This is a genomic window from Planococcus chinensis, from assembly GCF_020071995.1.
GTDB lineage: Bacteria > Bacillota > Bacilli > Bacillales_A > Planococcaceae > Planococcus > Planococcus chinensis_A.
On sequence record NZ_JABWTK010000017.1, the window covers coordinates 1 to 50,858 of the forward strand.

The following is a 50,858-nucleotide window of genomic DNA, read 5'->3' on the forward strand; positions in this document are numbered from 1 at the left end:
TTAAGCTCTTTTGCGCCGATGGTAGTTGGGGGTTTCCCCCTGTGAGAGTAGGACATTGCTGGGCCAAGTAAAAAAAGCCGTTGCCGGTATTTCCGGCGGCGGCTTTTTTGTGTTTTCTTTTTTTATTTCTACCGGATGCTCTATGCCCAACAAACTGTTAAAGACGGGACATTCCGGTATAATGGACGTAATTCAAATAGAAGATGTAAGGATGGAGATTTATGACGCACCGCAGACCTTTAATTGATGCTTTAACTGCATTTCAACAACAGCAGCCGATTTCATTTCATGTACCGGGGCATAAAAACGGAGAGTTGTCGGCGTTGCCGTCCGAGATGCGATCAGCGCTGCCATACGATTTGACTGAAGTGACAGGCCTTGACGATCTTCATTATCCGGAAGAGGCTATTCAGGAGGCGCAGCAGTTGCTGGCGGAAGCTTACGGCGCAGACCAAAGTTTCTTTTTGGTAAACGGTTCGACAGTCGGCAATTTGGCGATGGTCTATGCGTCTTGCCAAGAAGGGGACATGGTCATCGTCCAGCGCAATGCACATAAGTCTATTTTCCACGCATTGGAGCTGGCAAAAGCACGTCCGGTGTATGTGGCGCCGGAGTGGGATGAGGAATCGCTGACAGCATCCGGTGTGGCATTTGCAGATATCACAGCAGCCGTAACAGCTCATCCCGAAGCGGCTGCCGTCATTTTGACCTACCCGAATTACTACGGCATGGCGACGGCCGGCTTAAAGGAAACCATTGCGTTTTGCCAGTCACAGGGAATGCCTGTATTGGTCGATGAAGCACACGGTGCCCATTTTCAAATCGGCACACCATTTCCTGCTTCTGCACTGGCATACGGCGCTGATGTTGTCGTCCATTCCGCGCATAAGACTTTGCCGGCCATGACGATGGGGTCTTTCTTACATATCCAAGGCGACTTGGTGAACAGAGAAAAAATCATAAAATACTTGCGGATGCTGCAGTCGAGCAGTCCGTCTTATCTTATTATGGCTTCGCTTGATGACGCACGCGCCTTTGTCGAAACCTATTCGCAGCCGGATATCCGGTATTTCGAAGACAAGCGGAAACAATTCATCAGAGGCCTGAAAAGCATTCCGAAGCTGGAAGTCTTTGAATCGGACGATCCGTTGAAGCTGATGCTCCGGGTGGAAGGCTATAATGGCTTCCAACTGAAGGCACAGCTGGAGAAAGCCGGAATCCATGCGGAATTGGCGGATCCTTATCAAGTGCTGCTGATTTTGCCTTTGCTAAAACAAATTCATGCCTATCCTTTTGCGGAAGTGCGAAAACGCGTGAAGGAAGCGGTAAGGGCACTGGATCAATACCCGAGAGATGCGCTTGCGGTAAAGATGCCGATTCAGCAGACTATCAGTGTTCCTGAAATTTCCTTCTCACAAATGGACACGGAGACCCGTGAATGGATTTCTTATAAAGCGGCGGTTGGGCGAATTTCTGCCGGCATGGTCGTCCCTTACCCGCCAGGCATTCCGTTGATTGTTCCAGGGGAAAAATGGACCCTCGAAAAGCTTGAAGGACTGGCCGATTATTTGGCAACTGGAGCGCAGATTCAAGGAGAACACCGGCTGGAAGAAAAATTAATCTGTGTGCTGCCTGAGATAAAAAGGCAATAAATGCTGAGAATTGGGTATGGTAAAGTATACGAAATTTTACAAGGCGGGATGTGGAGACTATGATGGACCAGGAAAAGTACGCCATTGTGGATATTGGATCGAATACGATGAGGCTCGTGATTTACTCGCGTGATAAAAGCGGCAGGCTGACAGAAAGCGAAAACGTCAAAGCGGTAGCGCGCCTGCGCAATTATTTGTCGGAAAGCGGAAAGCTGGAGCCGGAAGGAATGGATGTTTTAATACATACTCTTCAAGGCTTTCAGGAAGTGACGAGGCACCATAATCTCAATGAAGTCAGATGTGTTGCGACAGCTGCTATTCGGCAAGCCAATAACCAAGAAGAGATCTTGGATCGGGTGGAAAAGGAGACCGACTTTTCGATGCGGATTTTATCCGAATTCGAAGAAGCAAACTACGGTTTTTTGGCGGTCGTCAACTCCACGCCATTTGAAAGCGGGATTACGGTGGATATCGGGGGAGGCAGTACGGAAATCACGTATTTCCAGGAACGGAAGTTGATTTATTTCTATAGTTTTCCGTTTGGCGCCTTGTCGCTAAAACAGCAATTCGTCAAAAACGATGTACCGACTGCACAGGAATTAAAGGCGCTTCGGAAGTTTCTGAAAGAGCAGTTCAGCATTTTGCCTTGGCTGAAGAATAAGAAATTGCCTTTGATCGGCATCGGGGGAAGTGCGCGGAACCTGGCCCAGATTCATCAGGAACACATCGGCTATCCGGTAGCCGGTATCCATCAGTACATGATGTCCGAAAGCAATGTGAAAAGCGTCCATAGCATGCTGTTGGGCATGGACTTCTCAGAAATTCAGCGAGTGGAAGGGCTAACCAAAGACCGGGCGGATATTATCATTCCGGCCATCGAGGTGTTTGTCCACTTGATGGATTATATCGATACGGATACATTTGCCTTAAGCAGAAAAGGCTTGCGTGACGGCGTATTTTATGAAGAGATGATCAAAGATTTCGAGCTTTCCATTTTTCCGAATGTGCTGGAAGAAAGTTTTTATGAGCTGGCCAGCGATTTTGACATCAACCTTACACATGCCACCCATGTCACTGCGAATGCTACGATGATTTTCAGGGAACTGGAGAAATGCGGTGTCTTTTCTTTAGAGCCGAATGACACAAAATATATCCGCCTGGGCAGCGCCTTATACAACCTGGGTTCCTACATCGATGCAGAAGCGAGCCATCAGCATACGTTTTATTTATTGGCAAACCGCACCATTGACGGCTTGCTCCATAAAGACCGAATGACGGTGGCGCTGATTGCCTCCTTTAAAAACCGGGAAGTGTTTAAACGCAATGCAGCGATGTATGAGGATTGGTTCACAAAAGACGAACTGGCCAAATACAGCTTATTTGGCGCTATTGTAAAGCTGGCATACAGTTTAAATGCAACCAAGCGGGACATTATCAAGGATATCCAAATCGAAGCGTTAGACAATCAGGAACTGGTGTTTAAAATCCAATGCAACAGTGATTGGAAACCGGAGCAGTACCAAGCGGAAAAACAGAAGAAACATTTGGAAAAACAGCTGAAGAAATCCATTCAATTTCAATTTATGAAAAATTAATTGCTTCTAGGCTCTCCTAATCTGGCGAGAAAGCAAAAGTCTGACATGAAAAGGTGGTGGAACAGGTGCCGAACGTAAAGAAAACCGCCGTTAATCTGGATAACCCTTCTTATTACAATAATAGAGAACTCAGCTGGCTGGCATTTAACGAAAGGGTATTAAGGGAATCGTTGGATGAGCGCAACCCTTTGCTGGAGCGCTTTAAGTTTTTGTCGATTTTCAGCTCGAACCTCGATGAATTTTTCATGGTACGGGTGGCAGGCCTCCAGGATCAAGTCAAAGTGGGATTTGCCCGGCCAGAGAATAAGGCAGGGATGACACCGCGGCAGCAATTGAAGGAAATCGGCAATAAAACGCATGAGTTGGTGGAGTTGCAGTACAAAACTTTGCGCGATGTACTGCTCCCGCAAATGAAGCAGCATGGCGTCCGGATCCATAAAATGGACGAGTTGACCGAACGTGAGCTTAAGGAAATAGAAGCGTATTTTGATGAACTGGTATTTCCAGTGCTGACGCCGCTGGCGATTGATGCCTACAGGCCATTTCCGATGCTGTTGAACCGCAGCATCAACTTGGCCATTTTGCTGGAGGACCGGGATAAAGAAGCGGCTTCCCCGTTCAAGACAGCGATTGTCCAAATGCCGGCCGTACTGGACCGCTTTGTTTACTTGGACGACAAGGCGGGCAAAGAACGTTTTGTCTTGCTGGAAGACGTCATCCGGCATTTTATCAGCAAATTGTTCCAAGGGTTTAAAGTGGTGTCGGCATCTGTTTTTCGGATTACGCGCAATGCCGATATGACCATTCATGAAGAAGGCGCCCGCGACTTGCTGAAAGAAATTGAAGAAGAGCTGAGGAAGCGCAAATGGGGGGCGGCTGTCCGCCTGGAAGTGCAAAAAGAAGGCATTGATCCTGAGATGCTCACGTATTTAACCGAAGCGCTTGAAATCAATAAAAAAGACGTTTATGAAGTAGAAGGTCCAATCGATTTGACTTTGTTTTTCAACTTCTATAAAAAAATGGAGAAAACCCACAAAAAGCTTGTCTACGAAAAACGAATTTCACAGCCGCCCCGCGATTTGGCTTCCGATGAAGACATTTTCGATCAAGTGGCTGAACAGGATATCTTTTTGCACCACCCTTATGAATCGTTCGGGCCTGTCGTGGAGTTTATGTCAAAAGCTGCTGATGACCCGGATGTTCTGGCGATCAAGCAGACACTGTACCGGGTAAGCGGTGATTCGCCCATTATCAAAGCTTTGAAAAGAGCAGCTGAAAACGGAAAACAAGTCACGGTGCTGGTGGAATTGAAAGCCCGATTTGACGAAGAAAACAATGTCCAATGGGCAAAAGAATTGGAACAGGCTGGGTGCCACGTCATTTATGGCATCACGCATTTAAAAACCCATAGCAAAATCACGCTCGTTGTACGCAAAAAAGACGGACAGATTGCCCGTTTCGTGCATTTGGGGACCGGCAACTACAATGATCAAACGGCAAAAATCTACACCGATATGAGCCTTTTCACTTCCGACCGGGAATTCGGTGTGGATGCGACGAACTTCTTCAATTATTTGAGCGGCTATACGGAAAAACCGGCATTCCATCGATTGTCCGTGGCGCCTTTCAGTATCCGCAAAGATTTTTTGGAGATGATTGAAGCGGAAATCAAGCACCACCGCAAATCCAATAATGGCCTCATCATTGCAAAGATGAACTCGCTTACGGACAAAGCCATCATTAAGAAGTTGTACGAAGCTTCGATCGAAGGGGTGCGCGTGGATTTGATTGTAAGAGGCATTTGCTGCTTGCGCCCCGGCATCAAAGGAGTCAGCGAACACATCCGGGTCCGAAGCATTGTCGGCAGATTGCTCGAACACAGCCGGGTCTATTATTTCTATCATAACGGGGAAGAAAAGACGTTTTTGTCTTCAGCCGATATGATGACGCGGAATATGGAAAACCGCATTGAAATTCTCTTTCCGGTTCATAGCCGCCGGATCAAAAAACAAGTGAAGCATGTGCTGGAAATGGCTTTGAAGGACAATGTCAAAGCGCGCGAACAAGATGCATCCGGACAATACCATTACGTGAAAAGAAAAGACGGCGACAAGGAAATCAACAGCCAGCTGCAATTGTACAATGAAGCGTATCAAGTGGCAGAAGACGAGGAATGAGCCTGATTGAAGTTTTTGATCAGGCTTTATTTGCCTGTAAATGCTCAGTTTCCTGTATAGTGGAAGAATAACAACATCAAGAAAACGGGTGAAACGAATGGGTTATTTAATTACGCTGGAAGGCGGAGAAGGTGCAGGGAAATCGAGCATCTTAACACGTTTGGCTTCTGCGCTGGAAAAGCAGGGACATACAGTAGTTTGCACAAGGGAACCGGGCGGCATCGAAATCGCGGAACAAATCCGGAAAGTGATTCTCGACCGGGAGAATGTCCAAATGGATCCACGGACAGAGGCCCTATTGTATGCAGCTGCCAGAAGACAGCATTTAGTGGAACGCATCATACCGGCTATGAAAGCGGGAAAAGTCGTGCTATGCGACCGTTACATAGACAGCAGTTTGGCATATCAGGGTCACGCGAGAGGTCTTGGCATAGAAGAGATTTACGCTATCAATAAATTTGCCATCAATGAATACATGCCGGATTTAACGCTTTATTTTGATGTAGAGCCGGCCGTCGGGCTTGCCCGCATCGAAAAAGACGCCGGCCGTGAAGTGAACCGGCTGGATGTGGAGTCGTTGAAATTCCATGAAGCGGTGCGTGAAGGCTATCAGCTGCTTGTTCGGCAGGATCCGGAGCGGATCAAAGTCGTAGACGCTGGAAACAGCATGGATCAGGTATTTGCGGATGCGTTCTATCGTGTCACGGAATTTATCGGAACAGACGGAAAACCCGGGAATCGCTGACAGCGTTGGGCTGGGTTTGATCGGGTATTGGAAGGGGCGGCCGCAGGAAAGATATGCGGCGTCCCCCTTTCTTCATGGTATACTTATATAGAAGGAATACGAAAAAGGAGTGAGTGCTGATGAAACTCGTTGTTGCAGTTGTGCAAGATCAAGATAGTAATCGTTTATCCAATGCGTTAACCAAAAATGATTTCCGGGCTACTAAACTTGCCAGTACTGGAGGGTTCTTGCGCTCAGGGAATACCACTTTTTTGATTGGTGTTGAAGACGGCCTGGTGCCGAATTTAATGGATTTAATCCGGGACAACTGCCGTTCACGTGAACAAATGGTTGCACCTGTTTCGCCGATGGGCGGAAATGCAGATTCATATATTCCATATCCAGTTGAAGTGGAAGTAGGCGGCGCGACGATTTTTGTCTTGCCAATTGAGCAATTCCATCATTTTTAAGTGTTCTTAAAAACGCTTGATGCGTGAAGCGATAAAGTGAAACTTCAACCGGCGGGGATTTTTGTTCTTCACCGGTTGGCAGTTGATCCAAATGGACGTTTACGGACAGTTTGTCTTCGGTATATAGGGATAAAGAATAGAGGAATCCCGTGCTCCGTCTGGAACACGGGATTTTTTACAAAGGCTGAATGAAGGTGAAAGTGTGCAAAAGACCATCGAAGAATTCCAGGAGATGCAGCCAGTGGTCATGAAAAGGCTTCAAGGCGCATACGCAAAAGACCGAATGGCTCACGCTTATTTGTTTGAGGGGCCGGCAGGGTCAGGGCTCACGGAAGTGACGCACTTTTTTGTGAAACTGCTGCTTTGTGAACATCCAGTACAAAATGTTCCATGTGAAACATGCCGAAGCTGCCAGCTTTACAATTCCGGAAACCATCCGAGCATCGTGTTCATTGAGCCGGATGGCCAAAACATCAAAATCGATCAAATACGCGAATTGATTTTCAATATGAATAAAACGGGTTTTAGTACAGGCCGTAAAATATATGTGATTCAAGATGCAGACCGCATGAACAATGCCTCTGCCAATGCATTGCTGAAGTTTTTAGAAGAACCGGAAATGAACGTCACGGCGATTTTGTTGACGGAGCGCTTGAATGCCATCATGACAACGATTCGTTCACGCTGCCAGCTGGTGTCGTTTCAGCCGCTGTCACGGCCGAAAATGATGGAGCGGCTGGTCGGCGACAGAATGACGGCATCACTTGCTGCGACGGTCAGCATGCTGACGCAAAACTTGGACGAAGCGAAAGAGCTGGCTGCAGATGAAGCTTTCATTCAACAGCGCAAAGTTGTGTTAAAATTAGTGGAAGCTGTAAACAGCAATGTCCATGAAGCTCTTTTGTTGCTGCAATCGGAATGGCTTCCAGTATTTAAAGAAAAAGAAGATACCGAAAGAGGGCTCGACATGTTATTATTTGCATATCGGGACATCGCTTCGGTAAAAGCGGGTCTTGAAACTGCTCGAACTTATCCAGATATGGATGAACTATGGAAACAGATGGCGCTTCAGCGTTCATATCCCGTGCTTTCCAAGCAATTGCAGGCTGTTTTGCAGGCCAAGCAGCAATTGCCGCGCAATATGAACCGAACGCTGCTGATGGAGCAGTTAATGCTGAACCTGCAGGAGGGATAAGCAAGTGTACAATGTAATTGGTGTCCGCTTTAAGAAAGCGGGTAAAATATATTATTTCGACCCTGGCGAGTTTGCGATCCAAAAAGACGATTACGTCATCGTAGAAACGGCAAGAGGGATTGAATACGGCAAAGTGGTCGTACCGGTCAAAACAGTGGAGGAGCACGATGTCGTGCTTCCCTTAAAACAAGTGGTCCGTGTTGCAAGTGAACGGGACCGCCAGCAAGTAGAAGAAAACCGCTTGGAAGCCGGACGTGCTTTTGAGATGGGAACGCAAAAAATTGAAGAGCACCGGCTGGAAATGAAGCTGGTGGACGTGGAATACACATTTGACCGCAACAAAGTCATCTTTTATTTCACAGCGGAAGGGCGTGTCGACTTCCGCAACCTGGTAAAAGATCTGGCTTCTATTTTCCGGACGCGTATCGAATTGCGCCAAATCGGCGTACGGGATGAAGCAAAAATGCTGGGAGGCATCGGCCCTTGTGGACGGATGCTGTGCTGTTCGACGTTTTTGGGCGATTTTGAGCCCGTGTCGATCAAAATGGCAAAAGACCAGAATTTGTCGCTGAATCCTTCGAAGATCTCCGGGTTATGCGGACGCTTGATGTGCTGCCTGAAATACGAGAACGATGAATACGAAACGGCGAAAAAAGAAATGCCGGACGTTGGCACCCGGGTTTCTACGCCGGATGGCGATGGCCGTGTCGTAGGCATGAATATATTGGAACGTGTGTTGAAGATTCGCTTAACTGAGCAGGAACAGACATTAGAATACTCATTAAGTGAGATAATGGGCCAAGGAACGAGAGCGTGAGGTGGTTTTAAGTGAAAGAGAAAAACTTTTTGGACACGGTCATGGATTTCGAGCAGCAGCTCGAATCCATCCAAGAACAGTTTCGGGAATTGAAAGCCGTAGTTGCTCATACGATGGAAGAACATCATGCATTGCAATTGGAGAACCATCATTTGCGGGCGAGATTGGATGAACTCCATCAAGCGGTTCCGGAAACAGCTGCAGTGGATCCGATAAAATTGAAAAAAGCAGCTATGGATATCGGAGAAGGCTACGATAACTTGGCGCGTTTGTACCACGAAGGCTATCATGTATGCCATGTACATTTCGGCAGCTCAAGAAAAGGCGACGATTGCCTGTTTTGTTTATCTTTCTTAAATAAACAAAACTAAAGAAAAGCGGAAGCGCCTGGGCAGCTCCGAACAGCTTAAGGTAGACTGCCGAAGCGGCTCTTTGCCGCACAGGCGGGCTGCCTTAAGACCCGAGGAGCTAGGCGCTGCAGCTGGACATACAGAAAAGCGGAAGCGCCTGAGACCTGGGTGCTGGAGCAAAACAAACAGAAAAGGCTTCCGACACCCCGTGTGGCGGCAGCCTTTTCCTGTGTATAGGAGGTGAAAACATGTTGTTGGATGACGAAAGACTGGATTATTTGCTGGCGGAAGACTTGCGCATCATTCAAAGTCCGTCGGTATTTTCATTTTCATTGGACGCTGTACTGCTGGCGCGTTTTGCGTATGTGCCGTTAAAACGAGGGAAAATTGTCGATTTATGTACCGGCAACGGAGCCATTCCGTTGTTTTTAAGCGCCCGTACAGAATCCGCCATTATCGGCGTGGAACTTCAGGAGCGGCTTGTCCATATGGCCCAAAGAAGCGTCGAGTACAATGGGCTTGAAGAACAGATCCGGATCATTGAAGGAGATGTGAAGGAAATTCCCGCACGCCTCGGCGTTGAAAAATTTGATGTGGTGACATGCAATCCCCCTTATTTCCCTGCGCATGAATTGAGCGACAAAAACCTCAGTGAACATATGGCGATTGCCCGCCATGAAATCCATTTAACATTGGACGAATCGGTCCAGGCAGCCAGCAAGCTGTTGAAACAGGGAGGCAAAGCTGCTTTTGTGCACCGTTCCGGACGGCTGATCGATATCATCACTGCGATGCGGGCCAACCGGCTGGAGCCAAAGCGGGTCCGCTTGGTGTACCCGAAAGCGGGAAAAGAAGCGAATACATTATTGATTGAAGGCATTAAAGACGGCAAGCCGGACTTGAAAATTCTGCCGCCGCTGATTGTATACGGAGAAAACGGGGAATATACAGAAGAAGTGAGAGAACTGCTTTATGGAAACGAATAACCATTATTTTTATGTCCTTGAATGTGCCGATGGTTCCTACTATGCAGGGTATACGAATGATCTGCAAAAACGGCTGGAAGCCCATAACGCAGGAAAAGGGGCAAAATACACACGAGCCAAAGGTCCGGTCGAAATGATCCACCATGAAAGTTTCGATACGAAATCCGCTGCGATGAAAGCGGAATATGCCTTCAAGCAATTATCAAAACCACAAAAAATTCACTATATTGCTGAAGGAAAGGAAGATGGCAAATGAAATCCCAAAAAAGCTTTATGGAAAACAAAGCGACTCTGTACTTAGTGGCGACGCCGATCGGCAATTTGGAAGACATGACTGTACGCGCGATCCGTGTCTTAAAAGAAGTGGATGTCATAGCCGCAGAAGACACCCGCAATACAAAAAACCTGTGCAATTATTTCGATATCCAAACCAAGCTGGTCAGCTACCATGAGCATAACCAGGACAGCGGAGGCTTTAAAATCCTCTCCTATTTGAATGAAGGCAAGTCCGTCGCTTTGGTAAGCGACGCTGGCATGCCTTGCATTTCTGATCCCGGCGAGGATATCGTACGGCGGGTGGTGGAAGAAGATTATCCGGTGGTTCCGGTTCCGGGAGCGAATGCCGCTCTCAGTGCATTGATTGCTTCCGGCATTGCTCCGCAGCCGTTTCTGTTTTACGGATTTTTATCGCGCCACAAGAAAGACCGCCAAGCGGAACTGGAAACCTTGAGCCAAAAAGAAGAGACCTTGATTTTTTACGAAGCGCCTCACCGCTTGAAGGACAGTTTAAAAAGCATCCAAAAAGCCTTTGGCGATGAACGGAAAATCACCTTGGCCCGGGAAGTCACGAAAAAATTTGAGGAATTTTTGCGGGGAACCGTGGAAGAAGCCGTCGAGTGGGCAGAGGCGAATACTATACGAGGAGAATTTTGCCTTGTACTAGAAGGAAATGCTTCGCCGGATGTTGCAGAAATCGAGCAATGGTGGGAGCATTTGTCCATTGCCGACCATGTAACAGAACTAATGGAAAAAAAGCAATTGACGTCCAAAGAAGCCATTAAACAAGTATCGCATGAGCGGAATTTGCCGAAGCGTGAAGTTTACCAGGCTTATCATATCTAAAACATCCCATGCAAAAAAACCGGAACGCAACAGCGCTCCGGTTTTTATTGGCTTAAGCTTATTTTTTCAAGTTATTTTGAATTTCTTTTACCAGCATCTCTGCACCTTCAGGGCTTAAGATCAACTTGCCGCCAACCAGCTGCATGTTGTCATCAGATACTTCCCCAGTTACGGCACAAGTCATATTTGGCAAATATTTTTTCAAGATAATTTTATCGTCGTCAACGTAGATCTCCAATGCATCTTTCTCTGCAATTCCTAGAGTACGGCGCAATTCAATCGGAATTACCACACGGCCTAATTCGTCAACTTTACGTACAATTCCTGTCGATTTCATAATAATAATCTCCCTTCAAATTTGTCGGATGTTTTTCGTCAAAATTCGACATTTACCACTTCCTGTCATAAATCATACCAAGTACTGGCAATTTGGTCAATAAAAAACTATCGGCTTTATAATAAATTTTCTTATTAATTAATAATAAAGTGATTAATAAAGGATTTTTTATCACAATTTTGTCCTTCTATTGGATTATGAAATGAAACGGTAATATTTCACAATGTTCTAACTTCTTCGTCATTGTCGAAAAAAGCCTCAGAATCGAAAGATTGTACAATATTGGGGACTTCGTTAAAATAAGAACTATACAAACAAACTGGAGGAATTTTTCGTGACTGCTAACAATAACACTTTTTATCTGACCACCCCGATTTATTATCCAAGCGGAAAATTCCATATTGGGACTGCTTATACAACGGTCGCTTCCGATGCTATGGCCCGTTACAAGCGCTTGCGCGGTTTTGATGTCCGGTTCCTGACCGGAATGGACGAACACGGCCAGAAAATTGAAGAAAAAGCACAGGAAGCCGGTCTTGCGCCACAGGCATATGTGGACGACATGGCAGCTTCCGCTAAGCAAGTTTGGTCGGTAATGGACATCACGTATGATGACTTTATCCGCACAACAGAAGAACGCCACAAAAAAGGCGTCGAAAAGATTTTCCAAACATTTTTGGATAACGGCGATATTTACAAGGGCGAATACGAAGGCTGGTACTGTACGCCATGCGAGTCGTTCTATACAGAAGCCCAGCTAGTGGACGGCAATTGCCCGGACTGCGGCCGCCCGGTCCACAAAGTGAAAGAAGAATCGTATTTCTTCAATATGAAAAAATACGCGGACCGCTTGCTTGATTACTACGAAAACAATGTAGAATTCATCGAACCGGAATCCCGCAAAAATGAAATGATCAACAACTTCATCAAGCCGGGACTGGAAGACTTATCGGTATCCCGAACGTCATTTGACTGGGGCATCCCGGTTCCTGGAGATCCAAAGCATGTGATTTACGTATGGGTGGATGCTTTGTCCAACTATATTACGTCACTTGGCTATGGTTCCGATGATGACTCACTCTTCAACAAATACTGGCCGGCAGATGTCCATGTAGTCGGTAAGGACATCGTCCGTTTCCATACGATCTATTGGCCGATTTTCCTGATGGCGCTTGATTTGCCGCTGCCGAAGAAAATCTTCGCGCATGGGTTCATCATGATGAAAGACGGAAAAATGTCGAAATCAAAAGGCAATGTGGTGTATCCTGAAATGCTCGTGGAACGCTACGGCTTGGATGCAACACGCTATTTCTTATTGCGTGAACTGCCGTTTGGTTCAGACGGGGTATTTTCACCGGAATCATTTGTAGAACGCACAAACTTTGACCTTGCAAATGACTTAGGGAACTTGTTGAACCGGACCGTTTCGATGATCAACAAGTATTTCGGCGGCGAAATTCCGCAGCTCCACGGAGAAGCTACAGAATTCGATGCCGCTCTGCAAGAAGTGGCGAAGCAGACGGTCGAGGTATATGAACAGCACATGGAAAAAATGCAGTTTAGCATCGTATTGAGCGAGGTGTGGGCGCTTATTTCCCGCACGAATAAATACATCGATGAAACAAAGCCATGGGTATTGGCTAAAGACGAAGCGCTGAAAGGCCAATTGGCTACTGCGATGGCTCATTTGGCAGAAAGTCTGCGCATGACAGCGGTTATGCTGCAGCCGTTCTTGCCGAATGCACCGAAACAAATCGTCGAACAGCTTGGCCTGAATGAAGAGGCGCTGGCTTGGGAGACACTTCAAAGCTTTGGCCACATTCCAGAAGGCACAAAAGTTGTTTCAAAAGGCACTCCGATCTTCCCGCGCCTTGAAGTAGAACCGGAAGTGGCTTATATCCGCGATCAGATGCGCGGAGATATGCCGGCAGAAGAAGAAGTGGTGGAAGAGATCGTTGAAGAAGTGCCGGACGTACCGGAAATCAGCATTGATGAATTCATGAAAGTGGATTTGCGGGTAGCGACTGTAACGGCCAGCGAACCGGTGCCGAAAACATCGAAACTGCTGAAATTGCAGCTCGACCTCGGCTATGAACAGCGCCAAGTGGTATCCGGCATTGCGGAACACTATAAACCGGAAGAACTGGTCGGCAAAAAAGTCGTCGTTGTGGCTAATTTGAAACCTGTAAAATTGCGCGGCGAATTGTCTCAAGGGATGATTTTAGCCGGTGAGAAAAACGGGTATTTAACACTCGCTGCAGTAGATCAAAAACTGCCGAACGGAGCACAGATTAAATAAATCACGAAGCATATAACGCAATTTGGAAAGGGCTGTCTACGCGACAGCCCTTTTTTATTTTGGATTTTATTAGGCGAAAAACGCCGTTCTCAATTTATTTGTTATCTAAATAACATGTTTTGTTATCTAAATGTAATATTGGTGTGAAGAAAGAAACGAAGGAAACGATTAAAATAAGGTTTAATGTGAGGAGAGAGCGTTATGTACATTGATACCCATGTCCATTTAAATGCAGACCAGTACGACGAAGATTTAAATGAAGTAATCGACAGAGCTTTAGAAAACAATGTTACAAAAATGATTGTCATTGGGTTTGATCGCAAAACGATTGAACGTGCAATGGAGCTTGCCGAGAAACATGAGTTTATATATGCCGTAGTCGGATGGCATCCGGTTGATGCCATCGATTGCACAGAAGAAGATTTAAAATGGATCGAAGAATTGGCAGCCCACGACAAAGTAGTCGGCATCGGCGAAACGGGCTTGGATTACTACTGGGATAAATCCCCGAAAGAAATCCAGCAGGAAGTGTTCCGCAAGCAAATCCGGCTCGCGAAAAAAGTCCAATTGCCGATTATCATCCATAATCGAGACGCGACAGAAGACGTGCTGCGCATCTTGAAAGAAGAAGAAGCCCATGAAGTAGGGGGCGTCATGCACTGCTTCGGCGGCAGCGTCGAAACAGCGCGCGAAAGCATCGCCATGAACTTTATGATTTCACTTGGCGGACCGGTTACGTTTAAAAATGCCAAAAAGCCAAAAGAAGTAGCAACAGAAATCCCCTTGGAGCACTTGATGATAGAAACGGATGCACCGTACCTTGCACCGCATCCTTACCGGGGAAAACGCAATGAACCATCTTATGTCCCACTTGTCGCGGAAGAAATTGCCCGTTTAAAAGGCATTTCGGCAGAAGAAGTCGGCCGCATCACGACACGGAACGCAGAGCAGTTTTTCAAGCTCAGCCAATAATCATCAAAAGAGAACAGGCCCATTTTGTTTGACACAGTAAAATCGAGTCTATATAATCACTCAGGTGAATAAGGAGGAGTTATTTTTGACGAAGAATCTAGAAAATAATAACAAGAAATCAAGTTTATATAGTGGGAAATCTTTAGCGGTGGCGATTGCCACTGTTTTAATGTTTGCGGCTGTTTTGACGTTTGCCATTTATGAAGGCACAAAAAATACAGTGAAAATGACAGCGAACGGCGAAACAACGGAAGTCAAAACCCATGCCGACACCATTGGGGCATTTTTGGAAGAACAGGAAATTCAAGTAGGCAAAGACGATTACTTGAGCCATTCTGCAGATACAGCCATTAAAGAAGATGTAGCACTTGAATGGGATCAGGCCGAACAATACACAGTATCAGTTGACGGCAAAGAAACAGCGGCTTGGACAACAGAGAATACCGTGAAGGAAATTTTGGCAAAAGCGAATGTTGAAGTGACGGAACATGATAAAATTACCCCTGCATTAGAAGAAGAAGTAGATGAGGATACAGCAATTTCTGTTGAAAAAGCCTATGAAGTAACACTTGTCGATGGCTTGAAAGAGAAAAAAGTATGGTCCACTTCGACTACGGTCGCTGACTTTTTAAAACAGAACAAAATTACGCTAGGCGAACTTGACCGCGTTGAAAACGGAATGGAAGAAAAAGTGGTTCCGAATTCCAAAGTCCAAGTCGTTCGTGTAGAAAAGGTCACCGATGTAGTGGAAGATTCTGTGAAATTTGCAGTAGAAACGAAGAAAGATGCCGGTCTATTGAAAGGACAGGAAAAACTTGTCCAAAAAGGCCAAAACGGCGTTGTAGCTAAAACATATGAAGTGGTTAAAGAAAACGGCAAAGAAGTAAAACGTGCCCTTAAAAGCGAAAAAACAGTGAAAGCACCGACGAAGCAAGTAAAAGCAGTCGGCACAAAAGTAATGGTTGCCAGCGCTTCACGCGGCACGACTGCCAAAGCATCAGCGAAAAAAGAAACAGCAGCTCCTGTTCAAGTAGCAGCTGCGAAAAAAGAAGCGCCTGCTAAAGCAGCAGCGCCTGAGAAAAAAGCGGAGCCTTCAAGAAAAGCTTCCGCAGCATCTACGACAGCTGCAGCGCCATCAGGCGGCAAAGAGTTCTACGTATCGGCTACAGCTTATACAGCTAGCTGTGCAGGATGCTCAGGTATTACAGCTACAGGCATTAACTTGAAAGCCAACCCTGGCCTTAAAGTCATTGCAGTAGACCCGAACGTGATTCCGCTTGGCTCAAAAGTGTATGTTGAAGGCTACGGCTATGCAGTAGCTGGAGATACAGGCGGCGCAATCAAAGGAAACAAAATTGATTTGTTCGTGGCCAATCACTCAGATGCGATTGCATTTGGGCGCAAGCAAGTAAAAGTAACCATCCTAAACTAATAAGGAGCAGATGGTCAAGGCTTTCTTGGGAATTCCCCGGGAAAGCCTTTTACTATTCTACCCGGCTGTGTGTAAAATAAAACAAGAATCGCGGGAAATGAGGAACAACCATGAACATTAAAGAGATTATTATAGTAGAAGGAAAAGATGATACTGTGGCAGTTAAGCGCGCAGTAGGGGCAGATACACTGGAAACAAATGGTTCTGCCATTTCAAAAGAGACTTTGGAGCGGATCGCCCATGCACAGGAGAAACGCGGCGTCATTGTTTTTACCGATCCCGATTATCCCGGACGGCGAATCCGTGCTATTATTGAAGAACATGTGCCAGGGGTGAAACACGCCTTTTTAGCCAAAGAAAAAACGCTTGCCAAAAACGGCAAAGGCCTCGGCATTGAACATGCAAAGGACGAAGACATTCGAGCGGCTTTAGCTGCTGTATATACACCGCGCCAGACAGAACAAGCAATTGAAATAACAATGGAGGATTTGATTGACGCAGCACTCGTCGCTCATCCTCAAGCGAAACTGCGCAGAACCCGTTTAGGGGCCATGCTTCAAATCGGCTATACAAACGGCAAACAGCTTCAGAAAAGGCTCCATATGTTCGGCATTACGAAAAAACAATTTATTGAAGCTGTGCAAGCGCTAAACCAGGAGGAACTTTAATGACGAAAGATATTGCAACACCTATACGTACGCAGGAAATTATGGCGAAACACGGCTTGACCGTCAAGAAAAGCCTTGGCCAGAACTTCCTGATCGACCCGAACATTCTGCGGAAAATTGTCGGCAAAGCGAATTTGACCAAACAGTCCGCTGCCATTGAAATCGGTCCGGGGATCGGTGCTTTAACCGAACATTTAGCAAGAGAAGCGGGCAAAGTACTGGCCTTTGAAATCGATCAGCGCCTGTTGCCCGTACTCGCAGATACCTTATCGCCCTATAACAATATTTCCATTATCCATTCGGATATTTTAAAAGCCGATGTCGAGAAAGCCATCAATGAAGAACTGACTGGCTACGAAGACATTGTGGTCGTGGCAAATTTGCCGTATTACGTGACTACACCGATCATCATGAAACTGCTTCTTGAAAAGCTGCCGATCCGCGCGCTCGTGGTCATGCTCCAGAAAGAGGTAGCAGAGCGCATCACGGCACAGCCGGGCACCAAGGCTTACGGTTCGTTGTCTATCGCGATTCAGTACTACACAGAAGCGGAAATGGCATTAACGGTGCCGAAGACGGTCTTTATGCCGCAGCCCAATGTCGATTCGGCTGTTATCCGCATGATCAAGCGTCCCGAACCCCAGGTAAAAGTCATTAATGAAGATTTCTTTTTCCAAGTGACCCGAGGTTCATTTGTTCAGCGCCGCAAAACGATCTTGAACAACTTGCAAACGGCTATGCCGAACGGCAAAGAGAAAAAAGAACTGATTTTAAAGGCGCTGGAAGAAGCGGAAATTGATCCATCGCGCCGTGGAGAAACTCTATCTATCAAAGAATTCGGCTTATTGGCGGATAAATTATATCCATATTTCTCCTAAAACCTTTCATTTTGTTACAGTTATGGCACATCTTTTTTAAAGGGACAGGTATTTCGGATAAAAAAATATTGACATCTTATACACTTCGCTGATAAAATTAGAAATTTACTTGACTGGACGGTCAATTTCTGGTAGACTTTGTCTATAGTGAGGTGTAGACAAGATGCCCAAAACTTTGGCGGATATTAAAAAATCGTTGGACCTACATATTGGAAAACGGTTGATTTTAAAGGCAAATGGAGGACGTAAGAAAACGGTCGAACGCGCCGGAATCTTGCGAGAAACATATCACTCGGTGTTCGTAATTGAACTTGATCAAGATGAGCATTCATTTGAACGTGTGTCTTACAGCTACGCAGACATCCTGACAGAAGCAGTGGAAATTGTTGTCTATGAAGGAACAGAAGAAGAACTTGTTGTTAAATAATGAACGGTATTCATATTGTTTTTGAAACTCACAGCCCGTTGCTTCAACGGCTGTGAGTTTTTTTGTTTATTTTCTCCATTTTTCCCCAAGCGCGCTTCATGTGTTAAAATAATCTTCATCAGAATATAAAGGAGGCAGTGGGATGCTCTACGTGAAGGCGCCTGCCAAAATCAATTTAACGTTAGATGTTTTACATAAGCGCCCCGATAACTATCATGAGATCGAAATGATCATGACGACAGTCGACTTGGCTGATCGGATCGGGTTGAAAGCAACGGAAAGTGGAATCTTTATCGAATCCGCAGACCGCTTTGTTCCAAATGATTCCCGCAACTTGGCTTACCAGGCCGCCCAGTTGTTAAAAGATACGTATAACATCAAATCAGGGGTCATCATTTCGCTGGACAAACAAATTCCAGTTGCTGCTGGACTGGCAGGAGGAAGCAGCGATGCAGCTGCGACTTTAAAAGGCCTAAACCAATTATGGCAATTAAATCTGTCCCTCGATGAACTGGCGGAACTCGGAGCGAAGATCGGTTCAGACGTATCTTTTTGCGTCTACGGTGGGACGGCTTTAGCCAAAGGCCGTGGAGAAATTATTCAGGAGCTGCCGGCACCGCCCAACTGCTGGGTGATTTTAGCGAAACCGACCATTGGCGTCTCCACCGCGGAAGTATACGGGGCATTCGACGCTAAAAAAGCCGAGCACCCGAATACGCAGGAAATGATCCAAGCGCTTTCAGCCGGCGATTACAATGCGATGTGCGCCAACTTAGGCAATGCCCTGGAAAGCGTCACGTTGAATTTGTATCCGGAAGTTGCCCAGATTAAAGAACAGATGAAGAAATTTGGAGCAGACGCCGTATTGATGAGTGGAAGCGGCCCGACCGTATTTGGGCTCGTGCAGCAGGAAGCCCGGATTCCGCGCATCTACAATGGCCTGAGAGGTTTTTGTGCCGAAGTTTATGCGGTCCGTTTGATCGGTGAACGGGAGCCACTTGCTTAAATACGTACATTTATGGTAAATTTTCTATAAATCATTCGTATTTAGGAGCGTGTATTATGAAGTGGAAGCGCAGTGAACGGTTAGTTGATATGACACATTATCTTTTGGACCATCCACATAAGTTAATTCCCCTTACATATTTTTCAGATCTCTATGAATCCGCCAAATCGTCAATCAGTGAAGATTTAGGGATTGTCAAAGAGACGTTTGAAGAAAAAGGGATCGGGCTGTTAATGACAGTGCCTGGAGCAGCTGGCGGCGTGAAGTATGTGCCAAAGCTCCATAAAGAGGAAATCAAGGCCATCATGGCAGAATTGATGGAGGAGCTTAGCCATTCCGACCGGCTTTTGCCAGGGGGCTATTTGTACATGACCGATGTACTCGGCAACCCGAACATGATGAACCGGGTTGGCAAAGTTTTTGCGTCCGCTTTTGCGGATGCAAAAGTTGATGTCATCATGACAGTGGCGACCAAAGGGATTCCGATTGCCCATGCCATTGCCCGCCATTTGAATGTGCCGGTTGTGATTGTTCGAAGAGACAGCAAAGTGACGGAAGGCTCGACCGTCAGCATCAATTATGTGTCGGGTTCTTCCCGGCGCATCCAGACGATGGTGCTGTCAAAACGCAGCATGAAGAGTGGACAGCGGGTTCTCATCACCGATGACTTTATGAAAGTCGGCGGAACGATGAACGGCATGAAAAACTTGCTGGAAGAATTCGATTGTACGCTGGCAGGAGTAGCTGTATTGGTGGAAGCACAGCATTCCGACGAGCGCCTTGTTGAAAAATACTTGTCGCTTGTTAAACTGCACGAAGTCAGCGAGAAAGAGCGGACGATTGCATTGGAAGAAGGAAACTATTTTACGAATGGAGGAATTTAAGATGAAATTTGTAGCGACAGACAAAGCAGCGGCGGCCATTGGGCCTTATTCACAAGGAGTTATTTCCGGGGAAATGTTTTACAGTTCAGGCCAGATTCCATTGACGCCTTCAGGGGAAATGGTCGAAGGCTCAATCGTTGAACAGGCACATCAGGTGTTTGCCAACTTGAAAGCCATCCTGGCAGAAGCCGGCTCTTCTTTGGAAAACGTCATCAAAACCACGGTCTTTATTAAAGACATGAATGATTTTGCGGCGCTTAACGAAGTGTATGCTTCTTATTTCGGCGATCATAAGCCCGCCCGCTCGACGGTTGAAGTGGCGCGCTTGCCGAAAGACGCAAAAGTGGAAATCGAAGTCATTGCAAAAATTACAGCGTAAAACCATCCTTCGGGGTGGTTTTTATTTGCCTGAAATTATTAATGAAATTTTCTAATAAATACTGTAATTTTTGAAGGAGATTAGTCCCTTGTATCGAATTACATATATTAGCAACACAAAATGCATCCAAGAGGAAAGGTGGTGACACAATGGAAGTAACCGACGTAAGGCTTCGGCGTGTGCAAACAGACGGCCGGATGCGGGCAATCGCTTCCATCACACTGGACAACGAGTTTGTTGTGCATGATATTCGGGTGATTGACGGCAATGAAGGATTGTTTGTCGCGATGCCAAGCAAGCGGACACCGGACGGAGAATTCAGGGATATTGCCCATCCAATCAATTCCGGGACACGCAACAAGCTTCAAGAAGCGATCTTAGCCGCATACCACCAAAGCGAAAATGACCCGGTCTTTGAAGAAGCCGGTGTTTAAATGCGCCATCTCAGGAGCCTTCTATTGCAGATAGGGCTCTTTTTTTTGTCCTCTTTCTGAGAATGTCATGGTATTGTCATGCTCGGAAACCTTGAAAAATCAAGGTTATTCCGCTATAGTCAATAAGGAAAAGCTAAAATATCCACTATATGAATGAAATAGATAACAAATCACTTGATTGGAGGACCTGACTACATGACGAATACATATGCAGTAGTATTAGCCGCTGGCCAAGGCACGCGGATGAAGTCAAAACTTTACAAAGTGCTTCACCCTGTTTGCGGTATGCCGATGGTAGAGCATGTCACCAATAACGTGGCACAGCTCGGCGTCGAAAAGATTGTCACAATTGTCGGCCATGGCGCTGAAAAAGTAAAAGAACAATTAGGCTCGAAAAGCGAGTATGCGTTGCAGGAAGAACAGCTGGGAACAGCCCATGCCGTGCAGCAAGCTGCTTCTTTGATTGAAGGGCTGTCTGGCACGACTTTGGTGGTTTGCGGAGATACACCGCTGATTCGTCCGGAAACGATGCAATCCTTGCTTGACCATCATGCTGAAACGAGTGCAAAAGCGACAATTTTGACGGCAATTGCCGACAATCCGGCTGGTTATGGCCGTATTTTGCGCGACGAATCCGAAAGCGTCTCCAAGATCGTTGAGCAGAAAGATGCCTCGATTGAAGAGCAAAAAGTGAAAGAGATCAATACAGGCACGTATTGCTTCGACAATGAGGCATTATTTGAAGCGCTGAAATTGGTATCCAACAACAACGCGCAAGGCGAATATTACTTGCCGGATGTTATTGAAATCCTTCAAAAACAAGGCGAAGTAGTGGCAGCGTATGCAACAGACAGCTTTGATGAAACACTTGGCGTCAACGACCGGGTGGCATTAAGCCAAGCTGAAAGTATTATGCGCGCCCGTATTGCTGAAAAGCATATGCGTGCAGGCGTCACGATCATCGACCCGGCAACAGCTTATATCAGCGCTGAAGCGGTAATCGGTGCTGATACGGTGCTTCAGCCGAATGTCATCATCGAAGGCAATACCGTAATCGGTGAAGACTGCTTGATTTCGTCGAACAGCCATATTGAAAACAGTATTATCGGAGACCGTACAGTTATCCGATCATCGCATGTATACGACAGCACAGTTGGCAACGATACGGCTGTCGGCCCTTATGCACATCTTCGTCCGCAGACTCAACTGGGCGATGAAGTGAAAATCGGCAATTTTGTCGAAGTGAAAAAATCAGAGCTTGGAAATGGCAGCAAAGTTTCGCACTTGAGCTATATCGGAGATGCCAGCGTCGGCAGCAACGTCAACATTGGCTGTGGAACGATTACCGTCAATTACGACGGCAAGAACAAATTCCTTACGACAATTGAAGATGACTCGTTTATCGGCTGCAATTCGAATTTGATTGCCCCAGTTACCATCGGCAAAGGCTCTTACGTAGCTGCAGGATCCACCATCTCTAAAAACGTGCCTAGCGATGCGTTAGCGATCGCCCGTGCACGTCAAGAAAATAAAGAAGGCTATGTCACTAAATTAAACTCAAGAAAATAATAGGAGGCTACACACGAAATGAGTTATCAAATTGATGCAGCAACCACTAAGATGAAAATTTTCGCTTTGAATTCGAACCAGAAGTTAGCGGAGGAAATTGCCGAACATATCGGCCTGCCGCTTGGAAAAAGTTCAGTTACCCACTTCAGCGATGGGGAAATCCAGATTAATATTGAAGAAAGTATCCGTGGCTGTGATGTTTTCATCGTGCAATCGACTTCTGAGCCGGTCAACGAGAATTTAATGGAACTGCTGATCATGATTGATGCAGTAAAACGTGCCTCTGCCCGTACTGTAAACGTCGTAATGCCTTATTACGGCTATGCCCGCCAAGACCGTAAAGCGCGTTCACGCGAACCGATTACTGCGAAATTGGTGGCCAACCTTCTGGAAACAGCAGGAGCAACCCGCGTCATTGCACTTGATTTGCATGCGCCTCAAATCCAAGGATTCTTTGATATCCTGATTGACCACTTAGTGGCTGTACCTCTTCTTTCAGATTATTTCTTGAACGACAGCGGCATCGATTTGGACAACGTCATTATCGTTTCACCGGACCATGGTGGGGTAACGCGTGCCCGCAAGATGGCGGACCGCCTGAAAGCGCCGATTGCCATCATTGACAAGCGCCGCCCGCGTCCAAACGTGGCGGAAGTTATGAACATCGTCGGGAATGTAGACGGCAAAACGGCTATCATCATCGATGACATCATCGATACAGCCGGGACCATCTCCATTGCGGCAAGTGCGTTAGTTAAGAGCGGAGCAAAAGAAGTATACGCTTGCTGTACGCACCCGGTACTTTCTGGCCCTGCGGTAGGACGGATCAACGACTCCGTTATTAAAGAATTGATTGTAACCAACTCCATCGCCTTGCCGGAAGAAAAGAAATCTCCGAAAATCAAACAGCTTTCTGTAGCTAAGTTAATGGCCGAAACCATCGTTCGCGTCCATGAACAAAAATCTGTCAGCACCTTGTTTGATTGATCTGAATACATGCTTATTAGTCCTTTAGGTTTGGTTTTCCTGCAGCAGGGTAAATAGCTGTTATGGACAACTAAACTGGAGGATGAGTGTATATGACATCAAAAATATCAGTACAAAAAAGAGAAGCGGGTACACCGCATTCTAAATTAACGGAACTGCGCGGACAGGGAATCGTGCCTGGCGTCGTTTACGGCTACCAGACAGAAACTACGCCTGTAGCAGTTTCTGAAATCGACTTGATTAAAACCTTACGTGAATCCGGACGCAACGGGGTTATTAACCTGGAACTGGATGGCAAAACCTTAAACGTGGTATTGAGCGATTTCCAGCGTGACGCTTTGAAAGGCAGCTTCGAACACGTTGACTTTTTGGCAGTCAATATGTCAGATGAGCTTGAAGTAGCTGTCGCTGTACATTTGATCGGCGAATCACCTGGAGAAAAAGAAGGCGGCGTAGTCAACCAGCCTAACCGCGAAGTAACAATCAAAGTGAAGCCGGCTGATATTCCGGATGCGCTTGAAGTCGACGCAGCAAACCTTGCGATCGGCGACACAGTGACAGTCGGCGATATCCGCGGAACGGTTTCCTATGAAATCCTGGATGAAGATGACTTTATCCTTGTCTCTGTAACAGCTCCGCGTACGCAGGATGAACTGGATGAGCTTGAAACACCTGCAGGTGAAGATGCTGAACCGGAAGTAATCGGCGGCGAACCGGAGAATGACCAAAAAGAAGAGTAATCAAAGAAAATACAGGGGCTGTCTAGCGACAGTCCCTATTTTTCTGTTTTAAAGCTTAATATGATAAAATAATTAGCAGGAAAAAGAAAAGGAAGATTCTTATGAAACTGATTATTGGCTTGGGGAATCCCGGCAAAACATATGAACAGACGCGGCACAATATTGGGTTTAAAGTGATTGATTATCTGGCTTCTAAATGGAGTGCGCCTTTGACGCAGACGAAGTTCAAAGGGATGTATTCGATTATTCACCGGCCTGAAGGCAAAGTCATGCTGTTAAAGCCGCTGACTTACATGAACTTGTCCGGAGAAAGTGTCGGAGCGTTGATGGATTATTACGATATCGCCATTGAAGACATTGTTGTCATCTACGACGATCTGGATTTGCCGACGGGCCAGCTCCGGCTGCGCCAAAAAGGCAGTGCAGGGGGACATAACGGCATCAAGTCGCTGATTCAGCATTTAGGGACGCAGCAGTTCAACCGCATCCGCATCGGCATCAGCCGTCCACCGGCAGGCATGAAAGTTCCGGATTATGTCTTGTCGCGTTTTTCGGACAACGAAATCCCGGAAGTGGCAGAAGCGGTCAAGCAAAGCGCAGAAGCGTGTGAGCTATGGCTGTCGAAAGCATACCCGGAAGTCATGAATAACTTTAATGGATCATAAATTCGCTTTGGCGCTGTTGGCGTTCAGAGCTTTTTTCTGTTTCCGCCATACTGATCGATCTACTCACTTACCTTGAAAGGAGGAATCTAAATGGAACAAATTTTGCAGGTGTTTTCAGAGGATTCCCATATACAGAAATTCATAGCTGATTTGAAAAAAGGCAATGACCATCATTTGATTTCGGGCTTGTCCGGCAGTGCCCGGCCTGTCTTCTACCAGACGGTCTGGTCGGACATGCAGGAGCCTTTATTGATTGTGACGCCGAATTTACTGAATGCGCAGCGTACTTATGATGACTTGGTTAAATTGATGGGGGAAGAACTGGTCCACTTGTATCCGGCCGATGAACTGATTGCGGCCGATGTGTCGTTTTCAGGACCGGAGCTGCGGGCACACCGGATGGATACGCTTGACCATATGTACAGTGTCGGAAAAGGGATTTACATTACGCCAGTTGCCGGGATGCGCAAATTAATGCCATCGCATGAGCAATGGGAAAGTTCCACGCTGCGTACGGCAGAAGGGGAAGAGTTGGATGCCGATCAATGGCTGTTGAAGCTGGTCGCAATGGGCTATTCCCGCACCCCAATGGTGACGACGCCGGGGGAATTTGCCTTGCGCGGGGGGATTCTTGACATCTATCCGTTGAACTTTGAGCATCCCGCCCGCATCGAACTGTTTGATACGGAAGTGGATTCCATTCGGCTGTTTTCCGCTGAAGACCAGCGCTCTTTGGAAAAAATGAAATCGCTGTGCATTTTGCCGGCAAATGAGCTGGTGCTGTCCAAAGCCCAGCAGCTGGCATTGGCCGAGAAATTGGAAGACCAACTGGCCGCTTCCTTAAAGAAAATCAAAGCAGAAGATACGAAAGAAGCATTGCTTCAGCATATTCAACACGACATTACAATGCTGCGTGAAGGCAATGTGCCGGATCAGGTTGCAAAATATGCAGCACTCGTCGAATCGCAGTCGGCCTGTTTAAGCGATTATTTCCCGGGAAATGGCGTCATTTTATTTGATGAACTTGGGCGCATCCAGGAAATGACGGATACTTTGGAACGTGAAGAAGGGGATTGGATCGTCTCGCTTTTGGAAGAAGGGAAATTCCTGCATAATTTGCGCCTGTCCTATTCCTTCCGCGAGGTCTTGAATAAAACCAAACAAAAAATGGCGTTTCTGTCCTTGTTTGTCCGAACATTCCCTTCCATACAAGTGAAAAATTCCATCACGTTTTCCTGCCGTCCGATGCAATCGTTCCACGGACAGATGAATTTATTGAAAACGGAAGCGGAGCGCTGGGAACAGGCGAAATTCCAAGTGTTTATCATTGCCGAAGGCCAGGAGCGCTTGCAAAAAGTCCGCTCTGTGCTGGAAGACTATGATATGGACGCGGAAATTGTGACCGCGTCTACGAACATCCAAGGCGGCAAGATGTATTTGGTGGACGGTGACCTGTCCGGCGGTTTTGAGATGCCTTTGCAGCGCCTGGCCATTTTGACGGACGGGGAACTGTTTAAAAAACAGGCGAAGAAAAAAACGCGTCCGCAAAAATTGACCAACGCCGAGCGCATCAAGAGTTATTCGGAAATCAAACCGGGCGACTACGTCGTGCACATCCATCACGGCATCGGCCGCTATGTCGGCATCGAAACGCTGGAAATCGGCGGCGTCCATAAAGATTATTTGCATATCATCTACAAAGCGGACGATAAATTGTTCGTGCCGGTCGACCAGATTGATTTGATCCAGAAATATATCGCTTCGGAAGAAAAAGAGCCGAAACTCCACAAAATGGGCGGCGCGGAATGGAAAAAGACGCACCGCAAAGTGTCGGCTGCGGTCCAGGACATTGCCGACGACTTGATCAAACTGTATGCTGAACGCGAAGCACTAAAAGGCTATGCGTTTACGGAAGAGCAGGACATGCAGCGGCAGTTCGAAGCTGAATTCCCGTACGAAGAAACGGTTGATCAGCTGCGCTCCATCAACGAAGTGAAACGCGATATGGAAAAAGAACGGCCAATGGACCGCTTGATCTGCGGCGATGTTGGATACGGCAAAACGGAAGTGGCGATTCGTGCCGCATTCAAAGCGGTGCTCGATGGCAAGCAGGTGGCCTTTTTGGTGCCGACGACGATTCTTGCCCAGCAGCATTTTGAGACGATGAGCGAACGGTTTAAAGACTATCCGATTACAGTCGGGCTGATGAGCCGCTTCCGTTCCAAGAAGCAGCAGACCGAAACGGTCAAAGGCTTGAAGAATGGCTCGGTTGATGTCGTCATCGGCACACACCGGATCCTGTCAAAAGACATCGCCTATAAAGATTTGGGCTTGTTGATCATTGATGAAGAACAACGCTTTGGAGTTACCCATAAAGAAAAGATCAAGCAAATGAAAACGAATGTCGATGTCTTAACCTTGACGGCAACGCCGATTCCGCGGACTCTCCATATGTCGATGATCGGTGTACGTGATTTGTCTGTCATCGAAACTCCGCCGGCAAACCGCTTTCCGGTGCAAAGCTATGTCATGGAATACAACGGTGCACTTGTCCGCGAGGCAATCGAACGGGAAATGGCGCGCGGCGGCCAAGTATTTTTCTTGTACAACCGGGTGGACGACATGACCCGCAAAGTGGAAGAAATCCAATCTTTGGTGCCGGAAGCGCGGGTAGGCTATGCCCACGGGCAAATGTCCGAAACGGAACTTGAATCGGTCATACTCGGTTTCCTAGACGGCGATTACGACGTCTTGGTAACGACGACCATCATTGAAACGGGCATCGACATCCCGAACGTTAATACGCTTATCATCCACAACGCGGACCGCATGGGCTTGTCGCAGCTTTATCAATTGCGTGGACGCGTCGGCCGTTCAAGCCGCGTCGCCTATGCTTATTTCATGTACCAGCGCGACAAGGTGCTGACCGATGTCGCTGAAAAGCGCTTGATGGCTATCAAGGAATTCACCGAACTCGGCTCCGGCTTTAAAATCGCCATGCGTGATTTGTCGATCCGGGGAGCGGGGAATCTGCTTGGCTCGCAGCAGCACGGCTTTATCGATTCGGTCGGTTTTGATTTGTATTCACAAATGCTAGAGCAGGCAATTGAAGAACGCCGGACGGGCATGAAAAAAGAAGAAATTCCGGAAGTGGAGATTTCGCTTGATATCGATGCCTATATTCCGGACAGTTATATTGGCGACGGCTACCAGAAAATCCAGATGTACAAACGCGTCAAAGGCATTGAAGAGGTAGAGGAAGTTGCTGAACTGCAAGACGAACTGATTGACCGCTTCGGTGATATGCCGATTGAAACAGACCGCCTGCTGCGCATTGCCCGCATGAAAATTTGGGCGCGCCAGACCGGCGTCGAAACAATCAAACAAAACGGCAAGCTGATTTCGATTCGCTTGTCTGAAGACGGCACCGCTGCCGTTAACGGCGGAAAGCTGGTGGAAGAATCAGCAGCTTACGGACGTGCAGTCGGATTCAGCATGTCGGGCCAACAATTGGTCATGACCATTGACGAAAACAAATCCGGCAAGCATCATCCGTTTGATGTGCTTGAAGGCATGATGAAATTGATTCCGGAATCGCTCCGCGAAGAAAAAACGGTGAGTTAATTTTGAACAGGGAATGAGTGAAGCCCGTTGGCCAATGAAGGAACAATGAAGACATTTATGAAAGGCGCTGTTCTTTTGACGATGGCGGGCTTGATCGTTAAACTGCTCAGCGCCGTTTACCGGGTGCCTTATCAAAATCTGGTGGGGGACCAGGGATTTTATATTTACCAGCAAGTTTACCCGTTCATCGGCATCTTTAGCACGTGGACATCGTACGGTTTTGCCGTTGCCGTGTCGAAAATGATGGCCGATTCCGACGAACGGGAACACGGCTCGATCCTGAAAATCGCTTTTGGGTTTATTGTCGTCATTTCGACGCTGTTTTTCCTAAGCTTATATATAGGTTCGGATCTGCTGGCAGGCTGGATGGGAGATTCCAACTTAAGCGGTTTGCTGCAGGTGGGGGCTTTTGCGGTGCTGTTAATGCCGCCGCTGGCTGTGTTAAAAGGCTATTTCCAATCAAACAACGACATGGCGCCGGTTGCCTATTCACAAGTTACCGAACAAGGCATCCGTGTGACGGTCATTTTGCTGGGCACCTGGGTTGTCGTCTCAAGCGGATTTTCCCTTTATGCTGCGGGGCAGATGGCAATGTTCGGTGCAGTGGCCGGGGAAATTGCCGGTGTCATTCTGTTGGTGGCTTATTTCCGCAAGCGCGTCTTCAAATTACAAACAGCATCTAAGCTGCGTGTTTGGCCGGTCATTAAAAACATGACGGCCATTTCGCTCAGCATCAGCATGAGTTCATTGATTTTATTGTTTTTTCAATTGGCGGATTCGTTCACGGTGTTTCGGCTATTAACGGAAAGCGGCTTGGACCGGACGCTCGCCATGGAACAAAAAGGTGTGTACGACCGCGGCCAGCCGCTTGTCCAGTTTGGCATCCTGATTGCGACATCGCTTGCCTTGACGATTGTGCCGCTGGTGGCGCATATGTCGAAAAAAGAAAGCGGCCGTTCGGCGCAGATGTATGCGGGGCTTGCTTTCCGCATTTCGTTTCTGTTTGCGTTTGCAGCAGCTGCCGGCCTGACTTTCGTCATGCCGTATGTCAATGAAATGCTGTTCCAGACGCGGGATGAATCACTGACGTTAATTATTTTCAGCTGGCAGATTGTCTGGATGTCGCTGCTGTTGATCATGACTGCCATGCTCCACGGCTTAGGCAAAGTGAAAGTGCCGGCGCTGCTGTTGACCGGCGGATTACTCATTAAAATCATCGGCAACTGGGTGCTTGTGCCGCTATGGGAAGTAACAGGCGCAGCGGTTGCCGGGAATTTAGGTCTAGCCTTCATTGTCATCGGCTTGCTTCAATACTTTAAACGGGTCTGGCCGATCCGTTTTGCACCGGTCCGTTACTACGGCTGGATCGGCGCATCAACTGCCGCGATGGGGATGATTGTGATCGGCTGGGCTCTTTTTTCGGACATGGTGTTGTTTGACGGCGCCGCCAGCCGGCTGTCCGCTTTGTTGACTTCGTTGACAGCGGTGCCGCTTGGGGCAATCGTCTTTCTTCTGCTGATTGCCAAGAGCCGGATCATTACGGAGAAAGAATGGTACATTATCCCGTTCGGCCGGAAGCTGGCCGGCCTCCAGTTGAAAATCCGACAACAGAAAAGAGGATAAAGATGAATACGATACACGTAATCGGGCTGGGCGCAGGGGATTTAGATCAACTGCCGCTCGGTGTTTACAAGAAATTAAAACAAGCAGCGAACTTATACGTCCGCACCCAGGACCATCCGGTGCTGACGGAATTGGCAGCAGAAGGTGTGGAATTCACGTCGTTCGATGCCGTTTACGAGAAACACGACACGTTTGCGCCGGTATACGCAGAAATTGCGGATACATTAGTGGAGCTTTCGAAAAGCCAATCCGTCATTTATGCGGTTCCCGGACATCCGCTTGTGGCCGAACAGACCGTCCAAAATTTGATCGAAGCTGAGAAAGCGGGAGCTTGCCAACTGTCGATTGAAGGAGGACATAGTTTTCTGGACGCTTTGTTCGGTGCGCTGCGCATCGATCCAATTGAAGGCTTTCAGCTTCTTGACGGAACGGAGATGAAAAGCGACGATGTCAACATGACACAGCATATTTTAATTGCCCAAGTGTATGATTCGTTCAGCGCTTCGGAAGTCAAACTGACGCTGATGGAAAAATATCCGGAAGAGTATCCGGTGACCATTGTCACCGCAGCCGGTTCAGCGGACGAAGTTCTGCGCACAGTGCCGCTTTATGAACTTGACCGCGCAGCCGAAGTGAACAATTTAACAACGGTTTATGTGCCGCCGGCAAAAGACCAGCTCGTGCGCTTGAAGGAATGGCAGACTTTCCGCAGTATCGTGGCCCAGCTGAGAAGTCCGGAAGGCTGTCCGTGGGACCGTGAACAGACCCATGAGTCGCTGCGCCCTTATTTGCTTGAAGAAGCCCACGAGCTGATTCAGGCGATTGAAGAGCAGGATGACGAAGCTATAGCGGAAGAACTGGGCGATGTGCTGCTGCAGGTATTCCTGCATGCCCAAATCGGCCAGGACAATGGCTATTTCCAGCTCGAAGATGTGCTCGCGTCTGTAAGCTCGAAAATGATCCGCCGCCATCCGCATGTTTTCGGAGATGCCGAAGTGGAAGATGCCGATGAAGTGGTAGCCAATTGGCAGGCGATCAAAGCGCAGGAAAAACCGGCAGCCGAATCGATTTTAGATGGCCAGGAGCGCTTTAGTTCGTCGCTCATTACGTCTTACAACTACCAGAAAAAAGCGGCGAAAGTCGGCTTCAGCTGGTCGGATGCAGAAGGCGCCTGGAAGAAATTCGAAGAAGAGCTGCAGGAATTCCAAGCGGAACTGGCGAAAGGTTCTAAAGACCGCCAATTGGACGAACTTGGCGATTTGCTGTTCACCTTGGTGAATATTGCCCGGTTCTACGAATTGTCGCCGGAGCAGGCAATGGTGCATGCCAACCGTAAATTTGAGCAGCGCTTCCGCCACGTGGAAAAACGCGTACAAGAAGGCACCGGCGATTTCAGCGATTATTCGCTCGAGCAGCTTGACCAATTTTGGAACGAAGCCAAAGCTATGGCAAGAAAGGAAGACTGACCCATGCGACTCGATAAATTTTTGAAAGTGTCCCGTTTGATCAAACGACGGACGCTCGCTAAACAAGTGGCCGACCAAGGCCGCATCACCATCAATGGCACGAAAGGAAAAGCCAGTTCCGTATTAAAAGAAAACGACGAACTGCAAATCCGTTTTGGCCAAAAAGTAGTGACAGTACGGGTAGAACAATTAAAAGAAAATGCAAGAAAAGAAGAAACCGCCAATATGTACACCATCTTGAATGAAGAAAAGCTTGAAAAAGTGGAACCTGAATTCATCGATGACGAAGCGTAAGAGTTGGCAAAACAAAAAGCGGTTCCGGAAGCACATGCTTCCGGAACCGCTTTTTTGTATGAATTAGTTTGCCATGAGTGCAACAAGCAAAGCTTTTTGGGCATGCAAGCGGTTTTCAGCTTCCTGAAAAACAACGGAATGCGGGCCTTCCAAAATGCCGGTGGTCACCTCTTCTTCGCGGTGTGCCGGCAAGCAGTGCATGAAGATATAATCTTCGTTGGCATGTGCCGCAAGCGCTTCGTTGACCTGGAACCCTTTGAAATGTTCCATGCGTTCAAGTGCCTCTTGTTCCTGCCCCATGCTGGCCCAGACATCGGTGTAAATCACGTCACAGTCTTTCACGGCTTCCACCGGATCTGTCGTTACGTGGATGTTGGCGCCGGTCTGTTTGGCAATTTCCTGAGCCAGTGCCAACATTTCAGGTTTTGGAGCGTACTTCGCAGGCGCCGCGATGGAAATATCCATGCCCACCTTGGCAGCGCCGATCATCAAGGAGTTCGCCATATTGTTGCCGTCTCCGATATAAGCCATTTTTTTGCCGGCAGCTGTCCCGAAATGTTCCTGGATGGTCAGCAAATCGGCAAGCACCTGGCAAGGATGGAAGTCATCTGTCAGGCCATTAATGACCGGCACCGAACTGTGTTCGGCCAATTCCTTGACGGTGTCCTGATGATACGTGCGGATCATGATGCCGTCCAAATAGCCGGACAGCACTTTTGCCGTATCGGCAATGGTTTCGCCGCGGCCCATCTGGATGTCGCGGGTACTGAGGTGCATGGCGTGCCCTCCGAGCTGAAGCATGCCTGCTTCAAACGAAACGCGCGTGCGGGTCGATGATTTTTCGAAAATCATGCCGAGCACTTTGCCTTCCAATAAAGGCAAGTATTTGTTCTCCGGTTTTTTTAAGTCGGCTGCAAGCGACAGGAGATCCAGAATTTCAGAGGAACTGTAATCTTTTAACGATAAAAGATGGTTTTGAACGAGTTGTGGTGCGAGCGGCAAAGCAATCGTCATTTAACAAGCACTCCTTTCGATGATCCGTGAATGGCCGTAACGTGTTCTTGATAAGCAATAATCGTTTCTTTGCGGGTCCACACATGAAGCCGGTGGATAGCGGCTTGTGCAGCTTGGCTGGCGTCCGGGTCCGGCGTCAAGTCGATATAAGCTTTTTTATCGGCAGTTTTCAGCCACTGCTCAAAAGGCAAGCTCGCTTCTGTGCAAAAGCCGAAACCATGCTGCTTCCAGAACTGCTGATCGATTTGCTGCAGGGAAGCCTCGGTGATGAAGACCGTGCCGCCGCCTTGAAGGGCCGCCAATTGCTGGGAAGCACCGTCAAGCGCTTTTTGCATGGCAACGGTTGAATCGGGACTTTGTCCGATGACTTCACCGGTCGACATCATTTCAGGAGACAGCACCGGCGACAATCCAGGGAGCTTGATATGAGAAAATACGGGTGCTTTCACGGTATATTGCGGCTGCCCGTTGTATTGTTCTTCAATGCCGAGTTCGTTGAACGGAATGCCCAGCATCAATGCAGTTGCCAGCTGGACAAGCGGAACGTCTGTTGCTTTTGAGCTGATCGGCACGGTGCGGGAAGCCCGCGGATTGATTTCCATGACGTACAGCTGGTCGCCTTCATAAACAAACTGGATATTGAACAAGCCGGTGTACTTCATGCTGCGGGCAATATGCTCGGCAGTGGCCGTCAGATTCTCCATCGCTTCTGCAGTCAGTGAAACAGGCGGCGTGATGGAAATGCTATCGCCTGAATGGACGCCTGTGCCTTCAATGTGCTCAAACACAGCAGACACCCAGACATGTTCGCCGTCCGTCAGAATATCCGCTTCTACTTCTTTGCCGGTGATGAAATGGTCTACAAGGACAGGGAATTCCATTGCGGTATGTTCCAGCCACTTCGTGAGTTCCACTTCATCGTGGAGGACAATCATGCCTTTTCCGCCGATGACGTAGGAAGGGCGTAGGAGCACCGGATAGCCGAGCTTCGCGGCATAAGCCGATACTTCGGCTGCTTTGTTTGCGGTAAAGCTTGGGATGACCGGAAGGCCGGCCGATTCCAGGAATGAATAAAAGCGGTCGCGGTCTTCCATTTGATCCAGCAGATCAGCGGTAGAACCGAGTACGGTGATGCCGGCTTCTTCCAGTTGAGCCGCCACATTCAGCGAAGTCTGGCCACCAAATTGGACGATGACTTGCGTAATGCCTTCGAAATCCAGCACGTTTAAAATGTCTTCCGCCGTTAGCGGTTCAAAATACAAAGCATCGGCAATTTCGTAATCGGTGCTGACGGTTTCGGGATTGTTGTTGATCATCACAGCTTCATAGCCATGCTTTTGCAATGCCAGGACACTGTGGACGCAGCAATAATCGAATTCAATTCCTTGGCCGATACGGATCGGGCCGGAGCCGATGACCGCCACTTTTTTAGCGTTCAGTGCACGCGCATCGGATGAGCCCTTCCAAGTGGAGTATAAATAATTCGTCTGGGAACGGAATTCGGCCGCACACGTATCAATTACGCGATAAGCCGGAAGCAAACTCCAGCTTTTCCGTTGCCCCCAAACTTCTGAAACCGGAATGGACCAAAGATTCGCAAGCTGCTGGTCGCTGAACCCCAAAGTTTTTGCCTGAAGCAGACGGGCATGCGTCATGCTGTTCCAGGTTTCTGTTTGAAGCTTCCGCCATTCACTGACAATGCGGTTTAGGACATATAAGAAATACGGGGAGATGGCGGTCATCTCGTGCAGCTGTTCCGTGCTTTTTCCCCGGATCAATAATTCGAGTAACACAAAGAGCCTGCGGTCATCTGCTTCGATCGCCAATTTCTCCAATTGGGCATCCGCCATATCGGAAAGAGTTGGCAACCGGAAGCCGTCCAGCGGAATATCCAAAGAGCGGATGGCTTTTTGGAAAGCGGCTTCCATGCTGCGCTCAATCGCCATCACTTCGCCTGTCGCTTTCATTTGCGTGCCTAGTTTGCGGTTGGCCGTCTGGAACTGATCAAATGGCCAGCGTGGAATTTTCACCACGACATAGTCAAGCGCCGGTTCGAAACTTGCAAAGGTGGTGCCAGTCACCGGGTTTTTCAATTCATCGAGTGTATAGCCGATCGCAAGCTTCGCTGCAATTTTAGCAATCGGGTAGCCGGTCGCTTTCGACGCGAGTGCTGACGAACGGCTGACGCGCGGATTTACTTCGATCAAATAATAAGCAGAGGTTTCCGGATGCAGCGCAAATTGCACGTTGCAGGCTCCGATAATCCCTAACGCTTTGATAATGTTGATGGAAGCCGTGCGCAGCATGTGGTATTCCCGGTCAGTCATCGTTTGGCTAGGCGCCACCACAATCGAGTCGCCCGTATGGACGCCGACTGGGTCCATGTTTTCCATATTACAGACGGTGATGCATGTGCCGTTTGCATCGCGCATCACTTCGTATTCAATTTCCTTATAGCCGGCAATGCTTTTCTCGACCAGGCATTGATTGATGGGGCTGGCACTGAGCCCTTGGGTCACGAGCGTTAAGTACGTTTGCTCATCTTGGGCGATGCCGCCGCCAAAACCGCCAAGAGTATAAGCAGGGCGGACGATCAGCGGATAGCCGGCCTGTGCAGCAAAAGCCAAAGCGCTATCCGTTGAATAAACGATGTCGCTGTCCGGCACGGGTTCATGGAGCGCATTCATCAGCGAGCGGAATTGCTCCCGGTCTTCTGCTTGCTTGATCGATTTGATGTTGGTGCCAAGAAGCGAAACGCCATATTTGGACAGAATGCCTGAGTCGGAAAGGGCCATCGCCAAATTCAAACCGGTCTGGCCGCCCACTGTCGCAAGCAAACCGTCCGGACGTTCTTTTTCAATGATGGCTGCTACGCTGTCCACCGTCAGCGGTTCAAAATAAACTTTATGCGAAACGGTCTTGTCCGTCATGATGGTTGCCGGGTTGTTGTTGACCAGAATGACTTCGATGCCTTCTTCTTTTAACGCGAGACATGCTTGTGTGCCGGAATAATCAAATTCAGCTGCCTGTCCGATAACGATGGCGCCGGAGCCGATCACCAGCACTTTTTTTACGCCCTGCTTTTTAGGCATGGATTTTCACCTTCTTTTTCTGTTGTATCGTGGAAAGGAATTGATCGAATAATTGGAGGTGCTCAGCAGGTCCTGGAGCCGCTTCCGGATGGAACTGCACCGTCAGGACCGGAAGTTCCGGATGCTCTAGCCCTTCAATGCTGCCGTCATTGACGTTTTGATAAAGAACCGACAGCGGCGTTTCTTCGATGCTGTCTTCTTCTACGACGTAGCTGTGATTTTGGGAACTCATTGAGACTTGCTTCGTTTTTACATTGACAACGGGATGGTTGGCTCCACGGTGGCCGTATGCCAGCTTAGTCGTCTTGGCGCCAAAAGCGGATGCCAGCACTTGATGCCCCAGGCAAATGCCGAATGTCGGATAGCGTTCTGCCCAGTCGCGGTATGTAGGAAACAGAGGTGTAAGTGCCGCCGGGTCACCCGGTCCGTTTGAAAACAGCAGGCCGTCCAGTTGTAGCGCGTCCAGTTTTGCTGTCGGCAAGGTATGGGGGATGATGCTTACTTTGCAGTTCCGCTTCAGCAGTTCATCCAAAATGGAGGATTTATACTGAAGATCAACCAAGCCGATATGAATGTCTCCATCGCCTGTCACTTGGATGTCTCCTTCCGGCATACTGTTTGAAAAGAAATCCGTTTTCACCGGTTTCCAGAAAGCCGGAAGGGAAAAACCAGGGCCCATATAAGCGGGCATCGTACCAAATTCACGGACGGTTTGGATGACTGACCGCGTATCCACGCCGCTGATAATCGGAACCTGCGCATTTTCCGCAAACTCACTCAGAGTCAGGGCGCCCTTTTCAACCGGTCCATCGTATAATTCCGCGACCACAATGCCGGCAGCCTGGATGTTGCCCGATTGGACATGAACGGCTTGAATGCCGTATTGGCCGATTAACGGATAAGAAAACACAATAATCTGTCCTTGGTAAGAAGGATCGGTTAATACTTCTTCATATCCGGTCATCCCGGTATAAAAGACGATTTCCCCTTGAATGCCGCTTGTTTTGCCATGCCAATTTCCTTTAAACGATTCGCCGTTTGAAAGCGAGAGTAATCCTGCCATATGTTCACACTCCATTCTTTTATTCACTAAAAATGTATATTTATTAACTGATAGAATTAAGAAATGCAAATTTACTCTTTGTTTATTTGAATATAAAGTATAGTAACCATATTATAAACTGCATAAAAATTAAGTCAATAGTATTTTTATTAATTTTTGGAAAGTAACTTTATAACTGGCGTGAAGGGCTTTCAGGGCAAGTAGGGAAAATTCGGAAAATCTTCTGTACTTTAGGGTTTTCGAGCCTTGGTGTTATCGTGTATAATGGCTACAAAGTAACCGAAGGGAGGGAATAAGTCGTGAATTTGAAGAAAGAGAAGAAAGTAGAGACGGGTGAAGTCACTTCAATTCGCAATGACTATGTCCGCTCGGTTGAACGGCGTGAAGCTCATAAAGTCCGCTTGATGAGAAGATTATCGGTTTTTGCCGCTATTGTGGTTATGGCGAGCATTTGGATCGGCACCACCATTTATGCCCAATCCCAGACCATTTCAGAAAAAGAGCAAGCGCGTGAACAGGCCTTAGCAGAACTGGAAGCGGTGGAGCAAGAGCAAGCCCAGCTGAAAGAGCAGATTCTTTTGTTGAACGACGAAGAATACATCGGAAAACTGGCGCGCAAAGAGTATTTCTTATCGGAAGATGGGGAGATCATTTTCACCGTTCCTGAAGATAAATCAAAAAGCAAAGAAAAAGAGGATGAAAAAGAGTAGTCAGTTGACACTCTTTTTTTGATGGTTATAATAAAAAGTGGGAAGAGTCCCGCTATAATAAGCATATGGCCCAAATCGGTGTCATCTTAATTTTTAAGGAGGAGCATTTTTTTTATGTCGATTGAAGTAGGCAGCAAGTTAGAAGGTAAAGTAACAGGTATTACAAATTTTGGAGCATTCGTTCAGCTTCCGACTGGTGCAACAGGCCTTGTGCATATTAGTGAAGTCGCCGACAATTATGTCAAAGATATCAACGATCATCTAAAAGTAGGCGAAATGGTCGAAGTTAAAGTGATGAATGTGGAAGCAGACGGCAAAATCGGCCTCTCTATCCGCAAAGCTAAACCTCAGCCAGAAGGCGCCCCGCAGCGTCCAGAACGTCCGCAGCGTCCTCGCCCAAGCAACAACCGTTCATTTGAGCGCGCGCCTAAAGAGAATTTTGAAACGAAAATGGCGAAATTCCTGAAGGAAAGTGAAGAGAACATGACTTCATTGAAACGCGCAACAGAATCTAAACGTGGTGGCCGCGGCGCAAGAAGAGGATAACTTGCTAGCTGTTTTAATAGCATAAGGAAATGCTTCAATGCAGCTCAACAATTTACAGTAGAACGCTTCTCAATCCGGGGAGCGTTTTTTTTATCAACAATGTCTGGGGCGTGAGGGTTATCAGGAAAGAACAAGTTCTAGAAGCGTATCAAGAATATGAAATCTACCTGGCTTCCTTAAATACGGCAGTAAAAACTGAAGAGGATGCACATACACCGATTTCACAAGGCAAGTGGTCGATTGCTGAAATTGTTCTGCACTTAGCGGAGTGGGACCGGTTTATCCGTGAACAGCGCCTGCCGCTGCTGAAGGCTGGGGCGCAAGTCGCACCTTTTCCGGACGTTGATGCTTTTAACGCAGCTGCAGTCGCACCGGCAAAGCAAATGGCGTTTCCGGAAGTGCTGGCACGTGCCCAAAAGGAACGGGCGCTCCTGGCGAAGGACATCGAGGAATTGGAAGAGGGCCGGTGGAATGCCGCCTTTAAAGTTGGCAGCCGTGAAACGACGGTGGCATCTTATGCAGCGGGATTCCTGCAGCATGATGCCCATCACCGCAGCCAAATCGATGGATTTTTGCATAAAAAAAGCAGCATCCTTTGACAGGATGCTGCTTTTCATCAATCTATTATGGCGGCAGAGGGGATCGAACCCCCGACCTTACGGGTATGAACCGTACGCTCTAGCCAGCTGAGCTACGCCGCCTTGTTTAAACGAACATTTAATATCATACTATCGAACATTTAAAGTGTCAATTGCAATTTGAAAAATTTTTTCGAGAAAGCTTATAATCACAAGCAAGAACAGCAAACGAGGTGTCCGCATGAAGAAGTTCCACAAAAAAATGATGGATTATATAAAAAAGCATCGTTTGCTTGTGCCGGGGGACAAAGTGCTCATCGGCTGTTCCGGCGGCATCGATTCACTGGTGATGCTGCATTTTCTGAAATCGAATGACCGCTTTCTTGGCATTTCCGTCTATGCGGTCCATGTTAATCACATGCTCCGGGGAGAAGAATCGCTGCAAGACCGCTTGTTTACCGAAGCGTTTTGCCAGGCCATGCAAATTCCTTGCTTTAGCCGGGATATCCCGATTCCGGAAATTCTGGATAAGGACGGCGGAAATAAGCAGCAGGTATGCCGGGAACAGCGTTATGGCTATTTCAAGGAAGTTATGGAAAAAACGAATGCATCCAAACTTGCGACAGCGCATCATGCGGATGATCAGCTCGAGACCATTTTAATGTCCGGCTTAAGAGGCACGCTGCAATATGGAAGCTTTGGCATTCCGCAGCGCCGTCCTTTCGGAGAAGGGGAGCTGATCCGGCCGATGCTTGCGGTTAACCGGGATGAAATTGAACATTACGCAAAAGAACATGCCCTGGTACACCGGGAAGATCCCAGCAATGCTGAAGAGTTTTATACAAGAAACCGGCTGCGCCATACCGTTGTGCCGCTGCTAAAAAAAGAAAACCGGACGGTCTCGGAACAATTTTCCGAATTGGCGGGCTCGATGCAGCAGGATCAGCAGTTTTTAATGGAGCTGGCTGAAGAAAAGCTGCACCGGATGATCCGCCGTGAGGACAATGGCCTCAGGCTCTCGGCTGAAAGTTTTAGCAAAGAAGCACTTGCTTTACAAAAAAGAATGGTTCTACTACTATTAAACTATCTATATAATGAACAGCAAGTCGTAATCACAAAGCAGTTGGTGGAACAAGTGCAGGAAGTGATGCAAGGTTCAGCCGGTACTGTTTTTTTACATTTGCCGCAAAATTGTATGATGGTTCGCCAATACGATTCGGTTTTTTTCAGCCGCCATCCGATTGGAGAAGCCGCAGATCAAGATGTTTCTTCCATTTCAACTGAATGGTCGAGAGAGTTGAAGGGGTATCGCTACAAAGCAGTTCCTTTATCTCTTGCTGAACCTGGAGAAGACCATGTGTTTTGGTATTTTTCTTCAGAAGGCGCAATCCGGCTGCTTGCCAGAAACCGCAAGCCGGGCGACCGAATTCAGCTTGCCGGAATGGAACATCCGAAAAAAGTGGCGCGCTTGATGATTGATGAAAAAGTACCTGTCTCTTTGAGAGGTGACTGGCCTGTCATTGCAACTGAAAATGGCGACGTAGTATTTGTGCCAGGTTTGCGCCCGTCAAATTTCTTCAGCCGGGTTAAGCGCGATGAAGATAACTGGGTATTGATAGAACAAAAAGTTAAGATCGCAAAAAGCGGATTATAGGAGGTCCACCATGCTAGAGAAAGACATTGAAGAAATATTAATCTCAGAAGAACGCCTGCAGGAAAAAGCGCGGGAATTAGGGGAAACGTTGACCCGTGACTACCAGGACAAATACCCGTTGGCAATCGGTGTATTAAAAGGCGCCATGCCATTTATGGGAGATTTGATGAAGCGTATTGACTGCTACGTAGAAATGGATTTTATGGACGTTTCGAGCTACGGCAATGCGACGGTTTCTTCAGGAGAAGTAAAAATCGTGAAAGATTTGAACACCAGCGTGGAAGGCCGCGATCTTCTTATTATTGAAGATATCATTGACAGTGGATTGACACTCAGCTATTTGGTGGATCTATTTAAATACCGGAAAGCCAATTCGATTAAAATCGTTACGCTTCTTGATAAGCCTTCAGGCCGGAAAGTGGACTTGAAAGCGGATTATATCGGATTTGAAGTACCGGATGCATTTGTTGTCGGATATGGCCTGGATTATGCAGAAAAATACCGCAACCTGCCTTATATCGGGATTTTAAAACCGTCGGTGTATAGCGAAGACCAAGAATAGTCAACAGAAGTTCACAAACCGTTAATTCAGTAGGGAAGCCAAGAGCTTTTCGTTGTATGCTGAAATGTTCCTATGTTAGTATTTAGTATAGTTTTGGGAAACTTTGTGAGGAGGCTTGGAATGAATCGAATATTTCGATACACCATATTTTATTTACTGATTTTCCTAGTGATTATCGGGATTTTGGGAACGTTCAACAACAGCGCCCAACCGACTGAAAATATAGGATACGACGAATTTTTGGGGGCATTGGAAGATGGTACTGTCACTGAAGTGACCATCCAGCCGGATGCCAATGTTTACGAAGTAACAGGGAAGCTTCAAGGCTATGACGAAAACCAGTCATTTGTTACGAATATTCCAATGGAAAATGAAGCAGTGATAACACAAATTGATGAAATTGCCACAGACCAAGGAGTCAGCGTTGACTACTTGAAAGCTCCGCAGACAAGCGGCTGGGTTTCTTTCTTCACAGGGATCATTCCATTCATTATTATCTTCATTCTTTTCTTCTTCTTGCTGAACCAATCACAAGGCGGCGGTGGCGGCCGAGTGATGAACTTCGGGAAAAGTAAAGCGAAGTTGTACGACGATCAGAAACACAAAGTCCGCTTCAACGATGTTGCTGGAGCTGACGAAGAGAAACAGGAACTTGTCGAAGTTGTTGATTTCTTAAAAGACCCACGCAGATTTGCTGATATCGGCGCGCGCATTCCAAAAGGGATTTTGCTTGTAGGGCCTCCGGGTACCGGTAAAACTTTATTGGCTCGTGCAGTTGCCGGAGAAGCAGGCGTGCCGTTCTTCTCTATCAGTGGTTCGGATTTCGTAGAGATGTTTGTCGGAGTCGGGGCTTCCCGGGTTCGTGACCTTTTCGAAAACGCGAAGAAAAATTCTCCTTGTATCATTTTCATTGATGAAATTGATGCAGTTGGACGCCAGCGCGGAGCTGGTCTTGGCGGCGGACACGATGAGCGTGAACAGACATTGAACCAATTGCTTGTTGAAATGGATGGTTTCGGCGCGAACGAAGGCGTAATCATTATTGCAGCAACAAACCGTCCGGATATTCTGGATCCGGCTCTTCTACGCCCTGGCCGTTTTGACCGCCAGATCACAGTTGGCCGTCCAGACGTTAAAGGACGCGAAGAAGTATTGAAAGTCCATGCGCGCAACAAACCGCTTGATCCAACAGTGGATATGAAAGCAATTGCTCAGCGCACACCTGGATTCTCGGGTGCGGATTTAGAGAACTTATTGAACGAAGCGGCACTTGTTGCAGCTCGCCGCAGTAAACTCAAAATTGACATGTCCGATATTGATGAAGCAACAGACCGCGTCATTGCCGGTCCTGCCAAAAAGAATCGGGTCATTTCGAAAAAAGAACGCAATATCGTGGCTTTCCATGAATCTGGACATACAGTTGTAGGTCTAATCTTGGATGACGCGGATATTGTCCATAAAGTAACCATCGTTCCTCGCGGACAAGCCGGCGGATATGCTGTCATGCTTCCAAGAGAAGACCGTTACTTTATGACGAAGCCGGAATTGCTGGATAAAATTGCTGGATTGCTCGGCGGCCGCGTGGCAGAAGATATCATCTTTGGTGAAGTGTCAACCGGCGCCCACAATGATTTCCAGCGTGCAACGGCAATTGCCCGCAGCATGGTAACAGAATACGGTATGAGCGATAAGATCGGACCGATCCAATTCGGTCAGGCGCAAGGCGGAAACGTCTTCCTGGGCCGCGACTTTAACTCAGAGCAAAATTACTCGGATGCGATTGCGTTTGAAATCGACCAAGAAATTCAACGCATTATCAAAGAGCAGTATATCCGTACGAAAGAAATTTTGACTGAAAACAAACATCTACTTGATTTGATTGCTACAACATTGCTTGAAGTTGAAACATTGGATGCTGCCCAAATTCTTCACTTGAAAGAACACGGCACGCTTCCTGAACGTTCATACGAAGCATTGAACGGCGATTTTGAAAAAGAAGGCGTGGATTTGACGAAGGATGAAACTCCTGACGTAACAGGCGCTCCTAACGATCCATCATCAGGAGATTTGCCGAAAGAAGGAAGTACTTCCGGAAGCTCTTCAGGTCCAATTCAAGAAGAACGCAAATAAGCAAAACCATCAAAGCTGTCTGTTCCCTCGAAGGGACGGACAGCTTTTTTATTATCCTGCTCTTTTTATATAGGTCCTAACGCTTTTCTTATTTCTCTGAAAATATGGTATGATGTTTTGGAAAAACCTGAATAAGCGAGGGCGCAATTATGATTTTAGTAATGGACGTCGGAAACACCAATATTGTATTAGGTGTTTACGGCCAAGATCGGCTTTTGCACCATTGGCGACTGGAAACGGACCGCCACAAAACAGAAGATGAATTCGGCATGCAGGTGAAAGCGTTGTTAACTGATGCCGGATTAACGTTTGCTTCGATCAACGGCATCATCATGTCTTCAGTTGTTCCGCCGATCATGGCGGCTTTGGAACGGATGTGCCAAAAGTATTTCCACATCAAACCATTGATTGTGGGCCCGGGCGTCAAAACCGGCTTGAATATAAAATACGATAATCCGCGGGAAGTGGGTGCAGACCGGATTGTAAATGCGGTCGCTGCCATTGAAGAATATGGAGCCCCGTTAATTATTGTGGATTTCGGGACAGCCACTACCTACTGCTATATCAACGAACATCGGCAATATATGGGCGGCGCCATTGCCCCGGGCATCAACATCTCAACTGAGGCGTTGTACAGCCGGGCATCGAAACTGCCGCGCATTGAAATTGCCCGCCCTGCCAGTGTGGTAGGGAAAAATACGGTATCCGCGATGCAGTCCGGAATTGTCTATGGCTATGTTGGACAGGCAGAAGGCATTGTGGCCCGCATGAAAGCGGAGAGCAAACAGCAGCCGAAAGTGATTGCAACCGGAGGCATGGCTTCGCTGATTGCCGACGAATCCGCAGCGATCGATAAAGTGGATCCTTTTTTAACATTGAAAGGACTTTATTTAATTTACAAGCGCAACCAAGCGCAATGAAAGGAACGATGATGAATATGGGAGATTATTTAGTGCGAGGACTCGGCTTTAATGGCAGTGTCCGTGCTTTTGCAGTCGATACAACGCAAACAGTAGCTGAGGCGCAAAAACGCCACATGACCTGGCCGACTGCTTCGGCAGCCCTTGGCAGAACAATGACAGGCGGCGTGATGATGGGCGCTATGCTAAAAGGCGACAACAAAGTCACCATTAAAGTGGATGGCAACGGCCCGCTCGGCGCGATTCTGGTGGACAGCAATGCCAGAGGCGGAGTGCGTGGATACGTCACCAATCCGCAAACCCATTTTGAGTTGAATGACAAAGGAAAATTGGATGTGCGCCGCGCTGTAGGGACGGAAGGCATGTTCGCCGTTGTAAAAGACTTAGGGCTCCGGGATAATTTCACCGGGCAAACGCCGATTGTTTCCGGCGAAATTGCCGAAGATTTTACGTACTACATGGCCATTTCAGAACAAGTGCCTTCTTCTGTAGGCCTTGGTGTACTGGTGGATACGGATAATTCCATTCTGGCGGCAGGCGGCTTTATTGTACAATTAATGCCAGATACCGATGATGAGACGATTTCCAAAATCGAAGAACGCCTCTCCAGCATCGAACCGGTTTCTAAAATGATTCAGCGGGGCTTGTCTCCCGAAGAAATTTTGGAAGAAGTGCTTGGAGAAGGAAATGTTCAAATTCTGGAAACGATGCCGGTGAAATTCGAATGCAATTGTTCGAAAGAGCGGTTTGCAGCTGGAATTCTTGGACTTGGCCAGCATGAAATCCAAAAAATGATCAAAGAAGACGGCATGGCGGAAGCACAATGCCATTTCTGCCTGGAAACCTATCGTTATTCTAAAGAGGAGTTGGAATCTTTCATCGATGAGCTCAAATTATAATCGGAGACGCCCTACTGCACCTCCGGCAAACACATCTACAGGGCGCCCTAAAAAAAGACTGAAACCCGGCCCGCTTTTGTTCATGATCCTTGTGCTGCTTATCGCCAATCTTTTATGGTTTATCGCCTGGTTGATTCCAAATGCACCTGAAAATACCGAAGAAGTTGCTTCGGTCAGCGGTGAAGCCATTACCCAAGGAGAGTGGATGGCGGCTATGGAAGAACAACACGGCCGTGATGTCTTGCTGGAAATGGTCAATCAAAAAGTGATGGAAACGGCAGCAAAAGAATATGACATCAAAGTAAGCGAGAAAGAAATTGAATTGGAATTGGCGATGCTGCGCTCGGGACAGGACCGCACCGAATCCACTTTAACCGGAGATGATCCGGAATTGTTGAAGGATAAAGTAAAGGCCCGTTTAATCCTTGAAAAAGTCCTGACCAAAGATATTGTAATTAAAGACGATAAAATCGAGAAGTTCTATAAGGAGAACCAATCGCTTTATGACGTCGAAGATGCATACCGCACGCGCATGATTGTCTTGGATTCCGAAAAAGATGCGGAAGAAGCCCTTTCCGAGCTGAAAAACGGCTCTTCCTTCGAAGCGCTCGCACGCGAACGTTCTCTTGATACGGCCACCGGAAGCTTGGGCGGTGATATCGGCTATATTTCCGCTGATCAAAATTCAATAGACCCGGCCATTGCTAAAACCGTCACTTCGGTAAAAGTGGATGGCTACTCAGATCCGCTTAAGCTGAAAGACGGCCGCACCGCCATCATCTCAGTGACGGAAAAAGCGGAAGGGCAAACCTTTTCGTTTAAAGAAGTAAAAGATCATATTAGCCGCGAGCTGGCACTTGAGCAGCTGCCGCAGTCTGTAACACCGGAAGCGTTCTGGAAAGAGTTTGACGCCGAATGGTTTTACGGAGAATAAAGAAAAGGCATTTCCTTCTGGAAGTGCCTTTTTTCTTATAATTCGTGCAGTTTGACAATAAACATTTAACATTGATACGATAAAGGGAGTACAATGCAGATAAAACTAGTAGGAATTAGGAGTGTTGAAAAATGGCGCGTATTGGGAATTCTGTAACTGAATTGATCGGGCAAACCCCTATTGTTAAATTAAACCGCATGACAGGTGCTGAAGATGCAGACGTTTATTTGAAATTAGAATACTTCAATCCCGGCAGCAGTGTAAAAGACCGTATTGCTTTGGCTATGGTCGAAGCGGCTGAAAAAGAAGGTAATTTAAAAGAAGGCGATACCATCATCGAACCGACAAGCGGCAATACCGGTATCGGCTTGGCGATGATTGCAGCAGCCAAAGGCTACAAATCGGTTTTAGTAATGCCGGAAACGATGAGCATGGAACGTCGCAATCTTCTTCGTGCTTACGGCGCGGAACTTGTATTGACTCCAGGTTCAGACGGCATGAACGGACCGAATGGCGCCATTAAGACGGCTGAAAAACTAGCTGATGAAAACGGCTGGTTTATGCCGCAGCAATTTAAAAACGAAGCGAATCCGGAAGTGCACCGTTTAACTACGGGGCCGGAAATCGTCGAAGCGATGGGCAATCAGCTGGATGCATTTATTTCAGGCATCGGAACGGGCGGAACCATCACCGGGGCCGGCCAGGTATTGAAAGAGAAATATCCGGATATCCAGATTGTAGCTGTTGAACCAACAGATTCACCAGTGCTTTCAGGCGGCAAACCAGGACCGCATAAAATTCAGGGAATCGGAGCTGGTTTTGTGCCAGACATCCTGGATACAGAAATCTACAGCGAAATCATCCAAGTGACAAACGACCAATCGTTTGAAACGGCCCGCCAAGCAGCGCGTGAAGAAGGCATTCTTGGAGGGATTTCTTCAGGCGCAGCCATCTACGCAGCGCTTCAAGTTGCGAAGCGCCTTGGAAAAGGCAAAAAAGTATTGGCCATTATCCCGTCAAATGGAGAACGTTACTTGAGTACACCGCTTTATCAGTTTGAAGAAAACAACTAAATTCAAAAGTGAAAGAGTATGCCTCGTGCATGCTCTTTTATTGTGGCGATTTTCAATACGCGTTAAGATAGGGGCAGCGGCACGGTAATTTCCCGGGAAATAGAACTTAAAGAACTGGAAGGTGAAACAAATGGCAATCGAATTTAATGAAAAAACATGGGTGATGGGCATCTTGAACATTACACCAGACTCCTTTTCAGACGGGGGAAGCTATTCGACGGTGGAGCAGGCGGTCGCCCGTGCCAAACAAATGGTGGCAGACGGAGCGGACATCATCGACGTAGGCGGCGAATCTACCCGTCCAGGCTATATGCTGATATCGGATGAAGAGGAAATCAGCCGTGTAGTTCCGGTCATCAAAGCTTTGGTGAAGGAAGTGGGCGCTTATATTTCAATCGATACATATAAAGCGGCAGTGGCTGATGCTGCTGTTAAAGCCGGAGCCCATATCATCAACGATATTTGGGGCGCTAAGTACGAGCCGGAAATCGCCAAAATAGCAGCAAAGCACAATGTGCCGATCATTTTAATGCATAACCGTAACGATACGTCATACACGGACTTCTGGAGAGACATTCAGCGGGACATGGAAGAAAGCATTCAGATTGCACTGGACGCTGGGGTTGCGAAAGAGCAGATCTGGCTGGATCCGGGCATTGGTTTCGGAAAAACCATATACCATAACATTGAAATGATGCAGCTTTTGGATCGATTTGTCGCGCTTGGTTATCCGGTCCTGCTTGGAACTTCCCGTAAATCATTGATTGGAAAAGTGCTCGATGTACCGGTAAGTGAAAGACTGGAAGGGTCGCTTGCCACGGTTTGCTACGGAGTCGAAAAAGGCTGTCAGATCGTCCGCGTCCACGATGTGAAAGAAACAAGCCGAGCCGTCCGTATGCTTGATGTATTAACCGGCAAGCAAATATATAAGGGAGTGGAGTAATGGATTATATTCATGTAAACGATATGGAGTTTTACGCTTACCACGGGGTCTTCCCGGAAGAGACAAAACTGGGCCAGCGCTTCCGGCTGACGGTTTCGCTTGCGGTCGATTTGAAAAAAGCCGGAGAAACAGACGACCTTATTCACACAGTCCATTATGGAGAAGTGTACGAAGCGTGCCGCCAGATTGTGGAAGGTGAACCGAAAAAGCTGGTGGAAGCTGTAGCGGAAGACGTGGCTGCACGTATCCTTTCCGAATTTCCGCTTGTGAAAGGGATTCGTGTGCAAATGATTAAACCGGATCCGCCGATACCAGGCCATTACAAGTCGGTCGCCATTGAACTGACGCGAGGGGAATTTGTATGAACGAAAGTTACTTGTCACTCGGCTCGAACATGGGAGACCGGCTGGACATGCTCAAGCAAGCCGTCCGGATGCTGGTGGAACATCCATCGATCGACGTAGCAGCGATTTCTTCCCTTTACGAAACAGAACCGGTAGGCTTTACCGAACAGGAGCCCTTTCTGAACATGGTTGTCCATGTCTGGACAGATCTTCCGGCACTGGGATTGTTGGATGTGTGCCAGGAAGTAGAAAAAAAACTTCAGCGCAAGCGGCTTGTCCGGTGGGGGCCGCGGACAATTGACCTTGACATTTTATTGTATAATCAAGACAATATGAAATCAGAGCGGCTCATCGTTCCGCATCCGCGCATGCATGAACGGGCTTTTGTCCTGGTTCCTTTATTGGAAGTGAATCCGTCACTAGGGACCAATCCTTTGAATCCGGAAGGCGTCCAGCTATGGAAAACTTACGACGGAGTCGATGCATTTTTGCGGTAGAACGGGCAGGATGTAAAGCTGTGAGCAGTGAGGTTTAATTTTGATAGACAAGCTGCCCCGATTTTGTGGCAGCTTTTTTATGTCTAACGAATAGAAATTGTGTACAATAGATAAATACACGAACGAGCGTGGTTTTTAAATACAAAGGAGTGTAGGACATGTCAGAAGAGTTAAATGATCAAATATTGGTGAGACGCCAAAAAATGCAAGCTTTCCAAGATCAAGGAATTGATCCGTTTGGCGCGCGTTTCGAACGCACCCATTCTTCAGAGGATATCATCAGCCAATATGGCGAGTTGTCTAAAGAGGAACTTGAAGAAAATCCGCATGAAGTTGTAATCGCAGGCCGTATTATGACGAAGCGTGGAAAAGGGAAAGCGGGCTTTGCCCATGTTCAAGATTTAAAAGGCCAAATTCAAATTTATGTCCGTAAAGATGCAATTGGCGAAGAAGCATATGATTTATACAATACAGTTGATCTAGGCGACATCCTGGGCGTAAAAGGGACAGTCTTCAAGACGAATGTTGGCGAATTATCCATTAAAGCGAAAGAAGTGACGTTTTTAACTAAAGCGCTTCGTCCGCTTCCGGAAAAATTCCATGGCTTAAAAGACGTAGAGCAACGCTACCGTCAGCGCTACTTAGACTTGATCACAAGTGAATCCAGCAAAGAAACGTTTATTTTGCGCAGCCGCATCATCCAATCGATGCGCCGCTACCTGGATAACCAAGGATTCCTGGAAGTGGAAACACCGATGCTGCATTCTATCGCAGGGGGAGCGGCAGCCCGTCCGTTCATTACCCACCACAATGCGCTAGATATGGAACTGTATATCCGCATCGCTATCGAGCTTCACTTGAAACGCTTGATTGTCGGCGGATTGGAGAAAGTGTATGAAATCGGCCGCGTCTTCCGCAACGAAGGGATTTCTACGCGCCACAACCCGGAATTTACAATGCTTGAGTTATATGAAGCATATGCAGACTATAATGACATCATGGCTCTAACTGAAAACTTGATTGCACATGTTGCACAAGAAGTCTTCGGAACAACCACTGTTCAATACGGTGAAGACGAGATCAACCTGGCGCCAGGTTGGAAACGTCTACACATGGCGGACGCTGTCAAAGAATATACAGGAGTCGACTTCTGGAAACAAATGTCGAAAGAAGAAGCTCAGGCCCTAGCTAAAGAACACGGCATTGAAATCAAACCTACTATGGAAGTAGGCCATATCTTAAACGAATTCTTTGAACAGAAAGTAGAAGAAGAGTTGGTTCAGCCTACTTTTGTATACGGCCACCCTGTGGAGATTTCTCCGTTGGCTAAAAAGAATCCGGAAGACGAACGTTTTACTGACCGTTTCGAATTATTTATTGTCCGCCGCGAACATGCGAATGCTTTTACCGAGTTGAACGATCCAATTGATCAGCGTCAGCGTTTTGAAGCACAATTGGTCGAAAAAGCGGAAGGCAATGACGAGGCGCACGAAATGGATGAAGACTTTATCGAAGCATTGGAGTATGGCATGCCGCCTACGGGTGGTCTCGGAATCGGGATTGACCGTTTGATTATGCTGTTAACGAATTCGGCTTCTATTAGAGACGTTCTATTGTTCCCTCAAATGCGTCCACGTGACTAATTTATAAGCTCGATGATAGTGTAATAAGAGGTGAATGGATCGACTTAAGACTATTATTAGTTTTAAGTCGATTTATTTTTAAAAAAGTGTTGCACGAATCGAGGAGTAATGATATATTAGTTGATGTCGTGTTTTTCAGGTTTGAAACACACGAAAAAATATTTGAAATTTGTTATTGACTTCTTAAATAGAAGCTGGTAATATTGAAAAGTCGCCAATGAGCGGCGCACAAAACATGAACCTTGAAAACTGAACAGCAAAACGTCAACATAAATTGTTTGAGCGCCTTGGCGCGAAAACGAATTTATGCGAGGATCGTCGCAAAGCGATCCGAGCACAACTACTGATCAGGCAAACGCCAGATCAAGCGACTCGCGCGTTCTTCGGAACGGCGAGACGCCAGCAGAATTTGAGCAATCGGTTCTCTATAATGGAGAGTTTGATCCTGGCTCAGGACGAACGCTGGCGGCGTGCCTAATACATG

General features: G+C 47.4%; 47 protein-coding genes and 1 tRNA gene. 43 read left to right on the forward strand and 5 right to left on the reverse strand.

From position 1 onward, the window contains the following. Positions 1 to 221 precede the first annotated feature (221 nt). The 11 genes from HU147_RS18065 (at position 222) to rsmI (ending at position 11,088) form a co-directional block, all read left to right on the forward strand. Entirely contained in the window at positions 222 to 1,652 is a 1,431-nt protein-coding gene (locus HU147_RS18065; RefSeq protein ID WP_224077494.1) for an aminotransferase class I/II-fold pyridoxal phosphate-dependent enzyme, read from the forward strand. A gap of 62 nt (positions 1,653 to 1,714) precedes the next feature. After that, positions 1,715 to 3,247, forward strand: a complete 1,533-nt coding sequence (gene ppx, locus HU147_RS18070; protein ID WP_224077529.1) for an exopolyphosphatase — start codon at positions 1,715 to 1,717, stop codon at positions 3,245 to 3,247. A 53-nt stretch (positions 3,248 to 3,300) separates the two neighbouring features. Beyond that, the gene (locus tag HU147_RS18075; RefSeq protein ID WP_317985529.1) at positions 3,301 to 5,424 is read left to right on the forward strand and encodes an RNA degradosome polyphosphate kinase; all 2,124 of its coding nucleotides are present in this window, start codon (positions 3,301 to 3,303) and stop codon (positions 5,422 to 5,424) included. A gap of 97 nt (positions 5,425 to 5,521) precedes the next feature. Continuing rightward, the gene (gene tmk, locus HU147_RS18080) at positions 5,522 to 6,169 is read left to right on the forward strand and encodes a dTMP kinase (RefSeq protein ID WP_224077495.1); all 648 of its coding nucleotides are present in this window, start codon (positions 5,522 to 5,524) and stop codon (positions 6,167 to 6,169) included. A gap of 119 nt (positions 6,170 to 6,288) precedes the next feature. After that, positions 6,289 to 6,618 (forward strand): cyclic-di-AMP receptor, encoded by a 330-nt coding sequence (locus HU147_RS18085; RefSeq protein WP_036802096.1) that lies wholly within the window; start codon positions 6,289 to 6,291, stop codon positions 6,616 to 6,618. Positions 6,619 to 6,820: 202 nt separating this feature from the next. Next, positions 6,821 to 7,813, forward strand: coding sequence for a DNA polymerase III subunit delta' (gene holB, locus HU147_RS18090; protein WP_224077496.1), 993 nt, complete (start codon positions 6,821 to 6,823; stop codon positions 7,811 to 7,813). Positions 7,814 to 7,817: 4 nt separating this feature from the next. Beyond that, a complete protein-coding gene (locus HU147_RS18095; RefSeq protein WP_036802100.1) occupies positions 7,818 to 8,630 on the forward strand; it encodes a PSP1 domain-containing protein in 813 nt (270 codons plus the stop codon). Between the two features lie 11 nt (positions 8,631 to 8,641). Continuing rightward, positions 8,642 to 9,001: a DNA replication initiation control protein YabA gene (yabA, locus tag HU147_RS18100; protein ID WP_036802102.1), complete on the forward strand. Its 360-nt coding sequence runs from the start codon at positions 8,642 to 8,644 to the stop codon at positions 8,999 to 9,001. A gap of 227 nt (positions 9,002 to 9,228) precedes the next feature. Beyond that, positions 9,229 to 9,966 carry a tRNA1(Val) (adenine(37)-N6)-methyltransferase gene (locus HU147_RS18105; RefSeq protein WP_224077497.1) on the forward strand — a complete coding sequence of 246 codons (738 nt, stop codon included), beginning with the start codon at positions 9,229 to 9,231 and terminating at the stop codon, positions 9,964 to 9,966. Further along, positions 9,953 to 10,222 (forward strand): GIY-YIG nuclease family protein, encoded by a 270-nt coding sequence (locus HU147_RS18110; RefSeq protein ID WP_224077498.1) that lies wholly within the window; start codon positions 9,953 to 9,955, stop codon positions 10,220 to 10,222. Before HU147_RS18105 ends, HU147_RS18110 begins: the two co-directional genes overlap by 14 nt. Next, entirely contained in the window at positions 10,219 to 11,088 is an 870-nt protein-coding gene (gene rsmI / locus HU147_RS18115) for a 16S rRNA (cytidine(1402)-2'-O)-methyltransferase (protein ID WP_224077499.1), read from the forward strand. Before HU147_RS18110 ends, rsmI begins: the two co-directional genes overlap by 4 nt. Before the next feature lie 58 nt (positions 11,089 to 11,146). Here rsmI and HU147_RS18120 read toward each other — a convergent pair whose 3' ends face one another. Next, the gene (locus HU147_RS18120; RefSeq protein ID WP_036802110.1) at positions 11,147 to 11,425 is read right to left on the reverse strand and encodes an AbrB/MazE/SpoVT family DNA-binding domain-containing protein; all 279 of its coding nucleotides are present in this window, start codon (positions 11,423 to 11,425) and stop codon (positions 11,147 to 11,149) included. Between the two features lie 334 nt (positions 11,426 to 11,759). Here HU147_RS18120 and metG point away from each other — a divergent pair, with 334 nt between their 5' ends. From metG to HU147_RS18210, 18 genes are all read left to right on the forward strand, one after another. After that, on the forward strand, positions 11,760 to 13,724 hold the full coding sequence (metG, locus tag HU147_RS18125; protein WP_224077500.1) for a methionine--tRNA ligase: 1,965 nt from the start codon (positions 11,760 to 11,762) through the stop codon (positions 13,722 to 13,724). Positions 13,725 to 13,925: 201 nt separating this feature from the next. Beyond that, positions 13,926 to 14,696 carry a TatD family hydrolase gene (locus HU147_RS18130; RefSeq protein WP_224077501.1) on the forward strand — a complete coding sequence of 257 codons (771 nt, stop codon included), beginning with the start codon at positions 13,926 to 13,928 and terminating at the stop codon, positions 14,694 to 14,696. A gap of 85 nt (positions 14,697 to 14,781) precedes the next feature. Next, on the forward strand, positions 14,782 to 16,128 hold the full coding sequence (locus HU147_RS18135; protein WP_224077502.1) for a G5 and 3D domain-containing protein: 1,347 nt from the start codon (positions 14,782 to 14,784) through the stop codon (positions 16,126 to 16,128). A 110-nt stretch (positions 16,129 to 16,238) separates the two neighbouring features. After that, positions 16,239 to 16,796, forward strand: coding sequence for a ribonuclease M5 (gene rnmV / locus HU147_RS18140; protein WP_224077503.1), 558 nt, complete (start codon positions 16,239 to 16,241; stop codon positions 16,794 to 16,796). Beyond that, positions 16,796 to 17,674 (forward strand): 16S rRNA (adenine(1518)-N(6)/adenine(1519)-N(6))-dimethyltransferase RsmA, encoded by an 879-nt coding sequence (gene rsmA / locus HU147_RS18145; protein WP_224077504.1) that lies wholly within the window; start codon positions 16,796 to 16,798, stop codon positions 17,672 to 17,674. Before rnmV ends, rsmA begins: the two co-directional genes overlap by 1 nt. Positions 17,675 to 17,837: 163 nt before the next feature. Next, positions 17,838 to 18,101, forward strand: a complete 264-nt coding sequence (gene veg / locus HU147_RS18150; RefSeq protein ID WP_036802123.1) for a biofilm formation stimulator Veg — start codon at positions 17,838 to 17,840, stop codon at positions 18,099 to 18,101. 142 nt (positions 18,102 to 18,243) lie between these two features. After that, the gene (gene ispE, locus HU147_RS18155; RefSeq protein WP_224077505.1) at positions 18,244 to 19,107 is read left to right on the forward strand and encodes a 4-(cytidine 5'-diphospho)-2-C-methyl-D-erythritol kinase; all 864 of its coding nucleotides are present in this window, start codon (positions 18,244 to 18,246) and stop codon (positions 19,105 to 19,107) included. A 56-nt stretch (positions 19,108 to 19,163) separates the two neighbouring features. Further along, entirely contained in the window at positions 19,164 to 19,991 is an 828-nt protein-coding gene (gene purR, locus HU147_RS18160; RefSeq protein WP_224077506.1) for a pur operon repressor, read from the forward strand. A gap of 1 nt (position 19,992) precedes the next feature. Continuing rightward, positions 19,993 to 20,370, forward strand: a complete 378-nt coding sequence (locus tag HU147_RS18165; RefSeq protein WP_224077507.1) for a RidA family protein — start codon at positions 19,993 to 19,995, stop codon at positions 20,368 to 20,370. A 149-nt stretch (positions 20,371 to 20,519) separates the two neighbouring features. Further along, positions 20,520 to 20,804, forward strand: coding sequence for a septation regulator SpoVG (gene spoVG / locus HU147_RS18170; protein WP_036802131.1), 285 nt, complete (start codon positions 20,520 to 20,522; stop codon positions 20,802 to 20,804). A gap of 195 nt (positions 20,805 to 20,999) precedes the next feature. Next, positions 21,000 to 22,373, forward strand: coding sequence for a bifunctional UDP-N-acetylglucosamine diphosphorylase/glucosamine-1-phosphate N-acetyltransferase GlmU (gene glmU, locus HU147_RS18175; protein ID WP_224077508.1), 1,374 nt, complete (start codon positions 21,000 to 21,002; stop codon positions 22,371 to 22,373). 18 nt (positions 22,374 to 22,391) lie between these two features. Beyond that, on the forward strand, positions 22,392 to 23,360 hold the full coding sequence (locus HU147_RS18180) for a ribose-phosphate diphosphokinase (protein ID WP_036802134.1): 969 nt from the start codon (positions 22,392 to 22,394) through the stop codon (positions 23,358 to 23,360). Positions 23,361 to 23,452: 92 nt separating this feature from the next. Then, complete coding sequence (locus tag HU147_RS18185) at positions 23,453 to 24,100, forward strand: 50S ribosomal protein L25/general stress protein Ctc (RefSeq protein WP_224077509.1); 648 nt, start codon at positions 23,453 to 23,455, stop codon at positions 24,098 to 24,100. Between the two features lie 101 nt (positions 24,101 to 24,201). Continuing rightward, the gene (gene pth / locus HU147_RS18190; protein WP_224077510.1) at positions 24,202 to 24,765 is read left to right on the forward strand and encodes an aminoacyl-tRNA hydrolase; all 564 of its coding nucleotides are present in this window, start codon (positions 24,202 to 24,204) and stop codon (positions 24,763 to 24,765) included. Positions 24,766 to 24,855: 90 nt separating this feature from the next. Then, positions 24,856 to 28,389 carry a transcription-repair coupling factor gene (mfd, locus tag HU147_RS18195; RefSeq protein WP_224077511.1) on the forward strand — a complete coding sequence of 1,178 codons (3,534 nt, stop codon included), beginning with the start codon at positions 24,856 to 24,858 and terminating at the stop codon, positions 28,387 to 28,389. Between the two features lie 45 nt (positions 28,390 to 28,434). Beyond that, the gene (locus HU147_RS18200; protein WP_224077512.1) at positions 28,435 to 30,012 is read left to right on the forward strand and encodes a putative polysaccharide biosynthesis protein; all 1,578 of its coding nucleotides are present in this window, start codon (positions 28,435 to 28,437) and stop codon (positions 30,010 to 30,012) included. 2 nt (positions 30,013 to 30,014) lie between these two features. Continuing rightward, complete coding sequence (mazG, locus tag HU147_RS18205; RefSeq protein ID WP_224077513.1) at positions 30,015 to 31,478, forward strand: nucleoside triphosphate pyrophosphohydrolase; 1,464 nt, start codon at positions 30,015 to 30,017, stop codon at positions 31,476 to 31,478. Between the two features lie 3 nt (positions 31,479 to 31,481). Beyond that, positions 31,482 to 31,772, forward strand: a complete 291-nt coding sequence (locus tag HU147_RS18210; RefSeq protein WP_224077514.1) for an RNA-binding S4 domain-containing protein — start codon at positions 31,482 to 31,484, stop codon at positions 31,770 to 31,772. 63 nt (positions 31,773 to 31,835) lie between these two features. Here HU147_RS18210 and argF read toward each other — a convergent pair whose 3' ends face one another. From argF to HU147_RS18225, 3 genes are read right to left on the reverse strand one after another with little or no spacing between them, the layout of a single operon-like run. Further along, entirely contained in the window at positions 31,836 to 32,786 is a 951-nt protein-coding gene (gene argF / locus HU147_RS18215) for an ornithine carbamoyltransferase (RefSeq protein WP_224077515.1), read from the reverse strand. Next, entirely contained in the window at positions 32,783 to 35,878 is a 3,096-nt protein-coding gene (locus HU147_RS18220; protein WP_224077516.1) for a carbamoyl phosphate synthase large subunit, read from the reverse strand. The genes argF and HU147_RS18220 overlap by 4 nt, the downstream gene beginning before the upstream one ends. After that, a complete protein-coding gene (locus HU147_RS18225; protein ID WP_224077517.1) occupies positions 35,871 to 36,941 on the reverse strand; it encodes a carbamoyl phosphate synthase small subunit in 1,071 nt (356 codons plus the stop codon). Before HU147_RS18225 ends, HU147_RS18220 begins: the two co-directional genes overlap by 8 nt. A gap of 299 nt (positions 36,942 to 37,240) precedes the next feature. On the opposite strand from HU147_RS18225, the gene HU147_RS18230 reads away from it, so the two are divergent. From HU147_RS18230 to HU147_RS18240, 3 genes are all read left to right on the forward strand, one after another. After that, a complete protein-coding gene (locus HU147_RS18230) occupies positions 37,241 to 37,651 on the forward strand; it encodes an FtsB family cell division protein (protein ID WP_224077518.1) in 411 nt (136 codons plus the stop codon). 114 nt (positions 37,652 to 37,765) lie between these two features. Further along, a complete protein-coding gene (locus tag HU147_RS18235) occupies positions 37,766 to 38,197 on the forward strand; it encodes a S1 domain-containing RNA-binding protein (protein ID WP_036802157.1) in 432 nt (143 codons plus the stop codon). Positions 38,198 to 38,307: 110 nt separating this feature from the next. Beyond that, positions 38,308 to 38,796 (forward strand): DinB family protein, encoded by a 489-nt coding sequence (locus tag HU147_RS18240; RefSeq protein WP_224077519.1) that lies wholly within the window; start codon positions 38,308 to 38,310, stop codon positions 38,794 to 38,796. Between the two features lie 28 nt (positions 38,797 to 38,824). On the opposite strand, the gene HU147_RS18245 is transcribed toward HU147_RS18240, so the two are convergent. Then, positions 38,825 to 38,898 (reverse strand) — tRNA-Met (locus HU147_RS18245). A gap of 139 nt (positions 38,899 to 39,037) precedes the next feature. Here HU147_RS18245 and tilS point away from each other — a divergent pair. The 11 genes from tilS to lysS all read left to right on the forward strand — a co-directional run bounded on the left by tilS (position 39,038) and on the right by lysS (position 50,374). Next, on the forward strand, positions 39,038 to 40,429 hold the full coding sequence (gene tilS / locus HU147_RS18250; RefSeq protein WP_224077520.1) for a tRNA lysidine(34) synthetase TilS: 1,392 nt from the start codon (positions 39,038 to 39,040) through the stop codon (positions 40,427 to 40,429). 10 nt (positions 40,430 to 40,439) lie between these two features. Further along, entirely contained in the window at positions 40,440 to 40,991 is a 552-nt protein-coding gene (gene hpt, locus HU147_RS18255) for a hypoxanthine phosphoribosyltransferase (protein ID WP_036802159.1), read from the forward strand. A 120-nt stretch (positions 40,992 to 41,111) separates the two neighbouring features. Beyond that, the gene (gene ftsH, locus HU147_RS18260; RefSeq protein ID WP_224077521.1) at positions 41,112 to 43,121 is read left to right on the forward strand and encodes an ATP-dependent zinc metalloprotease FtsH; all 2,010 of its coding nucleotides are present in this window, start codon (positions 41,112 to 41,114) and stop codon (positions 43,119 to 43,121) included. A 149-nt stretch (positions 43,122 to 43,270) separates the two neighbouring features. Further along, positions 43,271 to 44,041 carry a type III pantothenate kinase gene (locus HU147_RS18265; protein ID WP_224077522.1) on the forward strand — a complete coding sequence of 257 codons (771 nt, stop codon included), beginning with the start codon at positions 43,271 to 43,273 and terminating at the stop codon, positions 44,039 to 44,041. 17 nt (positions 44,042 to 44,058) lie between these two features. Continuing rightward, positions 44,059 to 44,940: an Hsp33 family molecular chaperone HslO gene (gene hslO / locus HU147_RS18270; RefSeq protein ID WP_224077531.1), complete on the forward strand. Its 882-nt coding sequence runs from the start codon at positions 44,059 to 44,061 to the stop codon at positions 44,938 to 44,940. Next, a complete protein-coding gene (locus tag HU147_RS18275; RefSeq protein ID WP_224077523.1) occupies positions 44,924 to 45,874 on the forward strand; it encodes a peptidyl-prolyl cis-trans isomerase in 951 nt (316 codons plus the stop codon). Before hslO ends, HU147_RS18275 begins: the two co-directional genes overlap by 17 nt. A 131-nt stretch (positions 45,875 to 46,005) precedes the next feature. Beyond that, positions 46,006 to 46,947, forward strand: a complete 942-nt coding sequence (cysK, locus tag HU147_RS18280; protein WP_224077524.1) for a cysteine synthase A — start codon at positions 46,006 to 46,008, stop codon at positions 46,945 to 46,947. A gap of 130 nt (positions 46,948 to 47,077) precedes the next feature. Beyond that, the gene (gene folP / locus HU147_RS18285; protein WP_224077525.1) at positions 47,078 to 47,890 is read left to right on the forward strand and encodes a dihydropteroate synthase; all 813 of its coding nucleotides are present in this window, start codon (positions 47,078 to 47,080) and stop codon (positions 47,888 to 47,890) included. Further along, entirely contained in the window at positions 47,890 to 48,255 is a 366-nt protein-coding gene (gene folB, locus HU147_RS18290) for a dihydroneopterin aldolase (protein ID WP_224077526.1), read from the forward strand. Before folP ends, folB begins: the two co-directional genes overlap by 1 nt. Continuing rightward, positions 48,252 to 48,731 (forward strand): 2-amino-4-hydroxy-6-hydroxymethyldihydropteridine diphosphokinase, encoded by a 480-nt coding sequence (gene folK, locus HU147_RS18295; protein ID WP_224077527.1) that lies wholly within the window; start codon positions 48,252 to 48,254, stop codon positions 48,729 to 48,731. The genes folB and folK overlap by 4 nt, the downstream gene beginning before the upstream one ends. Positions 48,732 to 48,889: 158 nt before the next feature. Next, positions 48,890 to 50,374 carry a lysine--tRNA ligase gene (lysS, locus tag HU147_RS18300; protein WP_224077528.1) on the forward strand — a complete coding sequence of 495 codons (1,485 nt, stop codon included), beginning with the start codon at positions 48,890 to 48,892 and terminating at the stop codon, positions 50,372 to 50,374. Positions 50,375 to 50,858 lie beyond the last annotated feature (484 nt).

Bases quoted from the DNA above. Each gene is read 5' to 3' on its own strand.
- HU147_RS18065 (WP_224077494.1), top strand. From the start codon at position 222: ATGACGCACCGCAGACCTTTAATTGATGCTTTAACTGCATTTCAACAA.
- ppx (WP_224077529.1), top strand. From the start codon at position 1,715: ATGGACCAGGAAAAGTACGCCATTGTGGATATTGGATCGAATACGATG.
- tmk (WP_224077495.1), top strand. From the start codon at position 5,522: ATGGGTTATTTAATTACGCTGGAAGGCGGAGAAGGTGCAGGGAAATCG.
- HU147_RS18085 (WP_036802096.1), top strand. From the start codon at position 6,289: ATGAAACTCGTTGTTGCAGTTGTGCAAGATCAAGATAGTAATCGTTTA.
- HU147_RS18105 (WP_224077497.1), top strand. From the start codon at position 9,229: ATGTTGTTGGATGACGAAAGACTGGATTATTTGCTGGCGGAAGACTTG.
- HU147_RS18110 (WP_224077498.1), top strand. From the start codon at position 9,953: ATGGAAACGAATAACCATTATTTTTATGTCCTTGAATGTGCCGATGGT.
- rsmI (WP_224077499.1), top strand. From the start codon at position 10,219: ATGAAATCCCAAAAAAGCTTTATGGAAAACAAAGCGACTCTGTACTTA.
- HU147_RS18120 (WP_036802110.1), bottom strand. From the start codon at position 11,425: ATGAAATCGACAGGAATTGTACGTAAAGTTGACGAATTAGGCCGTGTG.
- HU147_RS18130 (WP_224077501.1), top strand. From the start codon at position 13,926: ATGTACATTGATACCCATGTCCATTTAAATGCAGACCAGTACGACGAA.
- rnmV (WP_224077503.1), top strand. From the start codon at position 16,239: ATGAACATTAAAGAGATTATTATAGTAGAAGGAAAAGATGATACTGTG.
- rsmA (WP_224077504.1), top strand. From the start codon at position 16,796: ATGACGAAAGATATTGCAACACCTATACGTACGCAGGAAATTATGGCG.
- veg (WP_036802123.1), top strand. From the start codon at position 17,838: ATGCCCAAAACTTTGGCGGATATTAAAAAATCGTTGGACCTACATATT.
- ispE (WP_224077505.1), top strand. From the start codon at position 18,244: ATGCTCTACGTGAAGGCGCCTGCCAAAATCAATTTAACGTTAGATGTT.
- purR (WP_224077506.1), top strand. From the start codon at position 19,164: ATGAAGTGGAAGCGCAGTGAACGGTTAGTTGATATGACACATTATCTT.
- HU147_RS18165 (WP_224077507.1), top strand. From the start codon at position 19,993: ATGAAATTTGTAGCGACAGACAAAGCAGCGGCGGCCATTGGGCCTTAT.
- spoVG (WP_036802131.1), top strand. From the start codon at position 20,520: ATGGAAGTAACCGACGTAAGGCTTCGGCGTGTGCAAACAGACGGCCGG.
- glmU (WP_224077508.1), top strand. From the start codon at position 21,000: ATGACGAATACATATGCAGTAGTATTAGCCGCTGGCCAAGGCACGCGG.
- HU147_RS18180 (WP_036802134.1), top strand. From the start codon at position 22,392: ATGAGTTATCAAATTGATGCAGCAACCACTAAGATGAAAATTTTCGCT.
- HU147_RS18185 (WP_224077509.1), top strand. From the start codon at position 23,453: ATGACATCAAAAATATCAGTACAAAAAAGAGAAGCGGGTACACCGCAT.
- pth (WP_224077510.1), top strand. From the start codon at position 24,202: ATGAAACTGATTATTGGCTTGGGGAATCCCGGCAAAACATATGAACAG.
- mfd (WP_224077511.1), top strand. From the start codon at position 24,856: ATGGAACAAATTTTGCAGGTGTTTTCAGAGGATTCCCATATACAGAAA.
- HU147_RS18200 (WP_224077512.1), top strand. From the start codon at position 28,435: ATGAAGACATTTATGAAAGGCGCTGTTCTTTTGACGATGGCGGGCTTG.
- mazG (WP_224077513.1), top strand. From the start codon at position 30,015: ATGAATACGATACACGTAATCGGGCTGGGCGCAGGGGATTTAGATCAA.
- HU147_RS18210 (WP_224077514.1), top strand. From the start codon at position 31,482: ATGCGACTCGATAAATTTTTGAAAGTGTCCCGTTTGATCAAACGACGG.
- argF (WP_224077515.1), bottom strand. From the start codon at position 32,786: ATGACGATTGCTTTGCCGCTCGCACCACAACTCGTTCAAAACCATCTT.
- HU147_RS18220 (WP_224077516.1), bottom strand. From the start codon at position 35,878: ATGCCTAAAAAGCAGGGCGTAAAAAAAGTGCTGGTGATCGGCTCCGGC.
- HU147_RS18225 (WP_224077517.1), bottom strand. From the start codon at position 36,941: ATGGCAGGATTACTCTCGCTTTCAAACGGCGAATCGTTTAAAGGAAAT.
- HU147_RS18235 (WP_036802157.1), top strand. From the start codon at position 37,766: ATGTCGATTGAAGTAGGCAGCAAGTTAGAAGGTAAAGTAACAGGTATT.
- tilS (WP_224077520.1), top strand. From the start codon at position 39,038: ATGATGGATTATATAAAAAAGCATCGTTTGCTTGTGCCGGGGGACAAA.
- hpt (WP_036802159.1), top strand. From the start codon at position 40,440: ATGCTAGAGAAAGACATTGAAGAAATATTAATCTCAGAAGAACGCCTG.
- ftsH (WP_224077521.1), top strand. From the start codon at position 41,112: ATGAATCGAATATTTCGATACACCATATTTTATTTACTGATTTTCCTA.
- HU147_RS18265 (WP_224077522.1), top strand. From the start codon at position 43,271: ATGATTTTAGTAATGGACGTCGGAAACACCAATATTGTATTAGGTGTT.
- hslO (WP_224077531.1), top strand. From the start codon at position 44,059: ATGGGAGATTATTTAGTGCGAGGACTCGGCTTTAATGGCAGTGTCCGT.
- HU147_RS18275 (WP_224077523.1), top strand. From the start codon at position 44,924: ATGAGCTCAAATTATAATCGGAGACGCCCTACTGCACCTCCGGCAAAC.
- cysK (WP_224077524.1), top strand. From the start codon at position 46,006: ATGGCGCGTATTGGGAATTCTGTAACTGAATTGATCGGGCAAACCCCT.
- folP (WP_224077525.1), top strand. From the start codon at position 47,078: ATGGCAATCGAATTTAATGAAAAAACATGGGTGATGGGCATCTTGAAC.
- folB (WP_224077526.1), top strand. From the start codon at position 47,890: ATGGATTATATTCATGTAAACGATATGGAGTTTTACGCTTACCACGGG.
- folK (WP_224077527.1), top strand. From the start codon at position 48,252: ATGAACGAAAGTTACTTGTCACTCGGCTCGAACATGGGAGACCGGCTG.
- lysS (WP_224077528.1), top strand. From the start codon at position 48,890: ATGTCAGAAGAGTTAAATGATCAAATATTGGTGAGACGCCAAAAAATG.